Source organism: Shewanella kaireitica (genome assembly GCF_023284045.1).
Lineage (GTDB): Bacteria > Pseudomonadota > Gammaproteobacteria > Enterobacterales > Shewanellaceae > Shewanella > Shewanella kaireitica.
Genome location: NZ_JAKIKQ010000006.1, coordinates 115,344 through 173,014, shown reverse-complemented (window position 1 = coordinate 173,014; position 57,671 = coordinate 115,344). Strand labels below are relative to the sequence as shown.

Genomic DNA, 57,671 nt, shown 5'->3' with positions numbered 1-57,671 from the left:
TTCTTGAAGAGCATCGATGATAAGACCATTATCTTCGAAACACTTGATGGTGCTGATAGAGCCACCAAAAGAGTTACAACCACCGTAATTACTGAACATGGGTTCGACAACATCAACGACATCGATATAAGTGTCACAAAGTTCTGAGGTGTTGTATTCCATAAGAACGCTCCTGCTGGATAGGCGTAGCTCATCAATCTGAGCAAATAAGTAATTTAAACCAGTATATAAGGGATTCTTGAAAAGAAAAGTGTTATCAATCACGCAATTGTCTATAAAGGCAACGTTTGAGGTTGTTGTGGTAATATTTCAACACCTCGATTATTAAAACAGCAAAAACATGACTCAGGTCATTATATAACGTTTTTTTATTACCAATTTGGTTCAGTTTTGTTAGCATGCATGCAGATATATTAACTTAACTTAATTTTGAGTCGCTTTAGGGGCACGGATCCCCCAGTTAGCTTAGGGAAGGCAGAGGGCCTAAAAGGTGCCTTATGGAAGCTATTAATACTATTGAAATCATTGGTTACGCTGCGTCAGTGATGGTCGCAATTTCACTTATGATGAAAGACATCATCTGGTTGAGATGTTTAAACTTTACTGGTTGTTCACTGTTCGTTATTTACGGTGCATCAATCGAGGCTTGGCCTGTAGCGGGTATGAACGCTTTTGTGGCGTGTATCAATATCTACCACCTACTAAAGATCTACCGCAATCGCAATAATGCTGAACTTGCTGCTGATTAAACTAGTTTGAAATTATATACCCGTTCTACTTGAATATGCTCGTTTCAGAGGCATTGTGCCAGTTCAATTCTAGGCGCATTAATGTAGAAATGGTTATTCCCTTTTAAGTTAGTGCAACAACGAAGTGGGCTGGCACAAGGCCTTCTGCGATGGGTTTTAATGGGCTTTACTCGGTGTTATTGATTTTACTAAGGGAGCGACCATTAATGGCAATCAATGCCTTGATTAAAGCCCATTAAACTCCCACTGAATCCTGCATCTTCAGGTTGCACGGGTATACTAGCCTGATTGTCTGTCGATGATTGGGCTAGCAGATTGACTTCTCTTCGTGAAACCCTCTTTAATTTTCTTCTATGTCATAAAACTTTAGACTGTTTGTCACTCAGACGTCATGGACATTTCATAGCTTGCTATCAAACAATGTTTTGGGAGCTTGTAATGTTCGCCTCAATTTCTAGGTTAGACAAAAACGGCTATCAGTTTGTTGTACGCCTTGGCCAAGACAATGGCCTACAGCCATTAGCATTATCGTTATCCTCCTCGGGTAATGGTCCAGTTTATCTCTATGTTGCGCTACTATTTTTATTGTTAGACAGCAATGGCGAGTCTTTGCTTAACATGCTACTAGCAGCCTACTTGGTTGAACTGCCGCTGTACTTTATTCTTAAAAATCTCATCCGCAGACAACGACCTTGCCATGCTTTGGCTGACGGTGTTGCGCGTTTTGAACCCGCGGATAAATTCAGTCTGCCATCAGGTCATACTGCAGCTGCATTTGTGATGGCGAGCAGTATCTATCTACTCTACCCACAACTTTTCTATATGGCTGCTCTTTGGGCAATCGGTATTGGTTTGTCGCGCGTCATCCTTGGGGTTCACTACCCACTAGACATTGTCGCTGGAGCGGCACTCGGTGTGTTTTCTGTGGTACTGAGTCAGCAGCTATTTTAGGAGAGAGCATTGAAAATCCTTTATGGAGTACAAGGTACGGGCAATGGGCACTTAAGCCGCGCTAGAGTGATGGCCAAAGCGATGCAAAAACAGGGCGTTGATGTCGATTTTTTCTTTTCAGGCCGCTCTGCTGAACAGTTCTTTGATATGCAGTGTTTTGGTCAATACCGGGTGCAATCAGGGCTGACGTTCGCAACTCATAATGGTCGAGTCAATGTGGCGCAGACCGCAAAAATGAATGCATGGCTTGGATTTGTTAAGGATGTCAAAAATCTCGATTTAAGCAGTTATGACTTGGTACTTAACGATTACGAACCCGTTTCTGCTTGGGCGGCCAAGAATCAGGGGATACCTTCGATAGGAATCAGTCATCAAGCCGCGTTAAATTTTGCGGTTCCCAAAGCGGGTGATAGTTGGTTTAACGAAACCATGCTGAACTACTTTGCTCCGGTTGATATTGCACTGGGCTGCCATTGGCATCACTTTGGTTTTCCTATTTTACCACCGTTTGTTGAGGTAGATAAAATCGATAAGGTGCTGCCATCTCAAGTGCTGGTATATCTACCTTTCGAATCGCCGCAGTCGATCGTTGATTTTCTAATGCCATTTTCAGATTACACATTCTTGGTTTATCACGCTGGTCGAAGTCCGCAAACTTTACCTGCTCATATAAAGTGGCATGGCTTCGATAGAGAGGGATTTAAAGCAGCGATGGCCCGCTGCGGCGGCGTGATTGGTAATGCTGGTTTTGAGTTGGCGAGTGAGGCGTTGACGTTAGGTAAAAAGTTACTGATAAAACCTTTGCTTGGCCAGTTTGAACAGTTATCCAATGTTGCGGCGCTTGAACTACTTGGCGCTGCAGAGTGCATGAAGTTGAGTCTTGAGCCGCTAGTGTTACGCCGTTGGTTAAAAGCGCCTATGCCTGAACCTATTAGTTATCCTGAGGTTGGGGATGCACTGGTGAGCTGGATACTTAAAGGTGACTGGCGTGATCCAGAGGCTTTATGTCAGTCACTTTGGTCACAAGTTAATTTGCCATTAAGCTGGCAAAAAAAGAGTGGTTAAGCAGTAACTTTAAAAAAGGGATATTGGCAAGTGACTTGAGTATACTGGTTAAGTCTTTCGCCAAACGACTATCTCGACCAATATTATTATGCAGCTAAAACCACTTGAAAAAGGACGCTTTCACGCGTTATGGCAACAAGAACATGATGCCATCGAGCAGATCATGCGCGAGTGTATTACCGAAACAAAAACTGTTCCCGCTCAATATAAGCTAATGCAGCAGGGGCAGCAGGTGAACGACTTGTATTTGGTGCCCCATGGGCGGATCTCTATGGGCTACACAGCCAGAAACGGTCGCAGCTTTCAACTTGGTACTATGACCTGTGATTCTCAGCTTTTTGGTGAGATGGAGTTTTTTACCGACTACTTGTGCCAGCTGGATATTGTTGCTGAAGAGCCATTAGAGTTGACGGTTATCAATGGTGAGAAACTACAGCAAGCCTTACTGAAAACACCGCAGTTTGCGCTGTTTTTTGCTAGTGCTATTGCAATAGATTATCAAGATACCGTTGATATTTTTACCCGCAGAATGCTGTACCCCATCGCTTACAATATCGCTTACGATCTCTATCATCAGTATTTGAAAGACCAACCTGTTGAAGGGTTTACTAAGTGCTATTTAGAGGCTGAGCGTTTTGCTACGACCGATAGAGTTTATCGCCGAGCGGTTAAAAAACTAGAAGATATGCAACTAATTAAGCGTGATAAAGAGGGCTTGGTGATTTGCGATCTTGAAGGGTTGAAGGCTTTTATAGAATAATCCCCAAGCATAAACCTGGGGATTATCTTTATCAGAGCTTAAGCCGCTTGAGTCGACATCGCCGCTTTTTGTTTATTAGAGATAAGCAACATCGCGATAATTAAGCCGTAGATAACAGGGATGGCGTACATCACTGTTTGTAGGCCAATGATGCTTTCAAACATTGAGCTAATCGCTGGGCTGAACATTGCACCTGCACTACCACTTATCAAGATATAAGAGACATTACGGCTGCTAGCTGTTTTGACAAATGACACACCGTAAGCGATAAAGGCGTTGTAAAGTGCGGCACAGGCAAAACCGTAACCGTAAGTTAAGTAGCCAATCCAAGCCAGATTCTCAGTAGTAACAATCATACCGGTGATAATCAGCGCCAGTGAAATCATCCCCATGATAAAATGCTGGATCTTCACTCTTGATACAATCACTGTTGATACGAGTGCACCAATCAGTGCTGCTGACCAATACTGGGTGATGATATTACCCGCTTCTTCAAAAGGAATATCAAATTTCTCTTTGACGAACATTGGTGCCCAAGTGAGGAAGGTGTATAGCGCCAGCATGCCAAGGAACAAACCTAGGCCACCGCTAATGATGCCAAGGTTCCACTCTGATTCATCTTTGCCTGTATCACTTGATGTTTGGCTTTCAACCAGTGAGAAGTTAGTCGCAAGCGCAATCGCGGCAGTCGCCAACGCGACAATACCCACAGCTAAATAGCTGTAGCTCCAAGAAAGCGCATTACTTAATGCATAAGTCGTGATAAGTGGGAAAACCACACCTGCAACGTTAAAAGTAGCATCTTGTACAACTAGCATGGTGCTTTGGATTTTGTCTTTCCAAACTGATACCACAATCGTGCCAGCGATACATAGGCCAACGCCACCACAAAGGCCGATAACGGTCATGGCGATCATCACCACAGAAAGTGAGCTGGTGAAATGCAGCGCTGCAGCACTGAGTGAGATACTGAAATAGCTTATAAGGGTGATGCGCTTTACACCGATTTTTTCAATCAAGAAAAAGGCGGCAATGGTACCTGCGAGTGCACCGCCGTTGAGTAGCGAGAAAATCGAGGCCACTTCGTTAACGTTGGCTGAAAACTTCTCTGCAATTGGTTCAATTAACATACCAAACTGGGTCGCAAAGCCCGCCATGACAAAGTTGGCTAAAAAACTGAGCAATGTTAAGGATATTTTATTTTTCATCATCTGTTCCTAGATCTAATTTGCTGTATCAAATATTCAACGTTATAAAGTTAAGCCGCATGACAGCGAGTATCATGCGGCTTAAAAGTGTTACTGACAGGCTGTTTCTAATGCCAGCTCAATCATCTGATTAAAGGTTAACTGACGGGCCTCTGCACTGGTCTCTTCGCCAGTTAAGCAGTGGTCAGATACCGTTAGAATCGCTAACGACTCGAACCCTAGATGGTGGGCTAGGCCATATAGTCCAGCAACCTCCATATCAACACCCAATACGCCAAAGCGCTCTAGCGCAGGGATCATATCTTCATCGGGGTCGTAGTACATGTCGCCACTGAATACGTTACCCACTTTGACATTGATCTGCTTTTGCTGGGAGATCGAGTACGCTTTGTGTAGTAGATCAAATGTGGCTGATGTCGCCATTTGGTAACCACTACTGCGTTTAGCATTGGTTGGCGAATCAGTGCCAGCGGCTTGCGCTAGAATGACATCATTAATTTTGACATCTTGCTGAGTAGCCCCAAGGCTGCCGACCCGAATGATGCGCTTGACGTTAAAATCAGTGACCAATTCGTGGGCGTATAACACCATCGAGGGGATGCCCATACCGTGTCCCATTACTGAAATACGCTGACCTTTATAGAAACCAGTATAGCCAAACATGTTGCGGATATTGGTCACTTCGACCGCGTCATCTAGAAAGTTTTCGGCAATATATTTAGCGCGCAGTGGGTCGCCAGGCATGATCATTGTCTCGGCAAAATCACCGGCTTTACCATCGATATGTGCAGTCATGAGTAATCCTCTTTTTTGATTACAACCGATAGTAATAGCCAGAGAGTGATCCGTAGAGGACATAAGTCCGCATAGGCTGATTAATACACGATATCAGCCGTTCGATCACAAAAAAGGCGCCGTTAGGCACCTTTTTTGTGAAGTAAAATTGTCACTATGTAGAGTGTGACTTGGCCTAGCGGCTACTTATGATATTTAACTGCCATATCAATAAGCGGTTCACGACTGGCTTTTTCAGCGCGCAGGCGTGCGAGGTATTTTTCCCACAGGTCTACTTGATGGGTGGCTAAGTCATACAGCACCTTCCACGAGAACAGTCCGGTATCGTGACCATCATCAAACACAATCTTAACCGCATAGTTACCTACAGGCTCAATAGCTGAGATATTAACGTTCTTTTTGTGAGTAACTAGCACCGGATTACCGTGGCCATGCACTTCTGCTGATGGTGAGTAAACTCTCAGCATTTCGCAGCTAAGCTGATAGGTTTCACCATTATCAAACTGCATCTCTAACTGGCGTGATTTACGCTTCAACTTTAAGGATTCAACATTGGGGCTATTGTCTTGGGTCATAAGTTTGCCAGTAAGTAATAGGGTCTAAAAACAGAATAGCGGTTAAGCACCTAAAAGTCCTTAACCGCTATCACTCATTGAGCATTTGCTAGTAATAACACTATAGAATAAAGCGGCTCAGATCTTCGTCTTGTACCAAGTTATCTAGGTGTGCTTTCACATAATCAGCATCGACAACGGTTACGGAACCTGATTTGTCAGAGGCTTCATAAGAAAGCTCCTCCATCAAGCGCTCCATCACAGTATGCAAACGACGAGCACCGATATTTTCAGTGCGCTCATTCACCTGCCAAGCAGCTTCTGCAACGGCATCTATACCAGACTCGGTAAATTCAACCTTAACGCCTTCAGTGCCCATTAGTGCAACATATTGCTCAGTCAGTGATGCATGAGGTTCTGTCAAAATACGCTTAAAATCATCTGCTGATAATGCTTCAAGTTCAACGCGAATTGGTAAGCGGCCTTGTAGCTCAGGAATTAAGTCTGAAGGCTTAGACATCTGGAATGCACCAGATGCAATAAACAAGATATGGTCAGTTTTAACCATGCCGTGTTTAGTGTTAACCGTACAACCTTCAACGAGAGGCAACAAGTCACGCTGCACACCTTCACGAGATACATCAGGCCCTGAAGATTCGCCGCGCTTACAAATTTTATCAATCTCATCTAAGAACACGATGCCGTGCTGCTCAACCAATTCGATCGCTTGTTCTTTGAGATCGTCAGCATTGACTAGCTTGGCAGCTTCCTCTTCGATTAATAACTTGTGAGCTTCTTTAATCGGCATCTTACGACGCTTACTCGCTCCTGGTCCCATATTCTGGAACATGCTTTGTAGCTGATTAGTCATCTCTTCCATGCCAGGAGGCGACATGATCTCAATGCCAGCTTGCGGCGCTGCAATATCTATTTCAATCTCTTTATCGTCGAGCTGACCTTCACGTAGTTTCTTGCGGAACACCTGACGCGTTGCGTTATCGCTTGGCTTTTCGTTGTCCCAATCTTCCTTCGGCTTAGGCAGTAATGCGTCGAGAATGCGCTCTTCAGCGGCTTCTTCGGCTCTAAACTTACATTTAGCCATCTGCTCTTCACGAGTCAGTTTAATGGCTGAGTCGGTTAGATCGCGAATGATCTGCTCAACTTCTTTACCCACATAGCCGACTTCAGTAAATTTGGTCGCTTCGACTTTAATGAAAGGTGCTTTTGCAAGACGAGCTAAACGGCGAGCAATTTCAGTTTTACCTACGCCGGTTGGGCCAATCATTAGAATGTTTTTTGGAGTCACTTCTTGGCGAAGATCGGCAGCGAGCTGCATTCGGCGCCAGCGGTTACGCAGCGCGATAGCGACAGAGCGTTTGGCTTTTTGCTGCCCAATAATATGGCTATCAAGTTCATGCACAATCTCGCGGGGTGTCATTTCAGACATATTCTTTCCTCATGCTTAAGCATCAGTCTTAGTATTAAGCGAAAATTTGCTTAGTACTTTAATTCTTCGATGGTCTTAAATTGGTTGGTGAACACGCAAATGTCACCTGCAATTGTCAGAGATTTTTCAGCGATTTCAAGCGCGCTAAGATCGGTGTTCTCTAGCAGAGCCGTAGCTGCTGACTGGGCAAAGTTGCCGCCAGAACCGATTGCAATTAAGTCGTTTTCAGGCTGAACCACATCACCATTACCTGTGATGATTAGTGAAGCTTCACCATCAGCCACAGCCAATAGTGCTTCTAGCTTGCGCAAGACTTTGTCTGAGCGCCAATCTTTAGCCATTTCAACCGCAGCGCGCATTAAATGACCTTGATGCATTTCGAGTTTGGCTTCGAAACGCTCGAATAGAGTAAATGCATCTGCTGTACCGCCAGCAAAGCCTGCCAATACCTTATTGTGGTATAGACGACGAACTTTTCTAGCATTGCCTTTCATCACGGTATTACCGAGAGAAACTTGGCCATCACCGGCGATAACAACTTGGTTATTACGGCGTACTGATACGATAGTGGTCACGATAAATCCTCTTCTCTAGCCAGCGACAAGGTGCCTGCTGGTTGACGATATAACCGATATGGGGATGGATGAATAAATATCAAGGGGGAAGCTTGGATTGCAGCGCTCTATGAGTGAATCCATTTATGTTAGTTGCAACACTTAAACTTATATATGCTCAAGTGTCGCATTGTCTTACCAGATTATGACTCGACTAGTGCTTAAGTCGTGTAATAAGGTTTTTCCTTTGTTGCTCTAGTTTATCTAAGGTTATTTGGTGAGCGTTGAATGAAGGAACGCCAGTACAGAGAATGTATTTCCCAATAGGGTTGTAGATATAGCTACTAATATTATCGATGGACTTACAGTCTGGTAGGTTATTTGAGTCAACTAAAATCGCGGCATAACGGTTAGCAGTATCTTGGTTTTGCATAAAAGGGTGTAACAAAGAGGTGACCACCTTCGTCATTGTATCTATGCTGCTATCATCGACTAGAGTCGTATTGGTGAGTTTGGTGAAATAACGCCATTCGCCCAACTTAACCTTGTCTAGTGATAATACACTAGCTGTCAATAGTTTAGTCCAGCTAATTGGCAACACTTGGCAATCTGCTCTACTCTCTTCTGTCCCAAAATGACTTCACCCAGTTTCATGTTGATAGATATTGCACTAGCACCGACCATTTTGTTGATCAATATGTGGGTGTTTAAAGATAACCTTTGCCAAAAAAGCATATCTTGCTCGATTGCCTCAGCGATAAATTGTGCTGAAGTGCTATCCATATTTTGATAAACATCAAGCAGGTAAAGCTTTTGTGCCAGCAACAGCGCTTTAAATGGCATCACAGATATATCCGCATTGAAAGAAGGGCTGTCATGCCAACTGCTCATTTGCAGTAACTGTTGATAGCGATTGATTCGCCAACGGTTGTTAGATAAAAGGGTTTTAAGATGAGTGTTTTTCTTGAGATTGGCGCTACAGGCAGCAACAAAATCATCTTCAGCTAAACAGTTTTCAAGTGGCAAATTAGGCAGAGCGTATTGCTGTGTTTTGTCGACACTTGAAACATCTTTATTTTGCAGATTATGTAGAGATTTGAGCCCAACTGTTATTGGTGACTTATCTTTGGCGGAGCCAAAGCCTAATGCAAAGATATAAGCATTGTCATTGTGGTTTTTAGCGAGGGTGCTATCGATTTCTGCTATTTGAGTTAGATAACGCTGCGACAGCTCAGATGGCGCAGCGTCGCGTATATTGATAAGCAATAAGATAAGGTACAAAGCAATTGGGGCTAGCACGATTGTTAATAAAGCCCATTTTAGCGTAAGTAAGAAGTGGCGCATGAACTAGCCTTTTAGTCATTGCTTTGTTTAGATAATGCAGTTTACCTGAATTATTGTGAAGTAGAAGTAGGGTTTGGCAATCGCACTAAAAGCACAGTGTTCTATGGCATGGGGAGTTTTCTTGGGACTGATGGTTACTGCAGAGCTATTTATTGAAGATACAAAAAAGCGCTGCATGAGCAGCGCTTAAGAATAGCGAATAGGTTTTGGGGGTTAACTTTCCCAGAACCAAATTTGGCAACCGTTAGTACCAGAGTTTTGCAGGACGTGACGTTGTCTTTCTGCATCACGTTTCTTGTCATAAGGACCAAGAACGACCTTATACCAAATACCGCTGGTGCCTTTAACTTTGCGAACTTGCGCTTCTAATCCTTGGAAGGCGATCATCGCTTTAAGTTGATTAGCCTGAGACTCTTTTCTAAACGAACCACACTGCATCTGGTAAGGACGCTTAGGTTTGTCTGACACTTCCGGCAGATCCACTTCTACCTTTTTATTCTCAAGCTCTTCAAGATAGGTCCACTCCTCTTCAGGAGCTGGCGGTAGCGCGTTTGGATCCTTCTTTACTGCAGCCTTTTTAGGCTGTTCTACCACCACAGGCGTAGCGACGGTATCGTCAGTATCGCTCAGCAGCCATAAAAGATAACCAAAGCCTGCTAGACCTAAAAGAGTAATGATAAATACTAATACAGGGAAGCGCTTAGGCGGATTCCCTTTTGACCCACGCTTTTTGGCATTGCCTTTGCGCGTGGGTTTACGGTTTGCGTAGTCACGACTGGTCATGGTGTTACGATTACATCCGCTCTAAGGTTTCTAGTCCTAGCAAGTTAAGCCCTTGCTTAAGTGTTTTAGCTGTTAGTTGAGCGAGTAGTAAGCGGCTCTTCTTCTGCGCTTCGGTGTCAGCAGCCAATACTGGGCAAGCTTCGTAGAAGCTTGAGAATGCACCCGCGAGTTCAAACAGATAAGCACATAATGCATGCGGCTGACCTTTATTCACAACACGGTTCATCACTTCACCAAACTGGGCTAACTTGGTACCAAGATCTTTCTCTTTTTCATGCTCAAGCACGATTTTAGCATCGCTTAAGTCAACATCTTGTGCGCGCTTAAAAATACCAGCAACACGGGTGTAAGCATAAAGTAGGTATGGTGCTGTGTTACCTTCAAAGCTGAGCATCTGTTCAAAGCTGAAGATATAATCGCTAGTACGGTTTTTAGATAGATCGGCATATTTCACCGATGCAATACCTACCACGCGCGCAATCTCAGCAAGCTCAGCTTCATCCATATCAGGATTCTTGCTGCGAACTAACTCAAGTGCTCGAGTATCAGCTTCTTTAAGCAGATCGATAAGTTTAACTACCCCGCCAGAGCGAGTCTTAAATGGACGACCGTCTTCGCCATTCATGGTGCCAAAGCCCATATGTTCAAAGCTCATCTCTTCACGGACAAACTTAGCCGTTTTAGCCAGTTTAAAGACTTGTTGGAAATGCAGTGCTTGACGTAGGTCGACAAAATACAGCGCTCTATCCGCTTTTAATACGTTTGAACGGTAACGCATCGCAGCCATATCGCTGGTGGCATATAGGTAGCCACCATCTGCTTTTTGGATAATAACAGGTAGAGGCTCGCCCTCTTTATTCTTGAACTCTTCTTGGAAGACAACTTTAGCGCCATTACTTTCCGACAGTAGACCTTGGCTATCTAAATCAGCAACCACTTGCTCTAAGTCATCATTGTATGAGCTTTCGCCGCGCACATCTTGGCGGGTTAAGCTAACACCTAAGCGCTCATAGATCTCATGGCAATGGCTGAGGGAGATATCGTTAAATTCACGCCATAGTTTGTTGCAGTATTCATCGCCAGATTGCAATGAAACCACAAGCTTACGGGCGCGGTTGGCAAAATCTTCTGATTCGTCGAAACGCACCTTAGCGGCGCGGTAGAAGTTTTCTAAGTCTGAAAGCTCCATTTGTGCTTGTTCGCCATTGGCTGCACGTAGTTCTTCCATGTAAGCCAGTAACATACCGAACTGAGTACCCCAGTCACCCACATGGTTTTGGCGGATAACATTGTGCCCCATAAACTCAAGCGAACGTACTACGCTGTCACCAATGATGGTCGAACGTAAATGACCAACATGCATCTCTTTTGCTAGGTTTGGCGACGAGTAGTCAACTACCACTGTTTGTGATTCTGGCAAGGTCACGCCTAAATGGTCACTCTTTAGCGCATCCATTAATTGATTAGCGAGTGCGTTGTCATCAATAAAGAAGTTGATGAAACCTGGGCCAGCAATCTCTACCTTTTCTACATGGCTAGATTGAGGCAGGTTATCGATGATCAGTTGGGCTATTTCACGCGGATTTTTGCGTGCGGCTTTGGTTAGCATCATTGCCAAGTTAGTCGCAAAATCACCGTGACTCTTATCTTTGGTTCGGTCTACTTGAATGCGGGCTTCAAAATCAGCAGGAACAACACCTTGTTGTTTAAGGGCATTTAACGATTCAGCGAGTAAAGATTGAGTATGTGATTTCATTGGCGTTTAATCGGCACTTACAAGTAGTGAAAAATAATAGGAGTAACCGACTATTTTAGCCGCTTGTGGCACCTAATTACTATCCTCTAGCGAACTTTTTCTGCTTTAGTTTAAATAAACTCGATTTAGAGTAGATCTTGCGGATCACGATCGAGACTCCAGCGACACTTTTTAGCCAACGGAAGTTGCTCAATTTGTGGCAATGCTTGTTCAAAGGCTAGTTGCAGTTGGTTTCGATTTTTAGTTTGAAACAACAGCTGGCGGCGGTACTTACCGGCTTTTCTGTCAAGAGGTGCTGGCATTGGGCCAATCACTTCGCATTCTTCATTTTGTGGCAGTAGCGCACCTATCTGACTGAGCAGGGCATCAGCATCGGATGCTTGATGGGCTTCGGCGCGGATAAGGATCATGTGCCAAGCAGGAGGCAGCAGTGCTTGCTTACGTTCATTGAGTTGATTACGTGAGAACTCACCGTAGCCTTTGTGCATCAACTCGCGCAGCATAGCGTTATCGCTTTGGTGGGTTTGCAGTAACACTGTGCCCGGTTTGTTTGCACGGCCGGCACGGCCTGATACTTGAGTATAGAGCTGACCAAATCGCTCAGGTGCTCTAAAGTCGGCACTAAAAAGCGCACCATCAACATCAAGCAAACCGACCAAAGTGACATCGGGAAAGTGATGACCTTTAGCAAGCATTTGGGTGCCGACTAGAATTTTATATTCACCTTTATGGATTGCATTGAGGTGGCCCTCTAGTGAGCCTTTATTACGGGTGGTATCACGATCAATACGCACAACTGGATGGTTAGGAAACTCTTTTTCTAAAAAGCTAGCCAGTTGCTCGGTGCCTACGCCTTGGCCTGCCAGCATGGTACTACCACATTGGTGGCACTGCTTAGGGATAGCGTATTGATTGCTACAGTGGTGACAACGGATTTCCCCTAGTGCTTGATGCACAGTAAAGAAGGCGTCACAACGGTCGCATTCATGTAGATGGCCGCATTCATGACAGATTAGCGCTGGAGCAAAACCACGGCGGTTGAGAAATAGGATAACTTGATTGCCAGCGTCGAGATGAATGCGCATCTCATTAAGCAAAGCATGTGACATGCCTGAACGCAGTGGTTGATTACGAATATCGACAATCCCTTGGCGCACCTTTTCTGCGTTACCTGCGCGCTTGCCCAGTTGCAGATGTTGGTAACGGCCGCTAAGGGCATTCTGTAATGTCTCAAGCGATGGTGTTGCTGTGCCTAAAAGCACCGGAATATCTTCTAAATGACCACGCATAACGGCTAGATCGCGAGCGTGATAACCTACGCCCTCTTGCTGTTTAAAGCTTGAGTCATGCTCTTCATCTAAAATGATCACCCCTGGGTGCGCCATCGGGGTGAATAGTGCTGAGCGGGTGCCAATGATAATGGCTGCTTCGCCTGTTTTGGCATGACGCCATGCATCTAGCCTTTGGTTATCGGTTAAGCCAGAATGAATGACGGCGACTTTGACATTAAAGCGGCGTCTAAAACGGTTAATTGTCTGTGGGGTTAAACCAATCTCTGGCACCAGCACGAGTGCTTGCTTTCCCTGCTTAAGGATGGTTTCAAGCAGCGCCAAATAAACCTCTGTCTTGCCTGAGCCTGTTACCCCTTCAAGCAAGGTGCAGTGATAATTTGATTGTTGGGTCAATGTCGCAACTGCGATGGCTTGCTCTGGGTTTAGCCTGTGTGGATCCTCTGTCATTTCAAGTTCGGTTCGCCAGTTTAGATCAACGGTACCGATGCGTGACTTTTTAGCAATCCAGCCTTTATCTTCCAGTGCTTTAAGCGCAGCTTTACTCAGTTCTAACGTTGTTATTTCGTGTTGTTCTAATTCTCGTTCAATTAGAGTATTAAGCAGCTTTCGTTGAGCGGGGGCGCGGTTAAGTTGATTGACATCAGCCTCACGCCCAGCATCAGTTAAACTCCAGTAGCCTACTGTTGAAGCTTTGGCTTCGGCACCTTTTCTAAGGGCGACGGGGATCGCTTGTGATAGCATTTGTCCTAGGCTACAGAAGTAATATCTTGCAGCCCAAGCCGTTAGTTTATAGAGTGAATCAGGTAATAGTGGTGCATCGTCTAAAATGCTAATCAGCGGCTTTATTTGTTTTGGCGTTAAGGTACAGCTATCTGTTACAGCAGTAATAAGGCCAATCAATTGCTGGCGACCAAATGGCACTTGGACTCGCATGCCTTTTTGAGGCGCGATGTTGATATGGTCTGGTACTTGGTAGCTAAAGGTTTGCCGCATTGGAACGGGCAGTGCGACCTCAACAAACAAAGGCATAGAACTCTAATTCGATAGGAGATAAGCCGTTAGTGTACCGAGGGGAGTCAGTCAGAGCTAGTCAGATTTAACTAAATATGTGGATTCAATGCTAGGAAAGGAAACGATGAAAAAAATAATAATATTAGCATTCGTGACGTTAGCGCTATTTAGCACAACGGTTATTGCAGAAGTTTCTCACGTCAGTATCAATCAAAGGCTGTTTGAGTTGGGTGGTTACCCTAAGCTAAAGGTCAATATTGTTTCTAGCCACAAAAACCCGAATAAGGTGCAGTTCTTTTTACGCCAATCAGTTGGTGAAGAACGTTTGGTGGCCAAACCTCTTAACCAGTTCTCGGTCCTGATTACCGGTGTGGAGGATGTGGTTGATAGCGAAGCGGTACTGGTGGTTAAAGAGCATCGTATTAACCGCTGGCGAGAAGTGAGTGTACTCAGCATATTTGACGCTGGGAGTGTGAATAACCAAGTGGTTGAGGAGGTTTCTAGCAAACCGGTGCCAGTTAAAACTCAGCAGCCAGTTAAGAATAGTAAAGAGATTGTCAGTACTCGAACAGCAAGCACAGCGACTGTTAAAGTGAACATAAAAGACAACTGTAGCATCGGCTTTAATGGCAGCGAAACACTGTGGCGCATTGGTTTACGTCAGTCTAACGTGTGGGGCGTTAGTACATACGGCGCAATGCTGGCCATCTTTGATGCCAACCCGAGAGCATTTAGAAAAAGTAGCATTAACGGCTTAAGAGCTGATGCAAAACTACAATGTCCGTCTCAGGCTATATTGGATAGGTATAGTGATGCGATTGCAGCTGAAGAGCTTTATGATTCGATGGATCAACCTTTATAACGCAAGGGCTTTCGTAAGTTAATAGCGTGACACAAGCGACTTGGACTTTTATTTGCCGGTCGCTTGAATCTCAGGGGGAGTTACTGTATCATCCTGCGCCCTAAACTATCTATTAACTGCATGTGGTGTCCGACTTCGGGTTGGAAGAGCGACATGGCCTTAAACTTGAGGTAATTCCAATGAAAGCAGGCATTCATCCTGATTATGCAGAAATCACTGCAACTTGTACTTGTGGTAACGTTATCAAAATTAACTCTACTGTAGGTAAAGACTTACATTTAGACGTTTGTGGTGCATGTCACCCATTCTACACTGGTACCCAGAAAGTTATGGATACTGGCGGACGTATCGATAAGTTCAACAAGCGCTTTGGTGCACTTGGTAAGAAGTAATTTTACTTCTACATTGAATTTTAAAAAGGCGCCTATTGGCGCCTTTTGCTATTCTGAGATTAAGTTTTTAGTATCGACAGCTCTTGTGAGTGATTAGATTATAATTGTAATCATACCAAAGCAGTATAAAGCTTTGATCGCTCAGCGAGAGTTTAGCAACTTTGGGGGAAGGTCATTAAATGCACTGCTCCTGCGTTACTCTCGATAATCGCTCCTGCATGATTCTAGTTTCGAGCCTCCTTACTCTCGTACCTCTTTTATCTGACCTCCAAAGAGGGAGGGAATGCCTTAAGCATGTCTGGAACATGCTTGGCCATATGGTTAGCAATGAAGAATATAGTTATTCTACATTCAAGTTCATTAATGCAGCATCAAAGCCGCTAAAACTCGCCTGTAAGGAGTGTTTTTGGCTTCCTGCCTCGGCAACGAAAACTTAACCCATTCGGCCGTACACTTGCCTATGTATACACGGAGAAAGGGGAACATCTGCAGGAGTTACTACTTGCTAATGGTTTTGCGAAATCGAAGGTGTTTCAAAATGACATGTTTTGGCACTGTTTAGCCGATATTGAAACTGTTACACGACGCAATTATTTCGGTCTATGGCGACATCAAGACTATAAAGTCCGCTCGATAGAAACTCTTTCAAGAGAGGATAGCCATCGTTGGTTAGAGGTCAGAGGTGTTGTGAGAGGCTATGAAAGAAAAGGTCAGCTTTTTGAGCTTATAATCGATGAAAAGTTAGTTTTGGTGGTAGCTAAGTAAGATATTGGTAAGTTTGGCAACATTTTGAATCTAAAACTGCTACAAAGCCCCGTTTTGTAACAAGGCTGGGTGTATTTTTATTACAGTAAGTGGCGACTAAATGGTGCCCATCCATCACAGATAACCGTTGAAAAAGACAGTTTGAAATAATATATAGCGATAAAGTTAAAATTTTGGCAGATCTTATTTGAAATGCTTCTATATTCGAGTATCTTAGCGGCTATCAGTATACGATTTTATTTAGGTTTACATTTTAAAGACCTTAACCTAAACAAACGTTTTGCTGTCGACCTTTCGCTTTGGATAATATTAGTCGCACTCAGGATTAGAAAAATGGCAGATCTTCGTCAACAAGCCCTCGATTATCATGAATTACCCGTACCAGGTAAAACAGCAGTTTGCCTTACAAAACCCGCTGAAACGAGCATGGACCTAGCACTAGCGTACAGCCCCGGTGTTGCAGAGCCTGTTCGTGAAATTGCAGCAAACCCTGAAAATGCATATCGTTATACCGGCAAAGGTAATACCGTTGCCGTGATCTCTAACGGTACTGCTATTCTTGGTCTTGGTAATCTAGGTCCACTGGCATCTAAGCCTGTGATGGAAGGTAAAGCGTTATTGTTTAAACATTTTGCCAATATTGACGCGACTGATATTGAAGTTAAACATAGAACTTCAGAAGAATTTATTAATACTGTTGAGGCGATTGCTGACACATTCGGCGGTATTAACCTAGAAGATATTAAAGCACCCGAGTGTTTTGAAATAGAAAAAGCGTTGATTGAGCGTTGTAACGTTCCGGTCTTCCATGACGACCAGCATGGTACTGCAATTGTAACTGCCGCTGGCATGATCAACGCATTAGAGATCCAAGGCAAGTCGATTGAGGATGCGGTATTTGTTTGTATGGGCGCCGGCGCTGCAGCTATCGCCTGTATGACGATGATCGTTAAGTGTGGCGCGCAACGTGAAAATATCTACATGCTAGATAGAAAAGGCGTTATCCACACTCGCCGCGAAGACATCAATGAGTATAAAGCGCTGTTCGCAAATAATACTGATAAGCGCACGCTGCAAGATGTGATTAAAGGCGCTGATGCATTCTTAGGTTTATCTGGCCCTGATGTGCTGGCTGCTGAAGATGTTGCTTTGATGGCTGAGAAACCTGTCATTTTCGCTTGCTCAAACCCAGATCCAGAAATTAGACCTGAAATCGCTCATGAGACTCGCAAAGACTTAATTATGGGTACAGGTCGCAGCGACTACCCTAACCAAGTTAACAACGTATTGTGCTTTCCATTCATTTTCCGTGGTGCATTAGATGTGCGCGCATCAAAGATTAATGATGAGATGAAAATTGCTGCAGTGCATGCGATTGCGAGCTTAGCGAAAGAAGCGGTTCCTGCTTCAGTACTTGCCGCATACCCTGATGTGAGCTCATTAGAGTTTGGTGCGGACTACGTTATTCCTAAGCCAATGGATCCGCGTTTATTGCCAAATGTGGCTAAAGCAGTAGCGCTTGCGGCTATTGAGTCTGGTGTGGCAAATATTACAACTCTACCAGTAGGTTACATGGAGTCGTAATCACTTCATTATTGATTTGATTGAAAAAGGGACTTCGGTCCCTTTTTTGTTTTCTAGCGTTTTACTTTGCCTTTTACCAGCCGCTGTTTAATAATCGCTAATAGTTATACCAATAGCATTAAGTATTTGGCCAGTTCAGAGCCCCTCAGTCTTTTCAATTCAAAGCGCATTGGTAAAGAAATGGTTGTTCCCTTTTAAGCCAATGCAAAGCAGAAGTGGAAAGACTGAGGAACTCACGTAGTGCGGGTTTCAAAACGTTGTATGATTCGCTATGGGATTTGGATATAGAATAACTATTAGCTCAAATCCCACTACTTTCCTACAGCGTTTTGAATTCCCGCTGAATGGTCAAACTTTTAATGCAATTGGTATTAGCTATAGCGTTTAATTGTTAATATAAAAATAATACCAATCAGTATAAAGATTTGATCGCTCAGCGAGAGTTTAGCTGCTTTGAGGTAAGACAATGAATGAAGAGCATAGTTAAACTAGGTTCAAGTTCATTAACGCAGCATCAAAGCCGCTAAAACTCGCCTGATAGGAGTGTTTTTGGCTTGCTACTTCTGCGTTGAATAAACTCATAAGGGAACAACCATTATGTCATTTATCCGCCTTGAATTAGCGTGCCAAAAACGCTCTGAGTAGATCAACTTCTTATACAGATTGGTATAAGATCCTGCAGGAAGCGGACAGAATGATACTCACTCGAATTCTTACCAAGAAACTCACTAGCTTTTGGCTTATGTCCCTAGCTGGCGTCGCCTTTATCTGCTTTATCACTGCTATGTTTAGTTTTTTCCAGCTGACCTATGCATTTCAGCAACAGAAAGTCTCTGAACTTGAGAATATGTTGCAACAGCAATTTGCGGTAAATATTGCGCCTGAACAGCGTTGGGAGCTTAATAATTGGTTACCGCCCTTATTGCATGCTTATCAGGCTGAGTCGTTTGTGCTTAGCAAAGATAAGGTGACATTGTTTGAATATCAGCAGGATAATCTACAACAAGCGGGTGTGCGATATAGCAGTGAACTTGAATATGGCTTAACAATGGAGCTGGTGTTACCCCAACCGTTTAATAAGCATGAAGTCAGTGCGTACGAGTGGATGATTCTTGTGGTTGGATGTATTGCTGTGATGCTGTTTGTTCGGTTTGGTTTTAGATGGTTTTCAGAGCAACTTAACGGCATTGAAGATTTGGCTCAACGGGCGAATCTGATCTTAACTGGTCAACGTGATAAAGCACTGGCAGAGAAAGGGCACGGTAGGCCTAGGATGATAAACCGTGCTATGACACAGTTACTGCTTGAACTTTATGAAGCGCATAAAGAGCGTGCAAGATTCGATCAGTTTATTCGCTCGAATACTTTCTTAGATGCCGAGACGGGTATTGGTAACCGTCTGTTTTTGAAAAACCGTCTAGATGCACTAAGCAGTAGCAGCGGCATGATGACGCCGGGTGTTTTATATCTATTTGAGATGGAAGATCTAGACCTGTTAAGTCGAGAAATCGGTGAGCAAGAGCTCAATGAAATGCTGTCTCAAATTATTGCTACCATCAACCAAATTCTAGTGAGTAAAGCGAACACCATCTTCTCACGTCGCTCCAACAATCAGTTTGCCGTTGTTGTGCCACAAATTTCGCAAAAAGAGGCAGACCAACTAGCGGCAAAATTGCTGAAAGCAAGTTTAAGCCGAATTGATAGCCTGATCGATACCCCGGATGATTTCCTACATTTAGGCGGAGCTTATTTTGAAGTTGGCGATGATAAGGATGCTTTAGTTGAAGAGGCTGAGCAGGCATTACGTTCGGCACAGTTTCAAGGCGGTAGTAGCTGGTTTATGTACGACAAAGGCGCTGCTGTTGATGGTGACTTATCAAAAGGCTCTGTGCGTTGGCGTAGTTTTTTAGAAAACGTATTAGTAAGTAAGAGAGTCTTCTTGTTTTCTCAACCTGTGGTCGACAGTGATCTAAATGCACATCATCAAGAGGTCTCATGTCGTCTACGTGACACCCAAGGTAATTTAGTCCGTGCAACGTTATTTTTACCTATGGCAATAAAGTGTGGCTTAACGCCTCAAATTGAGAGGCAAGTTATCGAGATGGTGTTGTTTGATCTGCTGCCGAAACAAAATGACACCAGCCTGAAGTTCAGTATTAACCTAAGTTTGGATACATTGACTAGTCGTGCGTTTATACGTTGGTTGAAAACCACCTTATTGGAATACAGGCACTTAGCTCCGCGGATTATCTTTGAGGTCAATGAGGATATTTTGGTACACAATCAAGCGGTATTAACTGAACCCCTGGATATGATCAGCAAGATGGGAGCTGGGGTCTGTGTTGACCGCGTTGGGCAGCAAGTTGTAAGCACTGAATATTTACAGCGCTATCCTATATCATTGATCAAATTACATCGATCTATTGTCAGTCAAATACACTTGCGTGCAGAAAACCAATTGTTTGTTCGAAGCTTAATAGCGGGTCTGTTTCGTACTGACGTTCAAGTTTGTGCTGAAGGTGTTGAAGTTTTTGAAGAGTGGCAAACATTGCAGATTTTAGGTGTGAGTGCCGGACAAGGCAGTTTTTTTAGTGAGCCTGTAGAAGAAGTCTAGTTGTATATAAATAATACAGGTGTTCGGCTTTATAGGTATTATGGATGTTTTTCTATAATATTCAGCTATTAGTGGTTACACTAATGACATAAGAAGACTATTGTTCTAACCTCAATAAGTGCTCTAGACAAACTAATAAAAAGTCGTTCTCAGAATTCGACACAATTTAATTTTTTTTCGATAGAAATTGACAGTATTTAAGGCATGGATGAATGGAAGATAGCTTGCTAAGCAAACTTCAGTTTTGGAAGAAATCTGCTCCGACCATAAAGTTAGGGTTGTATGTTTGTGTTGACAAAATATACGCATATCAAAGTGGTACAGATAATTCTCCCGAGCAATATTCTAGTTTCAGTTTTAAAGAGTTTGACTGGAAAGATGCTTTCGAACAGTTAGTCAAAGCATTGGGGCCTGCACAAGTTCAAATGGTGTTATCCGCCGATTTTTATCAGCTTATACAAGTCGATAAGCCGAATGTTGAACCAGAAGAGATGAGTGCCGCACTACTTTGGTCAGTAAAAGACCTCGTTAGCCAACCTGTCACCAATATCCATCTTGATTATTTTGAGTCATCTAAGCAAACCACCAATAAAGTCAGTGTTGTCGTTGCAGAAAAATCAAAATTAACCAGTCTTTTAACGGCAGCGAAAGCCAGCGGCATTGAAACCTGCGGCGTAACGATTGAAGAGATGGCGATTACCAACCTGTTTAATGACACCCAAGCAAGGTTGCTACTCAGCCATCGCGCGGGTGGTGAACTTCTGCTTGCTGTTGTGAAAAACGGTGAGCTATATATGCAGCGAAGAGTGAGAGGTTTTTTGCAGCTAGATACCGTAGCGGCAGAAGATTTAGCCTTTGGCTTGGCTGACAATTTAAGTCTTGAGATCCAACGCTCAATGGACTTCTTTGAAAGTCAACTACGCGAAGCGCCTGTGGTCTCTATCGATCTGTTAATGCTAGGGGCTCGTGACCAACTTGCAGCTTTAGTAAGTGAAAACTTCAACCAAAGCGTGACGCCTTACCAAGCTGAATCCGTCGATGCGGTCTTTTCGCAGATGGCGTTAGCTGAATTTTCAAGAGGCGAATCATAATGAAATTAAGAGTTAACCTCTACTCAGAGTCGCTATTTCCAACAGAGTTACGTTTATCTTTTTTACGGTTAAACCAAGTGCTAGCAGGCTTGGTTATAGCGCTACTGCTAGGTAGTGTTGTTGCTTACGGCTTTGTTTCTAGTCTTGAGTCTGAAAAGACTGAATTGCAGCATGCTAAAGCGTTATTGGATGAGCAAAAAGTTGAGCTTGAAGATGAAATAGCCAAAAGAAAGCCCAGTGCTACTTTGGTCGCTGAAGTTGAGTTAAAAGCGCAACAGCTTGAGCTTAAGCAGATGTTAATCGGCAAACTGAGTCAGCAGGAAGAGCTAACCAGTTATGGCTATTCGCCGTTAATGACTGATTTGGCCAGCGTGGCAGATCGCAGTATTTGGCTTAACCGTATACAAGTAAACGAAAACCGTTATATTTTTGAAGGTTATACCTCGAATCCACAAAGTGTACCGAACTGGATTGATCGATTGAAAACCACCACCACGCTCAAAGGGCATGCATTTGCGTCGATGACGATGAGCTTGGGTGAAGATCAACCGCTAGCATTTAAATTAACCAGTGATGCTATGGAAGCCAATACGGCGGAGGTTAAAAAATGAAACAGTATTGGACTGATTTAGCCGCCAAATTTGATCTGCTTAGCCAACGTGAAAGAGTATTAGTCGCTGCCGCGGTATTGATTGTAGTAGGAATGATTTTATATCTACCATTAGAGTCTTTGTTGACCAAACATACCCAGCTAAAGCAACAGATAGCGTCACTTAAGAATGAGAACAATATCTCTGAACAGCAGATCGCTCTCTATCAGCAAAGTTTAGCCACCGATCCGGATACTGAATATCGCCAGCGTTTAGCCAATATCATTCAACAGACGAAACAGATTGATGAACAGTTGTCTTTTGAGATGGTTGATATGGTGCCGGCGGACCATATGCCAGCTTTGCTTGCAGGGCTCCTTTCCAATGTAAAAGGCATTAAATTAAAAGCATTCACCTCCATTGCACCTACGCCATTGTTAGAGGTGGGTGAAGAGAAAAAGATGAATTTATATAGTCACGGTATAAAACTCGAATTTACCGGTGATTACTTTTCAGTATTACGTTTTGTTGAAGCTGTAGAAAACATGCCGAATAAACTCTATTGGCGTAGCATGGACTACAAAGTTGATGCTTATCCGAAAGCAGCTATCACGCTAGAGCTTTATACCCTAAGCATAAATAAGGACTTTATTAGTGTCGCTAAAACCAATTAGTCGCTCGTTACTTTTCCTTGTTGTGAGTGGAATCTGCTTTAGTCTCAACGCCGCTAGTTTGCGTGACCCAACGCTGCCAGGCGCTGGGTCGACTTCAACAACTTCTGCAACAGTGAAAGTTGATAAAACATTAACGCTCAATAGTGTCGTCATTAAGCAGAGTGGCGCTTTTGCAGTAATAAATAATGAAATATATAAGAAGGGCCAACGAGTACAAGGCGTTAAAATTGTGCAGATTGGCAAGGATACTGTGTCGTTAGCGGATGGCCGTAAATTGACAATGTTTAAAGCGATTACAGAGATTAAGGGACAATAACCAGATGCGCTCAATATACTACATAACCCCTTTAATGACTTTGCTGCTGGTGGCCTGTCAGACTGTTGACCGACCAAACCCTGTTGAGTCAAAACAGGCGATAGCAGAGTCATTGGCGACTGCGGAAAGTGCCGCCTTGGCACCGCCTCCAGCAGTGATGCCAGATGATGTGCAAAGAGAGCTGGCTTCAAATAGCTTGCTGGCTGGTTTTACTCCGGCTAAAAGAGCTGAGCGTCGATTTGATGTGTCGGCCCATGATGTTGATGCTAAGGTTTTCTTCCCGAGTCTAGTGCAAGGTACCCCACTAAGTGTTGCTGTGCATCCGGATGTGTCTGGGACTATATCCCTGTCTTTAAAAGGGGTAACACTTAACGAAGCTCTGCAGGTTGTTGAAGATATTTACGGTTACGAAGTTAGCAGGGAAAGCCGCATTTTACGGATCTATCCAGCGGGAATGCGTACTGAAACCTTCTCTCTCAACTACTTATATATGGAGCGCCAAGGTCTATCGTTAACATCAGTTAACTCCGGACGCATCTCAGACAATAACAATAGCTCAAGTGGCAGTAATAATAGTAACAGTAACGGTAACAGTAATAACTCGAATAGCAGTTCTAACAGTGACTCAAATTCAAACAGTGAAAGCAGTGAGCAAACTAACGGCACCTTTATCCGCTCTAAGACTAAATCTGATTTTTGGGGCGAGCTAAAAGAAACACTGGTCTCAATTGTTGGTGATAGCGGTGGCGGACGTCAAGTTGTGGTTACTCCCCAAGCTGGACTTGTGACTATTCGCGCTTATCCAAATGAGATTAGACAGGTACGTAACTTCATCAAAACTGCTGAGAGTCATTTACAGCGTCAAGTTATTTTAGAAGCGAAAGTACTAGAAGTTACGCTTTCAGACGGATACCAGCAAGGTATTCATTGGGAGAGTGTATTAGGTCATGCTGGCAGCACTGACATTACGTTTGGTACCAGTCCAACCACAGGTCTGAGTGATAAGATCACCAGTGTGTTAGGTGGTGTAACTTCTATCCAGCTTAAAGGTTCAGACTTTAGTACCATGATCAGCTTGCTTGATACGCAGGGTGACGTCGATGTACTGTCTAGTCCACGAGTTACAGCCTCGAATAACCAAAAAGCGGTGATTAAAGTCGGTACTGATGAGTACTTCGTCACCGATGTCTCTTCAACAACAGTCGCAGGCACAACGCCTGTGACTACGCCTGAGGTTGAACTCACTCCATTTTTCTCTGGTATTGCACTTGATGTAACCCCGCAAATTGATGCCGAAGGAAATGTGTTATTGCACATCCACCCATCAGTTATTGATATTAAAGAGCAGACAAAAACCATTAAAATCTCCGATAGCACCTTAGAACTGCCATTAGCACAGAGCGAAATTCGTGAATCAGATACTGTGATTAAAGCTGCAAGTGGCGACGTTGTTGTGATTGGTGGCTTGATGAAGAGCGAAAATATTGAGTTGGTGTCAAAGGTGCCGCTGTTAGGCGATATTCCGTATTTAGGTGAGGCATTTACTAACCGAGCGAATTCTACCGTTAAAACAGAGTTAGTTATTCTGCTTAAACCAGTGGTTGTTGGTGCAGATACTTGGGAGACTGAACTTAAGCGCTCTCAAGAGCTGCTTGACCGTTGGTATCCTGAGGAGGAATAGGCTTGTATCTGCAGCACTTTCGGTTAACTGAAACGCCATTTTCATTGACGCCGAATACGGAATTTTTCTTCGGTTTAGCACCGCATGTTGAAGCCTTACAAGTGCTACAAACTGCGTTGCAAACCGGGGAGGGTTTTATCAAGGTGACGGGTGAAGTCGGCACAGGTAAAACATTAATTTGTAGAAAACTAATCAACGAGCTACCTGAGCGATTTCATTGTGCTTATCTGCCCAATCCTTATTTAACGCCCGATGAGCTTCGCTGGGCGGTGGCAATGGAGTTAGGCCTTAAACATTCCGCTCAAATAGGTCAACAGCAACTCACGGGGTTGATTCAGCAACAGTTAATGGCGCTCAGCGCACATGGACACTCCATTATCTTGGTGTTAGATGAAGCACAAGCATTGCCCGATGACAGTTTAGAAGCGCTTCGATTGTTCACTAACTTAGAAACAGAGAGCCGAAAGCTGTTACAAGTGGTGTTGTTTGCCCAGCCAGAGCTAGATGAAAGGTTGGCGCAGAATAAATTTAGGCAATTAAGGCAGCGGATCACCTTTAGTTATAGTTTGCGTTCGCTCACATTAGAAGAGTCATCGGCATACATTCAGCATCGCCTGCAAGTTGCAGGAAGTGAAGGGGAGACGTTATTTACCCCCTTGGATTCTAAACGTTTAGCGAAAGCTGCGCGAGGGATCCCAAGACTCATTAATATTTTGTGCCACAAAGCGTTGCTGGTTTGCTTTGGAGAAGGCGCTATTAAGATTTCGAAACAGCACGTTGATGCCGCTATTGCTGATACTGAAGATGCCACAGTATCCAAGGTTTCTTTGTTTAATTGGATGTTAGCGATAGGCGCAATTATTTGCATGATATCCGCTGTTATTTATTGGCTAAAAGGAGGCGTTGCATGAGTGTCATCAACAAAATGCTCAAAGACTTAGATAAACGACAACAGCCTCATGGTATTGAAAGCATGGCCAAGCCACAAAGTGCAGTCATGCCGCAACGACAGTCAAAGCGGCCATTGGTGTTTGCCTGTTCATTATCATTATTGCTTGGTGGTCTAGTCGTTTATTTGGTTATGGAACCGGCTTTGATTGGAACTGCTACTAATCACTTAGCGGCGCAAAAAAATAATGCTGAACAGCTGCCAGTAACGCCAAAGCAAAATGTTGGCCCTAGTCAAAAAGAGAGTATCGATAGCGCAAGTATGGCGAATGCGAGTGCAGCAGCGCCCGCAGATGTTGTCGGTACTCTGGCTGTAAAAGAGCCAAAGAACGAGGCGGTGAAAGAAGCTAAGAGTAAGCTTGCCTCTACAGACATAGAGTTAGCGAGTGTTGCGCCAGAGGTGGTCGATACTCCAACTGAAGAGCCGATAGAAACGGTGAGCCCTCGCGCCTCTCTAGGTGCTAAGAAAGCCCCTGTTCAAATTGATGAAAAGCAAACAGCAACCAAATCTGTTAGCTCAATGAGCATTGCGCCGGCTAAGCGGGGAAATCAAGATAGATATTCTGGCAGCAATATGGCGGTTAAAGAGGTGAAGTTAACTCCACAGCAACTAGCGCAGAAACAGATGATTTTGGCAAACGACGCTCAGCAGCAAGGCCTACACAGCGATGCATTAACTTACTATAAAGCGGCTTTATCCTATAACCCTGCGCTTCATCAGGCGAGGAGACAGGCTGCAGCACTTTATTATGGTCAAAATAAGCTCTCCGAGGCTGCTCTGTTATTGAAACAGGGGCAATTGTTATTCCCACAAGAATATGAATATGCACTACTGCTTGCTCGAGTGCAGCAATCTGCTGGGCAGAATAAGCAGGCATTGAGCAGTTTAGCGCAGATCCCCGATACCAGCCCGCTCGCGGTTAAAAAATGGCATCAGCAGAGCGATTTGGCTCAAAAAGAGCAGAATTTTCCGGTCGCAGAACAAAGTTTTAGACAGCTTGCTAAAAATGAGCCTAGCCAAGGGCGTTGGTGGATGGGACTTGGTTATGCACTTGACGCACAAAAGAATTATACCGAGGCTAAAAATGCCTACAATCAAGCCTTGGCACAAGGGAACCTGTCATCGCAAGCGCAAGCTTATGTCGATAATCGATTGGTGCAGTTAGGAGCATACTAGTGAAACCTAAGTTAAAAATGCGGCTTGGTGATCTGCTCGTTCAAGAGCATATCATTACTGACGACCAGCTTGGTCAAGCGCTTAGTGAGCAGCGAAATTCGGGCAAGAAGCTTGGGCGTACGCTAATCGACCTCTCTTGCATCACTGAAGAGCAGTTGCTGAAGTTTCTGTCACAGCAGCTTAATATCCCTTTCTTAGATATCAGCAAGCGTTCTATCTCTCCTGCTGTTGTTGGGTTGCTGCCAGAGGTGCAGGCACGCCGATACCGTGCATTAGTGGTTGAAGATCAAGGCGAGTCAGCCCTAGTTGCTATGAGTGACCCGGCCGACCTGCAAGCGATGGACACCTTAGAAGATCTGTTGGCTCCGAAGCGGATTAACATTGCAGTTGTCACTGAAAACCAGTTGCTTGATGCTTTTGATAACCTCTATCGCCGTACTGAAGAGATCGCAGAGATAGCGGGTAAGCTTGAAGAAGAGTATGCCGCAGATGATCTATTCGACCTTGCTAATCTAACCGATGGCGACAGTGATAACGAAACCACAGTGGTTAAGTTATTACAGTCAATATTCGAAGATGCAGTGCAGATGCGTGCCTCGGATATCCATATCGAACCTGGTGAAAATGCCTTAAGGATCCGCCAACGTATTGATGGACAGTTGCACGAAAACGTATTGCCTGAGGTTAATATTGCTGCAGCATTAGTGCTACGTTTGAAGCTGATGGCTGGGCTTGATATCTCTGAAAAACGTTTGCCGCAAGATGGCCGTTTCCATATGGAGATTAAGGGTCACAAGATTGATGTGCGTATGTCTACCATGCCGATTTATCATGGTGAATCAGTCGTTATGCGTCTTTTGGATCAATCAGCAGGCTTATTAACACTGAATGAGACTGGTATGCCGCCTGAAATGTTGGCGCGTATTAGAAGGCAGATTAAGCGTCCTCACGGTATGTTGCTGGTTACAGGGCCAACGGGTAGTGGTAAAACCACCACCTTGTACGGTGTACTGAGCGAGTTAAATACCGCTGACAGAAAAATCATCACCGTTGAAGACCCAGTCGAGTATCAACTGCCGCGCATTAACCAGGTGCAAGTTAACCACAAGATAGGCTTAGATTTCTCTAACGTACTGAGAACAACCTTGCGTCAAGATCCCGATATTATCATGGTGGGTGAGATGCGAGACCAAGAGACGGTAGAGATTGGTCTACGTGGTGCATTAACTGGTCACTTTGTCCTTTCGACGCTGCATACCAATGATGCGGTAACCAGTGCATTAAGACTATTAGATATGGGCGCCGCGGCTTATCTTGTCGCCAGTGCGCTTAGAGTGATTATCGCTCAGCGTTTGGTACGCCGGGTGTGTCAAAACTGTGCTAGCCCCTACACGCTAACCGCACAAGACAAAGTCTGGTTGTCTACCGTTAGCAAGCTAGATTTCTCTAACGCGACTTTTAGAACTGGCTCAGGTTGTCAGAGTTGTAATGGTAGTGGTTACCGTGGTCGAATCGGGGTGTTTGAGATCTTAGAGCTCGACGAACCTATGATTGAAGCGATGCGTTCAGGCAATCCGCAAGAGTTTACTAACGCCGCTTATAATAGCCCTAATTTTACCCCGTTAGCAGATTCAGCTCTAGACTATCTTGCCCAAGGGATGACAACCATTGAAGAGGTTGCCAAGTTGGTTGAAGATGTGAGTGATGACACGCTCGTGATCGGTGAGGGAGCATAATGCCAAGTTATCAGTATCGAGGACGCAGCGCACAAGGAGAGCAGGTGACTGGCCAGTTAGATGCTAGCTCAGAAAGCGTCGCGGCTGACCAGCTGATGTCCCGTGGTGTGATCCCGCTTGAGTTGTCGCTTGCCAAAGAGGTAAAGCAGTTTTCGCTCACGTCACTGTTCAAGGGAAAAGTTGCACTCGACGAGTTACAGATCTTTACGCGACAGATGTATTCACTGACTCGATCAGGCATTCCGATATTAAGAGCGATTGCAGGTCTTTCTGAAACCACTCATTCGCAGCGAATGAAAGATGCTTTGAATGATATTTCTGAGCAGCTAACATCGGGTAGGCCACTGTCCTCAGCGATGAACCAGCATCCTGATGTATTTGATGCGCTTTTTGTGTCGATGATCCACGTGGGCGAAAATACCGGTAAGTTAGAAGATGCCTTTATCCAGCTATCAGGTTACATAGAGCGCGAACAAGAGACTCGTAGGCGCATTAAAGCCGCCATGCGCTATCCCATATTTGTACTTATCGCCATCGCGATTGCCATGGTGATCCTCAATATTATGGTGATCCCTAAGTTTGCCGAGATGTTCTCACGCTTTGGTGCTGACCTCCCGTGGGCAACCAAGTTACTGATTAATACTTCCAGCATATTTGTTAATTACTGGCCAGTGATGATCGTGGTGCTAGTCGCCTCTTTTGTTGGCATTCGGTATTGGCACAGTACCGAAAAGGGTGAGCGACAATGGGATCGCTGGAAGCTGAATATTCCGGCTGTCGGCAGTATTATTGAGCGCTCGACCTTGTCCCGTTATTGCCGCAGCTTTTCTATGATGCTCAGTGCCGGGGTTCCTATGACTCAAGCGCTTAGTCTAGTGGCCGATGCGGTTGATAACGCCTATATGCATGACAGCATAGTAGCTATGCGGCGCGGGATCGAGTCGGGTGATTCAATGTTGCGGGTACATAATAGCAGTCAACTATTTACGCCGCTGGTGCTACAGATGGTCGCGGTAGGCGAAGAGACTGGCCAAATAGATCAGTTACTTAATGACGCGGCTGATTTTTACGAAGGTGAAGTCGATTACGACCTTAAGAACTTAACGGCAAAGTTAGAGCCGATACTGATTGGCTTCGTAGCCTGTATTGTATTAGTGCTTGCATTAGGCATATACCTGCCGATGTGGGATATGCTCAATGTTGTTAAAGGTGGCAGCTAATGGCCGTTGTGGGTAGTAACAGTGCTTAGTCAACAAAAGGCTGATAATGAACTTTTAACGCTTTTTGGCAAGATTTTTGCGCTAGTTATACTATTGTTAGTATTGTCTTATTTAGCTTTTGGTTATTTTGGCGGTATTAAGCAGGCAAGCCAGCAACATATATTGGTTGATCATAATAGACTACTGAATACTTTGGGCGTTATCCGCTCTCAGTGGTTAATTAGAGGTAAACCTGAACAGTTAAAATTGGATTGGCGCAGTGAATTGGATGGAGATATTGAATCAACTGGTTTTGTCTCTATGGCAAAAGGTGGTTGGCCGCTGCCCAGTGAAACAACTGTTACTGGTTGTCGTGATCTAATTGATGAATTGTTGGGGACTGGTTATTCGCAACAAATTGTCACTAAGTTCAATTCCAGTTTAGGCGTGTGTCGGTATATTGGCGAAAGTGGCGGAAGTATCAGCTATCAAATAGATTCTGGTAGGGTCATTTTTTTGACAGGGGTAAAGTAAATAGTGAAATTATCTGTTTTCTATTTTTAACAAGCTGATAGAATAAGCATATAACCAAATGGGGCTTTAAATGATTAGACAGTATCAGAAGGGTTTCTCCCTTATCGAATTAGTGATTGTGATTGTAATTTTGGGTCTGCTGGCAGCAACAGCAATCCCACGTTTTTTGAATGTAACTGAAGATGCTGAAGACGTTAGTGTTGAAGGTGTTTCTGGTGGTTTGGCTACAGCAGTGAGTTTTGTGCGCTCACAATGGGAAGTTGATGGACGTCGTAATAACAATGTTGTTCTAGATGGTGCGCGTGTCCAGTTAGATACTCGTTTTGGCTTCCCAACAGGGACTGGTGGAAACTCTGCCACAGATATGAATGTCACTCGCTGTAGTGAAGTTTTTAATACTGTTTTACAAAATGCACCTCGTAACGTATCAGCTACCCAAGATGCACGTAAGCAAAGATATGTTGTTAGTGTTGAGCCAAATGTTGGTGGTGATAACAACAATGGAACAGGCATTGACATTAACGGAAATGCAATAACGGGCTTAGATCTTTGTGTTTACCATTTGGTTGAATCACTAGTGCTAGATGATACTAATGGCAAACCAAATCCAGTGCCGACTCAATTGATTGGCAAAGGTGTGACTTATAGCCCTGGTAATGGCCAGGTTCAAAGCTTTATCAACTAATTTTTTGTAGCTGATGCGTGGTTTAGATTAAGAGCTACCATCAGCTGTAACTCGTATTTTGAGGAATTAAAATGAATATCAATATGCAAAAACAAAATGGTTTTACCCTAATTGAATTAGTGGTGGTGATTATTATTCTCGGTATTTTGGCCGTAACCGCCGCGCCTAAGTTTATTAATTTACAGAGTGATGCTCGCCAGTCAGCACTGCAAGGTGTTAAAGGTGCTATTCAAGGCGCTAATGGCTTAGTTTTTGCCAAAGCTGCTTTAGCTGGGAAAGAAAAGCTAGCTGCAACAGGTTGGGCTGCAGATGCTGATGACGGTGTAGATATCGGTGCGGAGAATGTGGCTATTACACAATTTGGTTATCTTCAAGCGACTGAAGATGAGTTTAATAATGCAATTGATGCAAATTTTGGTACAGCGGATACAGATTGGCTAGTTGTTGAGGGTACTAATATTATTACTATCACGCAAAATGGTGCCCCGAAAGAAGTCACTACTTCTGGTTCTGAGGCTGCCTGCAAGTTGGTTTACACCCAAGCTGCTGATGCAAATACTATCCCTACATACGTGATAACTGATAATGGTTGCTAATCGGAGCTTTCAAATGCAAAAACAAAATGGTTTTACACTAATAGAGTTAGTGGTGGTTATTATTATTTTGGGTATTCTAGCGGTAACCGCAGCACCTAAATTTATCAACTTACAAAGTGATGCTAGAGTTTCTACGTTGCAAGGTATGAAGGGAGCGTTGCAAGGCGCGAACTCTTTATATTACTCAAAAGCTGCGATTGGTGGAAAAGAGAAAGCTACTGAAGAGACAATTGAAGGAGCTGTTTTAAATTACGGTTACATTCAAGCTGATGTAGACAATGTATCAGATGCGTTAGATATAACTGCTAGTGATTGGGTTATCGTAGAGGACACTAAAAGCGTACCAGGAACTACGGCAGGTATATTGAGCTTTAGGCAAAAAGATGCGCCAACAACTTGTATATTTACATACACTGAAGCTGCAAACACGACAACACCACCAGATTACGGCACAATGCCAACCGCTGATGACTGTTAATTGATATTGAAATAAAAAAGGCCTGCTAAGCAGGCCTTTTTTATAACTAACGGCGTAACACGCTCGTTTTATTTGCCATACTTATTAAACTGTTAGACACTGATGAATAAGTGTCTCTGGTATTAGGTTCCCTAATACTTAAGCCGAGTAACTACTACCATTGCTTAGCTGCATCAATCAGGACAGACAATGCTTACAGCGCACCGCCAATCAGGCTTTACTCTAGTTGAGCTTGTGACCACTATCATTTTAATCGCCATTCTTTCGGTGGTAGTCATTCCGCGTCTTTTTACTACTTCCAGTTATAGCGCCTTTACCCTGCGCGAAGAGTTCATTGCTGAACTGCGCAAAGTGCAGATTATGGCGATGAATAATCAAGACCGCTGTTATCGTTTGTCTGTAACATCGACTCAATATCAAGTATCTCGCTATAACGGCCGTTTCAACGAAGGTTGTAGTGGCACGCCTGCGCGTACAGATGCAGCGCAAACCTTTCAAGGTGGTGCCTCGCTAATGTTAACCAATACCACAACCACCAACTTCAGCGTCGAGTTTAATGCCCAAGGCGTACCTATTGTGAATGGCAGCCTTTGCAGTGGCCGCTGCATTACAGTGCTCGCTGATGAAACTCAGTTTATTGCAATTGAGTCGGAGGGGTATATTCATGCGGGCTAGTTGTGCCACAAAGCCCTCTATGGCATCTCATAAGGGTTTTACCTTAGTTGAGCTAGTGGTAGGTATGGTGGTTATTAGCATCGCCTTTGTGATGCTCAGTACCATGCTATTCCCCCAAGCTGAAAGAGCATCTGATACCTTGCATAGAGTCCGCTCGGCAGAACTTGCGCACTCGATACTGAATGAGATTTGGGGTAAGCGTTACGATCAGAACACCAATGCGAATGGCGGTGTTCCCGCTTGTGGTGCGGTTGAAAAACCTTTGCTGGGTCTGCCTGCTGGGATAGCTTGTACTGCTGAGGGTGATTTAGGCCCAGAGGCCACAGAAGGTCGTAATGACTTTAACGATGTTGATGATTACATAGGCCTCACCATTGACAGTGAAATGCTTAATAGTAACGAAACCTATGCCAGTCGTTATATCAACTACCAGCTGTCAGTAGCGGTTACGTATAATCAACACCCTGATTTGAATAGTAAACTTGTAACCGTTAATGTAACGACTCCTACAGGTGAAGTGATTACCTATAACGCGATAAGGAGGAATTATTAATGTCTAAGCCATTAACATTTGCTCTGCACCGTAATAGAAAAATGGCTTGTAAGAGTCGTGGCTTCACTTTAGTTGAAATGGTTACCGTGGTAATCATCCTTGGAATATTGGTGCTAGGTGTCAGCAGTTTTCTCATTTTTGGCACTCGTATTTTTATCGATTCAACCTCGGTTGAGCAAGTGATGAGCCAGAGCCGCTTTGCCATTGAGCGTATGACTCGTGATATTCGTAATGCAGTGCCCAATAGCATTCGTGTTCGAAGTAGCGGTAATGATTGGCAGTGTGTTGAGATGATGCCTATTGCCTCTAGTGCTTCCTATATTCTTGCGCCAGTAGCCCCTTTACCCGCCGCTAATACAGCTATTGTGATGCAAGCGAGTAATAGCGCGCCGTTAACGAAAGATCAGCAGTTACTCATCTATCCGTTAAGACCTGCTGATGTTTATACCTCAGCCAATGGCATCACAGGTAAGTTATTTACCATAAAAGAGGTTACCAATAGTGCCTTAACTAATGCCACTACTGTTGAGTTTGATAAAACAGTACAGTTTAGCGAGATGTCGCCGCGACAACGTTATTTTGGGGTGGCTGGCGCGGTAAGTTACTGCTTTGAGAAGGTCACTGATGAACTTGCTCTGCTTAATCGCTACGCTGGTTACGGATTTAATAACCCGACAACCCAACCTTCGCCAGCAAACATGGGACCTGCGGTATTAATGGCTGAGAATATAGAGAATACCATCGCATCGAATGAACCTATGGCATACACGCCAGGAACACTGCAAAATAATGCCATGGTTCACCTTAATCCTCTATTTGATGTTCAGGGGCAAGCACTGCAATATCATCACCAAGTGCAGGTGATAAATGTCCCCTAATCAGTCGCAGAATAAAATGAAGCATACTCTTAAGCAGCCTTTAACTAAGCAGCGCGGTAGCGCACTGATCATCGGTGTGTTTATTATCACCGTGATGTTTTTGTTAGCAGCGACGCTTATCAATGTTTTAGATGATGCAGACCAACAAATTAGCCTCGAAGTATGGGGCACTCGCGCTTTTGCAGCGGCAAATAGTGGTGCAGATAGGGCTTTAGCCGAACTATTTCCGGTTGATCAAGTAGGTGTAGGAACCTGTAATGCCAACCCTACTGGGGTGCCATGGAATATCGGAACAGACACTGGTTTAGTCGGCTTTCATGGTTGCTCGGTTAATATTAGATGTAACGCTGTGACAACTACAACACTACCGATAAATATGACGCAATACTTGATTACCAGCACAGCCACTTGCAGCACGGGTCAGTGTGACTCAGGCACCAATAGCGATGCTAGTTGTATCCGCGTTAATCGCACCGTGGAGGTCGAAGCCCGTGATTAATCTTGTTAAATTCCGAGCTAGTTTGCTTCTTAGCTTACTTATATCGGCTGTTTTGTTCGCGCAAAACGCAATCGCCACAGACTGGAGCCAAACGTTTCCTGAAGGGGTTAACTCTACTGATGATAAAGGAAAGCTCAAATTCGAATCTTCTGCAAAACTCTATAATGCGCCGCAAGATGGTGCTCTTCCTTCCGAAGATGTCGATGATAAAGGTGAAGCCTGTGTTCCAAATTCTGGTAATGCCCTTGAATGTGAGGACTCTGATGAATTAGCTCGTATTCCTTCAGAGAGGATATCTTTTGAGCAATGCAGGTCGAGTAGTGATCTGAAAATTGAAACTAGTTATAACAACCCCGACATAAGCGTTTCTGCTGGTGACTATGGTCATATTCATTTAAAGGATGGCAGTGATAGAGCGATAAGATTTACCACCGATAATGGTGTTTATAAGATGGAACACCTAAAAGCTGAAAGCGGAACACTAGAGTTTGCAGCGGGGCAGTATTGGATAAAGCATTTAGAAATAAAAAGTGGCGTAACGGTAATCTACCCAGACGATGGTACAGTGAGTTGGTTTATTGGCCCAGATCATAAGTATGAACATAAGAATGGTGACCTCGCCAATTCAGCCGAACAACTGCTAATTTACACGTACGGTGACTTTGAACTTCAAGGCTCAAATCATGTTCTAGCGCATATTGTTTCTGAGAAAAACGTAAAGCTTAAAGGAAGTTCTTCAGTTGAGGGCGCTGTCACTGCTGAGAAAGAGGTAAAGCTAGAGGGGGGAAGTTCAGTTACCTTTACTGATAGTTCTAATAACATTGATACCATTCCTAATTGTGATGCTAGCCCACAGCAGCCGCTAAACTTCCAATTTGGTAAAGCCACGTCAGGCACAGTTTCGTTTGATACAGCTTTTGATGTTGGTGTCACGCCGTTGGTTTTTTTGATGCCGACTATCACAGAGGATGACCCTAATAATAATGATGGTCCAGCCTCAGTTTTTATTACTAGCATTTCAAATGCAGGCTTTAGTTGGAGTCAGCGTTCACCTCAAGGCTCCGGTATTTCCGCTAAGCCGATGGAAGAAGTTCACTGGATAGCCACCACAGCAGGAACACACGAATTTTCTGACGGCACTAAATTTGAGGCGGGTATTAAGGCGGTTGATGAGGTGCTTTATAAAACGCTTGGCAATTATGAGAGTGTCTCTTTAAGTCAGAGCTTTGATGTAGTGCTCAGTCAAATTCAATCGGCTAATAACAGTTGTTGGCTATCAAGTATTGCAGATCCCAATGGTAGTCAACTCTCTATAGGGATGGACGTCTCTGAGGTGGTTAATGCTGGTTCAGGTAATGGCTACGGTAATAAATATTGTCAGCCCGCGAATACTAAACTCAATAAGTTACAAAGTGAAGATATTGCCTATTTAGCATTGGAAAGTGGCAACGGCACTATCTCACTCAATAGTAAACAGACTAAATACCATTTCGACAGTGGTTATTGGACAATTCCTAGAAGCACAGTAAAAAACCTCGATGATCAGTGCGCATATGAAAGTGATCTTACGGGCTTCGACACACCTCCCGTTTTTGTTGCAGGTAAAAGTTCGAGAAATGGTCCGGATGGTGGCTGGCTAAGACGATGTGTTCTGACAAATGATAAAGTTAGTATTGGTGTTGATGAAGATCAGTATCAAGATTCCGAACGTAACCATGTCGCTGAAAATTACGCTTTTGTAGCGCTGTCATATGACGATGAAACGCCTGTACTACAGTGTTTCTACGATGATTTTAATCGTGATGATTTAGGTAGCGACTGGGCAATTAAAACGCTGGGCAGTTCTACGGCTCCTGCAATTGAATCCAATCGAATGCGCATTACGCCAGCAAGAGGTAATCAAGCGACATCGAGCACTTATCAACGCCTGTTTCCTGCGGCTGATAATTTCGTTAAGGTTGAGTTTGACTATTACGCTTGGTCTCCCTCGTCAGGGACTGGAGGAGATGGTGTCGCTATTATTTTATCTGATGCATCTATCACTCCACAACCAGGCAGCTTTGGCGGTGCATTAGGTTATGCTCAGCGTAACAACGGTACACCAGGTTTTGCTGGCGGTTGGATGGGAGTCGGGTTAGATGAATATGGTAATTTCTCAAATCCAACAGAGGGCAAAATCGGAGGGCCTGGATTTAGATCTCAATCAGTCACAATCCGTGGTTCAGCTAACTCTAGTTACATGTACTTAGCTGGCACTGCGGCCAATTTAAATCCGGCTATTGATAAAAGACCGACTAATACAGCTTCGCCCAATCATAGGTATAGAATCACTGTTGACTCCCGAGTAGCAGGTCAAGCATTAGTGTTAGTTGAGCGGGATATCAAAGACGGCAATGGATTCCAAATATTAGTGCCTGAATTTGATGCTAGGGAAATTGATGGACAGGGCGGCGTTCCTGATGATTTTTATCTATCTATAACGGGCTCAACAGGTGGAGCTAATAACAACCATGAAATTGATAACTTTGAAGTTTGTGCATTAGATTCAAACCCTCTAGGTCAACTGGTGCATCACTTTGAGTTTGATTACTCAAGTAGTCCACTAACCTGTAATGCAGAAGAGATGACCATTCGTGCCTGTCGTAATGCTGAGTGCGATCTGTTTACCGATCCTGTTACAGCCAATCTAATACCTGCATCAATGACTAATGGTGGCTGGGTTGGTGGCAATGTGGTTAACCTGATTAATGGCACAGCGACAGTGAGTTTGCGTTCTAATACTGTGTCGCCGGTGACTATCGGTGTTTCTAGTTCTTTCCCATCGACGGTTGCAGGCAGTAACACTCTTTGTAGGCAAGGTAGTGGGGCGCTAAATAGCGCCAGTTGTACGCTTGCATTTGCCGAAAGTGGGTTTATTTTCGATATCCCTGATGAGCTTTCAAATAAACCATCAACGGATATTCTGGTAAAGGCAGTTAAGCAAAGTGATGTTGGTCAAGCGTGTGTGCCTGCATTTAAGAGTCAAACTAAATCGCTTAATTTCTGGAGTGATTATTCAGACCCTACGACAGGCACCATGAAGGTCTCGGTTAAATCAGCCAGTGTTGAAAAGGAAGTTGGTATCTCTTTGGCAACAGCTGAGAGCCTGAACCTTAATTTTGATGAGAATGGCGAAGCTAAAATTGACGTTAACTATGCCGATGCCGGCGAGATGCAGCTCAATGCACGATATACAGGAACAGGTGATGAAGACGGCCTAGTGATGGACGGTAGCAATAAATTTGTTCGCCGACCTGTAGGGATCTGCTTAGAGTCCGATTCCTGTGCCAACTGTAGTGTTAGCAGTGCGAAATATAAAAGAGCAGGAGAGGAGTTTGATATCAAGGTTAAAGCTATGGCTTGGCAGTCAGATAGTGACAGTGATATCTGTAGTGGCAATGCGATTACTCCCAACTTTTCTCACGACGAAATGCTATTGACTCATGAGCTTATCAGTCCAACAGCCGCTGAAGGTGGTGAAACTGGAACCTTGGGCAAAAGTGAATACGAACAAAATGCTGGTGAGCAAGTGATCGCACAATCTGTGTCGGAAGTGGGTATTTTCACTTTTTCAGTAGAACCTAAAGCTGGCGGCTATTTTGGCTACAGTATCCCTGGCGCAACAACGAAGAAAATAGGACGCTTTACCCCTTATTACTTAACGGTAACCCCTAACAATCCAGCCCCTCAAGCAAGTTGTGGTGTGTTTACTTATATGGACGAGCCATTTTTATTCAAAACTGGGGCTGAGCCTAAGCTGCTGGTGCTTGGTAAAAATATCGATGGTAATGAAACTAAAAACTATCAGGTAGAAAATTGGTGGAAGTATCAAAATCAATGGACTAATCGAACATTCAATAATATTGCTGGCTCGACATTCCCAGTGCTTGAAGAGTTAGAGCCTAATAGTCGCACTGTTGCTTATCTTGATGGTACGGACAGCGAGGTTAGATCAGCCTATTTAATGGATGGCACGCTTAGATACAACCGCACCACTGCTTTAATAACACCTTTTGATGCCGTCTTTGAGCTCAGCCTTGAAGTTAATGATCTCAAAGATACTGACGGTATCTGCTATCAAGAGAACGCGACAGCTGCTTGTACAGGTATCACTTTTAATGACATAGCCAAAGATGACAACTTTGAAATGCGCTACGGCCGTTTAGTGATGCAAAATGCCTATGGCCCCTCATCAGAAGAGCTGCGGCTTGAGCTTGGCACTGAATATGTTGATGCAAATTCACGGTGGGTGAGTAATGGGCAAGATAGCTGCTCTGTTTTCGATACCACTACCGCAACAGTTGTCGAGGATACTGGTTTAGTGTTAACGCCTGATGCGGGACTTGGCGCCGTCGAGGGCTTTACCAACACAGGCGGCAGCGGTAAAACAGGCTCAATCGGCTTAGGCAAAAGCTTTATCTATTTCCCCGCGCCCAATGCTGAAGGTGAGGTCGGTTTACAGCTACATGTTGATAAGTGGCTGCAATGGTATTGGAACTTTGATAGCGCCACACTTGAAGACCCAAGAGCCAGTGCTTTCTTTGGTACTTATCGCGGTCATGATCGCATTATATATTGGCGAGAAGTTAATTAAACGTAAGCAGTATAAGCATAAGCGCCATTAACGCGTGGCCGCGGCAAACTATTGACTCACAGTTTTCCTCGTTTTTGCAAAAAACTTTGCTTCATTAGCAAATGTTAACGTCTACGGCCTTGTGGAATATACAGAGCGTGATAAAGTTACCTGATTTCTTTTTTCTTCGACTCCACAGAGACAGGCTGGTTACATGTTCAAGAAGCTACGCGGCATTTTTTCTAATGATCTTTCGATCGATTTGGGTACAGCTAATACGCTAATTTACGTCCGCGAAGAGGGGATCGTTCTGAACGAACCTTCAGTGGTTGCCATCCGTGGAGAACGGTCTGGTTCGGGTCAGAAGTCGGTTGCGGCCGTCGGTACTGAAGCTAAGCAGATGCTAGGTCGTACCCCAGGAAATATTCAAGCAATTCGTCCGATGAAAGACGGTGTGATTGCCGACTTTTACGTGACTGAAAAAATGCTACAGCATTTTATCAAGCAAGTGCATAACAACAGCGTGTTCCGCCCAAGCCCACGTGTTTTGGTTTGTGTCCCTGTTGGTGCGACCCAAGTTGAGCGACGCGCTATTCGCGAATCAGCAATGGGCGCGGGTGCACGTGAAGTGTATTTGATTGAAGAGCCAATGGCTGCGGCAATTGGTGCAGGTCTTCCGGTTTCTGAAGCAACTGGTTCAATGGTTGTTGATATCGGTGGTGGTACTACAGAAGTGGCGATTATCTCGCTAAACGGCGTAGTTTACTCTTCATCTGTACGTATCGGTGGTGACAAGTTTGATGATGCTATTATCAATTACGTACGCCGTAACTACGGTAGCTTAATTGGTGAAGCAACGGCTGAACGTATTAAGCACACTATTGGTACCGCTTACCCAGGTGACGAAGTATTAGAGATTGAAGTACGTGGTCGTAACCTTGCAGAAGGTGTACCGCGTAGCTTTACCCTAAATAGTAACGAAATTTTAGAAGCACTGCAGGAGCCACTTTCTGGCATCGTTAGTGCTGTTATGGTTGCACTCGAACAGTCTCCACCAGAATTGGCGTCTGATATTTCAGAGCGCGGCATGGTACTGACTGGTGGTGGCGCGCTTATTCGCGATCTGGATCGTCTACTGATGCAAGAAACAGGTATTCCTGTGATGATTGCTGACGACCCACTCACTTGTGTGGCTCGTGGTGGCGGTAAAGCCCTCGAGATGATCGATATGCACGGTGGCGACTTATTCTCCGAAGAAAATTAAGACGGTTAAAAAGGGCGGTGATTACCGCCCTAGCTTTTTATGAAACCTATTTTTGTTCGCGGTATATCCAACCAATTTAGATTGACCTTAGCTGTCATCATGTCAGTTATTCTACTTGTCGCTAATGACAGGCTTGAGCCTGTGCGCAATTCCTTGTCTTCACTTTTAAGTCCATTGCAGTATGTCGCCAATATCCCAGGGGTATTGCTCGACGAGTCCGCCGAAAGCCTAGCCACTCGCAATATGTTGGCTAAGCAAAACAAAGAGCTGCTACGCCAACAACTGTTGATGAGTGAACGCTTACAACGTTTTGAACACCTGCGTCAGGAAAACGACCGCTTACGTGGCTTGTTAGGCTCTCCTGTGCATATGGATTCAAAGAAAGTGGTTGCTGAAGTCATGGAGGTCGCCAGCGATCCATTCCATCAGTATGTTGTGCTTAACCGTGGTTCACGCAGTGGCGTTTTCGTTGGGCAACCGGTTGTTGATGCTCAAGGCGTAGTGGGGCAAGTCGTGCAGGTCAGTGAGTTGACTAGCCGAGTACTGCTACTATCTGATACCTCCCATGGTATTCCAGTTCGAATTACGCGTAATGACGTGAGAATGATGGCTATCGGCACCGGCTCTTTGGATGAGCTTGAGCTACGCCATGTTGCTAAAAGTACCGATGTACGCGCTGGGGATTTATTAGTGTCCTCTGGTTTAGGTAAGCGATTCCCTGAAGGTTATCCCGTCGCACGGGTCATGTCGGTCGAAAAAGAGGATGGCAAAAACTACGCAACCGTTATTGCACAGCCTCTAGCAGCGCTCGATCGCATTCGTTACTTGCTGCTGATTTGGCCTGATATCGAAGCTGATGAAGCGGAGTTAATTACATCTGAAAGTGTTAAAGCTGCATTAGAAGCCAACAAGGAGGCGACACCATGAGTTTACATGTCGCGAATGGCCGTTGGGTCGTTTGGCTGAGCTTGCTAGTAGCGATGATGTTTCAAATCATGCCTTTGCCAGGACTGGTTGAAGCGTGGCGACCAGATTGGTTATTGCTAGTCATTATTTACTGGGCAATGGCGCTACCACATAGATACAACATTCTAACGGCTTGGGTGCTGGGTGTGATGTTGGATATCTTGCTGGGGGCGACGTTAGGTATTCGGGCATTTGCCATGTCGATTGTGGTTTATGTGGTGGTGTTACATTTTCAGCGCCTGCGTAATTTCCCTATGTGGCAACAAGCTTTGCTGGTGGCGACTCAAGTGGCGCTGTATAACCTGATTGTGTTCTGGGTACAGTTTGTCACTGGGACAGCAACCTTTGATATCACTTTATTTTACCCAGCATTTTCAAGTTTGATCATGTGGCCTTGGATATTTTGGATCCTGCGTCGGGTAAGGCGCCTATATAAAGTCCGTTAGCTAGCAGCGCTTGGCAATAACGTTTATTTAATTATTTTCTACTTGCGCGGCATCTTCTTTGCTAAGTGCGAGCTAATAGGTATTGTAGAATGAAGTTAGTACTCGCTTCGGCATCACCAAGACGTAAAGAGTTATTGGCTCAGTTAAGCTTTTTGAACTCAACTGATAACGCTTCATTTAGTTTTGATATTCTGGCTACAGATATAGATGAGAGCCATCGTGCTGGTGAGTTGGCTGAAGATTTTGTGGTGCGCTTAGCAACAGAGAAGGCGCAGGCAGGTCTCGAGCTTCACCCCGATAGTGGACAGATTGTGGTGCTGGGCTCCGATACCATTGTGGTGCTAGGCGACAAGATATTGGGTAAACCCGTGGATGATGCCGATGCTAAAGCGATGTTAGCTCAGTTATCAGGCCGAGCACATCAAGTGATGACTGCTGTAGCCGTTACTGATGGCGATAAAACGCTTAGTAAGCTGGTCACAACAGGCGTTAATTTTTGCACTATGACTGAAGCTGATATTTTAGCTTATATCGCGACAAGAGAGCCAATGGATAAGGCTGGAGCTTATGGGATCCAAGGACTCGGAGGCAGTTTTGTTGAGGCTATTGAGGGAAGTTATTCCGCAGTAGTTGGGTTACCTTTGGTAGAAACCCGTGCGTTGTTGTGTGAGATGAAAATTTTATAACCCTGCAAATTAATAATAAGAAAAATTGTTGGTTGTGAAAATACTCAGTAGCGTCGAATCCTTTTAAGTTAGCTATTTCCCTAAGTGGGGTGAGTTTTGAATACAGGTCGAATCGTGCCAGGTAGAGTCCAGAGAAAAATTGGTTCTGAACTGCTGATCAATGTGACTCCAACTGAAGCTCGGGTAGCTTTAGTTGAGCATGGTGTACTGCAAGAGGTTCATATTGAGCGACGCATGAAGCGTGGCTTGGTTGGTAATATCTATAAAGGAAAGGTTAGTCGTGTACTACCAGGTATGCAGGCTGCATTTGTCGATATAGGTTTAGATAAGGCCGCGTTTTTACATGCCTCTGATATTGTGCCGCATACAGAGTGTGTTGCCGATGTAGAGAAAGGCAATTTTGTTGTACGTGATATTGCTGAGCTTGTTAGACAAGGCCAAGATATTATGGTGCAGGTGGTTAAAGATCCTCTTGGTACTAAAGGCGCTCGCTTAACTACCGATATTACTCTGCCGTCTCGTTATCTGGTCTTTATGCCTGGTTCTAGCCATGTCGGTGTATCTCAGCGCATTGAAAGTGAAGATATTCGTGCAAGACTTAAAAAAATAACCGAACCCTTTGTTGATGATGATGGTGGATTTATTATCCGCACCGCAGCAGAGAGTGCTGGCGAAGATGAGCTGGTGCAAGACGCCGCTTTTTTAAGACGTGTCTGGGCAAAAGTCAGCGAGCGTCGTAAGCGCCGAGGAGTATCATTACTCTATCAAGATTTGGCTCTGCCAGTGCGAATCGTACGCGACTTTGTCGGTACTGAGCTGGACCAAATTCAAGTTGACTCTAATCAGACCTATGAAGAGTTGCAGCAGTTTGCCCATGAGTTTATGCCTGAAATAGCCAATAAGCTTGAACACTATAATGGACCTATCCCTATTTTTGACCTCTATGATGTCGAAAATGAAGTGCAGCGCGCATTAGGCCGTAAGGTCGAGCTAAAGTCCGGTGGCTACCTGATTATCGATCAAACCGAAGCGATGACGACGGTCGATATCAACACTGGTGCGTTTGTTGGTCACCGAAATCTAGAAGAAACTATCTTTAATACCAACCTAGAAGCAACCCAAGCGATTGCCCGCCAATTAAGGCTACGTAATTTAGGCGGCATTATCATTATCGACTTTATTGATATGCAAGAGGCTGAGCATCAAAAGCGCGTTCTTTCTAGCCTTGAAGCTGCATTGTCGGTTGATAGAGTTAAGACCAATATTAGTGGTTTTTCAGGCCTTGGCTTAGTTGAGATGACACGTAAGCGTACCCGTGAAAGTCTAGAGCATGTGCTGTGCGGCGAATGCCCCTCTTGCCTTGGAACTGGAAGTTTAAAAACGGTAGAGACAGTTTCATATGAAATCTTCAGAGAAATAATTCGCTTGAATCGCGGCTATGACGCCGATGAGTTCTTAGTTTATTGCGCGCCAGCGGTATACCACAGCCTTAAAGGTGACGAGAGCCATCTTTTAGCAGAGCTCGAAGTGTATATCTCTAAACGAGTGCGCTTGCAAAATGAGCCTATGTACGCTCAGAATAAATTTGATGTGGTGATAATGTAGTGTCACCCAAGTCGGTTAAATTTAATTTTCCAAGAGTTTGTCTACAGTCTCTAGCTATTATACTGGTGCTTTTTGCGCTAGTCGTTAGCCTGTTTCGAGGTTTGCTGCCGCAACTTGATCAAGTTCGATTAGAGTTGGTGGATTACATCTATGAGCAGTATCAAGTCGAGGTTCAGGTCGGCAAATTGCAGGCTGAGTGGCAAGCGTTTGGCCCTGCATTAACGGTAAAGAACTTTGTATTGCCCTCACAAGAGAGTCTCCCGGTTACACTGCTCTTTGAGCAAGTCCACTTTAAATTTGATTTCTGGCAAAGCTTGCTGACAGCAACACCGCAGATTGAAGATGTCATTTTTGATGGTGCCCATGTGGCGGTCGATCTAGACAGACTGGCGTCTAGTTCTACTTCATCAAGCGCCAAGATGGAAACAGACTGGATCTATAAATTGATGCTCGAGCAGCTCGATCGCTTCTCCATCGTTAATGCTCGATTGCAATTGCTGAGTAGCAAGCACCAGTACCGACCTATTTTTATTAAAGATATGAAGTGGCGTAATTCTGCCCAGCGCCATCGTGGTCAAGGTAAATTGTTTTTAGATGAGCAAGCATCCGAGGTTGAACTGCTCTCTTTAAGTGTTGATATTAAAGGCGATGGATATAAACCGGAATCTTTAGTCGGCCAGTTTTATCTTGCTGCTGAGTCGCTTGATATCGGTGAGTGGGCATCACGCCAGCCAGATCCTTTTGATGCTGATAAGAAATTGCAGCTCGAAGGGGTGGTTAATCTTGAGGCGTGGGTTAGCTTGGCCAACAGAGAGATACAGGATGCGACCGTAGCATTTCAGCCTAGCTGGTTGGAATGGTTCTTAAATGACGAAGCGCAAAAGTTTGAAATTAAATCAGGCGCTATGCGTTGGCAGCCTAATGATAGTGGCTGGCAGGTTAGCAGTCATGCTCTTACGTTTGCGACTAATGACGAGAATTGGCCGTTGCCTATACTCAGTGCCAAGCAAGATGGCGATAGTATCGACGCTTATTTAAGCCAGTTAAATCTCGCCACTATATTGCCTTTATTACCACTTATTCCTGGGGTTGATTTGGCCGCCTTAGATGCTTGGCAATCTTTAGATCCCAAAGGGGAAATAGACAACGCTCACTTTCAGTGGACTCGAGCAAACCAACCTCCTAATTTGTCGGCTGATATTCATGGTGTTAGTTGGCAAGCGCATGATGGGATCCCAGGTCTTAGTCCTATTGATGCCAAGTTGGTGGTAACGGGTGAGTCACTCAGTTTTCTGTTGCCTAAGCAGCAATACATTGTCGACTTTGATGATGGTTTTGAGGCTCCTTTAGCGTTAGATGGCGAAGCATTCTCTGGTCTGTTTGATTTCCAAACTTCGGCACTAATATTACCCAAAGTACATTTTAGTAACGCCGATATTTCACTTGATGCCTCAACTCGACTAGAGTTTTCTGATGCCGCTCACATGGCGTTGTTAGCCGAACTTAAGATCAATGATGTTGCCAATGCACATCGCTACTTTCCACTAAAAGGGATGAGTGATGGCTTAGTGACTTATTTAACAGGGGCATTGAAGGCGGGGAAAACTGACGATGCCGTGATCGTGTGGCATGGCGCTTTTAAAGATTACCCTTATGCGCAAAGCGCCGGTATTTTCCAAGCCGGCTTTACACTCGATAAAGCCAATTTTGAGTTCCAACAGACTTGGCCAGCTGTCTCTGACCTCAATCTATCAGCATTGTTTGAGAATGCAGCGATGGATTTGTGGGTCAATAAAGGTCAGTTGATGGATGTGTCTGCAGCGGGTGCCTATATTGGTATCCCCTCTATGAGCCATGAAAGTCTACTGGTGGTAAAAGCCGATTTAGCCACTAAAGCAGCTGCAGCTAACGCTGTTATCCAGCTGTCTCCTTTAAAAAGCTCCGTGGGTTCAACCCTTGATGTGGTGCAGATTAATGGTGATATTACCGGTGAACTTGATCTTAGTATTCCCTTATATGATGGCGCAGATGCTGTAATTAAAGGCACGGTAGATTTTGATAAAACACCTGTTTTTATTAGTGAGCCAGGTATCGCGCTGGAAAGTGTCACAGGGCAAGTTCAGTTCACCAATGATGTGGTGACGGGCAGTGACATTAGCGCCTTGATGTACGGACAACCGTTACAGTTTAGTTTTGATACGGGTAACGTAAATAAAAACTATGCAGTGAATGTTGATCTAGCAGGTCAGTGGCAGCTGGCCAATTTACCCGTTGAGCTTAATAACCCATTGAGTGATTACTATAAGGGCAATGTCGATTGGTCTGGCGGTTTGATGCTTATTTTTGACCCCACAGGCTATCGAATTCAAGCAAGAGTGGACAGTGACCTCATTGGCACTGAGTTTGATTTACCAGCTCCATTTGCTAAATCATCTGAGCAAGCAGCAGCGTTTACAGCCGAGCTTATCGGTGATAATAAACAGTCATCTTTAGGGATTAAGCTCAATAAGCAGCTAGAGTTTTGGGGAGGCTTTGATGTTGAATCTGGTAACGGTTTGGCGCATTTTGATCTGCTCCTCGGCCGTCTATTTAAACCAGGTGATCAACTACGTAAGAAACAGGGACACCTGCAGATAGAACTCGATAAAACAGAATTTTCACCATGGTTACCGATTATTCAGAGTTTTACGGCTAAATCTGAATTACCGACTGACACTACCGTTACTTCTAAGAGCTTTTTCCCACCATTGGTGTCAATTGATGCGAACTTTAATGAGCTTGATTTGATGGGACAAGCGCTTAATGAACTGCATTTTAGCGCGGCACCAACAGAGCATTCTTGGCGTTTTGATGCTACATCAGAGCAGTTTGATGGCAGAATAGATTTTTACCCTGACTGGGTTAAGCAGGGACTTAAAGTTGTAGCCAGTAAACTTTATCTATCGCCAGAAGCTAAACCAGATGAAACTGCGCATTACAAATCCGATACGGTGTTAGCAAATCTGCCACCGCTCGCCGTTGATGTTGATGATTTTATGATGTTCGATCGCCCCATGGGTCACCTTGTATTGCAAGCTACACCTAAAGCTGATACTTACAATATTCAGACGTTGTCAATGACAACTGATGAGGTGAAGCTTCAGGGTAACGGCAGTTGGTCTATCGTGAATGGTGAAAGCTTAACTTCATTTAATTTAACGCTGGATGCAACAAAATTTGATCACCTTTCAAAGCAGCTTGGCTTCGATCCAGGTTTGAAAGATGCACCGACTTCGGTGACTGGAGAGATCTCTTGGCGCGGAGCACCTTATGCATTTTCGCTAGAGACATTAAACGGTCAAATCGGTTTTGAACTTGGTAAAGGACATCTATCTGAGGTCAGTGATAAAGGCGCTCGGATATTCTCGTTATTTAGTCTCGACTCATTACTGCGTAAATTGTCTCTCGATTTTTCCGATGTATTTGGCAAAGGGTTATACTTTGACTCGTTTACGGGGACTTTGAAGTTGGATAACGGGGTGGTAAAAACAACCGATACCGAAATGAAAGCGGTCGCCGGTAATATGCGAGTACGCGGCTATACCAATTTAATGAGCGAAAGCCTGAATTACGATATTCGCTTTGTGCCTAAACTTGCCTCTAGCGTGCCAACCGTTGTGCTACTTAGTACCGGTGGTTGGACATTAGGTCTTGGCGCTTTTGCACTAACGAAAGTATTGGAGCCAGTCATTGAGGTTATCTCCGAGATCCGCTTTAGGTTAACCGGCACCATGTCTGAGCCTAAACTTGAAGAGCTATCGCGTAAGAGTAAAGAGATTGAAATTCCTGAGTCTGTATTGCCTAAAAAGGTTATAGAGCCAACGAGCAAGACAGAGGAGCAGGGCGGCATTATTGAGCCTAATTCGAACCCTACAGAGTTAAGTCCCGAAGTGGAGGGCAGTCAAAGACCTCCATCAGAACCAAACGAACAAATTGCCGTGGAAGCTGCCGCGAGCCCACAAGCTGAAGGCGTTCCAACACAAGCAAATCCAGCTGGCAAAGCGGCTGAGCAATCCAACTTTGAGCCAGTTAGTGGGCAACCCACTTTGAAGTTGATACAGGGAGAGTCTGATGCAAGTGAATCTACTGCAATGTCAAAGCAGTCGCAGCGTAGCCGAGAATCTAGAATTCATCGAGTCGCAGCTTAAACAGCTAACGCGTCAAATTGATAGCCAGCAGCTGGTGGTTCTACCTGAGTGCTGCTTGCTGTTTGGCGGGCGAGAGAGCCAACAGCTAGAATATGCCACCGATGAAGCTCACAGCCAGCTGAAGCATGACTTAGCTGCGTTAGCGTCGAAATACAGCATAGTGCTAGTCGCTGGCAGTATTCCTATTCTGGCTGAAGACGGCCGTATCTATAACCGCTGCTATGTATTCGACACCGATGCTAGCATATTGGGTTTTTACGATAAGCTGCATCTATTCGATGTAGAGGTGTCTGATGGCACCAAGCAGTATCGTGAAAGTGATGCGTTCTGCCCTGGTAAACATATCACGGTCGTTGACACTCCCTTTGGTAAACTCGGCTTGTCGATCTGCTACGATATCCGTTTCCCCGATCTATTTAGAGCGCTACGTGAAGCCGGGGCTGAAATTATCGCACTGCCAGCCGCCTTTACTAAAGTGACAGGCGAAGCGCATTGGCAAGTACTGCTGCAAGCTCGCGCCATCGAGACTCAATGTTTTGTTTTAGCCGCAGCGCAATGGGGAGTTCATAATGATGGTGGGCGTGAAACTTGGGGGCAAAGTATGATTATTGGCCCGTGGGGAAATGTTATTGCTGAAAAGCCGACTGGAACGGGCTGGCTTAGTGCAGAACTGGATATGAGTGAGTTGGTAGATGTTCGCGCTAAAATGCCAATAATCAACCATAATCGTTTTCAGTCACCGAGATTGAGCGAGTAAGCTTAAGCTAAAACTAATTGGCTTTAGCATGTAATATTAAATCATATAGAGCTGCTTATTGTTAAGCGCCTTTTAAATAGAACTAAATTTGGTCGAAGAGAGAGAATTGATGTCATTTTTAACCCAAGTTGGACAAAGTCTTCTGCAAGATGGATTAGCAATAGATGATCTACAAAGCTATTTGAAGCGTATCCATGAGCACAAGATTGATTTCTCTGATCTTTATTTTCAAGGTAGTCGCCACGAGTCTTGGGTGCTAGAGGATGGCATTGTTAAAGATGGTAGTTTTCATATTGAGCGTGGCGTGGGTGTTAGAGCTATAACCGGTGAGAAAACCGGTTTTGCCTACGCTGATGAAATCAATCCAACAGCTTTAGAAGCAGCAGCAACCGCAGCGCGTGGCATTGCGCTCTCTGGTGGCAGTGGCAAAGTGAACGCTTGGAAGCAGCAACATGATAAAGCGCTTTACCTTAGTGCGGACCCTATCGCAGCGATGGAAGAGGTTAAAAAAATCGCCCTTTTAAAAGAGGCTGATGCCTATATTCGTAGTCTTGATGAACGGATCATTCAGGTGGTTGTGAGTTTATCTGGGGTGCATGAAGAGATATTAGTTGCAGCCAGTGATGGAACTTTAGCGGCCGATATCAGACCCTTGGTTCGTTTTAATTGCAGTGTCATTCTACAAGAGGGTGACAAGCGCGAGCGCGGTGGCTCTGGTGGTGGCGGGCGTCATAGTTACGATGTATTGCTGGCTGATGGCGACGATGGTCTACCCTATTGCTTTGCGTTTGCACGAGAAGCTGTGCGCCAAGCGCAAGTTAATCTTCAAGCGATAGATGCTCCTGCGGGTGAAATGCCAGTGGTATTAGGCGCAGGTTGGCCCGGGGTTTTATTGCATGAAGCAGTAGGTCATGGCTTAGAAGGTGACTTTAACCGTAAAGGCAGCAGCGCCTTTAGCGGCAAAGTTGGCCAGCAAGTGGCCTCTAAATTGGTTACTGTAGTTGATGATGGCACTATTGCCGATCGTCGTGGCTCATTGAGTATTGATGACGAAGGCACACCAACACAGAAGACGGTACTAATTGAAGATGGGATCTTAAAGGGCTACATGCAAGATAAGCTTAATGCAGGCCTGATGGGTGAACGTTCGACTGGTAATGGTCGCCGCGAATCTTATGCACACCTACCGATGCCACGTATGACTAACACCTACATGGAAGCAGGGGATTCCGATCCGGAAGAGATCATTAAGTCTGTTAAAAAGGGGGTTTACGCACCTAACTTTGGTGGTGGTCAGGTCGATATAACTTCAGGAAAGTTTGTCTTTTCTGCTTCTGAAGCCTATCTTATTGAAAACGGTGAAATTACCCAGCCAATTAAAGGCGCAACCTTAATTGGTAACGGCCCTGAGTCAATGAGTCAGATTTCGATGGTCGGCAATGATCTAGCACTGGATAAAGGTGTCGGAGTTTGTGGTAAAGATGGCCAAAGTGTCCCTGTAGGGGTTGGTCAACCGACTCTTAAACTGGATAAACTGACCGTTGGTGGTACAGCTTAATAAACTTCTGTAGAAGCAAAATATTCAAAGTAAACTAGGATTTAGTAGTCAGTCATTGCACTAGATCCTAGCGCAATGACTGTTAGCAATGATACCATCCGCACATTAAATAGAGTATAAGCTCTAGAGGTGCCAATGAAACGTTCGCTTTGTGCTATTTTGTTAGTTTTTCCGCTGTCGATACAAGCTAAGCCTATAGCCTTTGATCAAGCTTGGCAGCAGTTGCTCCAAGTGAGTGATAAGTTGCAAGCTGGTACGCAAGAGGTCAACCGCGCAGAGGCTGAGCGTGTTGCTGGTGAAGATATGAACCTGCCCTCAGTCAGTATTAAGGGCAGTTATACTCGTTTAGAAAAACCGATTGAATTGGATTTGCGCGACCTTAATCCTCTCGCTTCACTCGATCCTGCTACCTTACCGCCGGCTTTAGGTGGAGCACTTGCTGGGATCCCTGGTTCCTTGTTTATCACTCCTTTTACTGAACAAGATATTTTCCGTTCGAGCTTACAGGCGATGTGGCCAATCTATACCGGCGGAAAAATCACCGCTGCACAAGCGATTCATGAAGCCCACGTTGCCGAGAAAGAGGAACAGCTAAAGCTTACTACTCGCGACCTATTCGTCAGCCTAGTCGATCGCTATTACGCTGTAGCGGTAACTGAAACACTCGCCAAGACTCAAAAGCAGCTGGTTGATTCTCTCACATTACATGCATCTCACGCTCAAAAACTTGAGCAGCAAGGACAGATTGCCAAGGTAGAGCGGCTCAATGCGCAGGTTGCACTAGAAAATGCCAGAGTGAGTTACGGCAGCGCCAAGCGTCAAGCTGAAATGGCAATGATCGCACTGTCTCGGATGTTGCATGAGCGTCAAGTGGATGCGACTTCGCCGATGTTTATGATAAAGAGTGCGCCGTCTCTGCCTCAACTGTCTCAACTGACCATGAATCAACACCCTGCTTTGAAGCTGTTAGCTGCAAAAGAGGATCAAGCTCAGGGACTTATTAGTGTCGAGAAGGGCAGCTATTATCCTACTGTGTTCCTTTACGGTAATTACACACTTTATGAAGACGACAGCTTGTTCTCCAAGGTAGAGCCTGATTGGATGGTTGGTGTTGGGGTAAATATCCCTCTTATTAGCCGAGATGGCCGCAGCGGCAAAGTGGAAGCGGCTAAGAGTGCACTATTGCAGGCTAGATACACTAAAGCGCAAACCCAACAAGATCTAAACCTATTGCTGGAACAAAGCTACCGTCAATTGCTGCAAGCGCAAGAGGAAGTTGTTTCGCTAAATACCTCGCTGAGTTTGGCGGAAGAAAATAAACGTTTGCGTGATATCGCCTTCAGGCAGGGGTTATCCACTTCTATTGAAAAAGTGGATGCAGAGCTTAAGCTCACCGCGGTAGAAACCCAACAACTTGGCGCGCAATATCGCTACGTACAAGCTTATGCAAGACTGATGGCGATTAGCGGTCAGCTAGATGAATTTATTGGAAGAAGCCTTCAGCAAGGGGAATATAATGCGCACTAATCGCATCTTAGCTGCAATCACAATGATTGTGCTCATTGGGATACTCGCTTACGGCTTAGTATTAGCTTATACGCCGAAATCTCAAGTGTTACAGGGGCAGATAGAAGCTCGCGAATATAATATCTCATCTAAAGTCCCTGGCCGTGTTGAGCAAGTGTTAGTTCGCCGAGGTGATATAGTCAATCAAGGTGACTTGTTATACGCGATCTACAGCCCAGAGTTGCAGGCTAAGCTGATGCAAGCAGAAGGGGGCCGTGATGCAGCTAAAGCTATGCAGCAAGAAGCTGACAATGGCGCGCGTAAACAGGAGGTTATGGCGTCAAAAGAGCAGTGGTTGAAGGCACAAGCGGCTTCCAAGCTTGCCAGCACCACCTTTGATCGTGTTGAGGCGCTGTTTAACGAAGGTGTAATGGCAAGACAGAAGCGAGATGAGGCCTTTACTCAGTGGCAAGCTGCCAAGTATACCGAACAAGCTGCATTGGCTATGTACCAGATGGCTGATGAAGGTGCTCGTGATGAAACTAAAGCTGCAGCAGCAGGTAATGCCCTTATGGCTGAAGGCGCGGTAAATGAAGTTAACGCCATACTTGCCGATAGCCAAATGCGCTCACCCAAAAATGCTGAAGTGAGCGAAGTTTTACTGCAAGCTGGTGAACTCGCACCAAGCGGTTTTCCTGTTGTTAGTCTAATCGACATGAGCGATGCCTGGGCAGTATTTCAAATTAGAGAAGACCAGCTGAAACTGGTTAAACAGGGACAAACATTGTCATTAACTATCCCTGCTTTAGGACGTGATGTAGAGTTTACCGTTAGCCATATTGCGGTGATGGGTGACTTTGCCACTTGGCGCGCAACGGAAAGTGGCCATGACTTTGATATGCGCACTTTTCAAGTTGAGCTACGCCCCAGTGAAGTGATTACTGACCTAAGGGTTGGTATGTCAGTTCTATTTGCTCTATAACCCAGTGTAGCCCGAGGCTTTTGCTTTGATGACAATGCTAAAAAGAGAGCTTGCTGCCTTAATGGATGATCCTTGGCAGTTGGCACTTATCAGCTATATCCCGCTACTCAGCATTATCGGTTTGTGGCTACTTTTTAGTGCCGGGCTTCCGAGACAACTGCCGGTGGCGGTGGTCGATTTGGACCAAAGCCAAGTTTCCCGTGCCTTAGCTAGGCAATTACAAGCAAACCCTGTTACAAAGCCTATCAGTTATACCGATCTTGCAAGCGCAGTTGAAGCGATGCAGCAAGCAGATGTTTATGCCTTGCTTGTACTGCCACACGGCTTTAAACGAGATCTGCTGACAGGTGAAAGCCCCACCATCGATATTCGATATAACAGTCAATTTTTGCTGGTAGGTAAACTACTTTCAAGTCAGCTGCAAGCCAGTATGGCTGATGGATTAAAACCGTTAGCGGCAATCAAGCAGTTGGCAGCGGGTGTGCCTAAAGCAAAAGTCGCCGTTAATTTAAGTCCAGTGAGTAGCCAAACAACCGCGTTGTTCAATCGCAATAACAACTATGTCGGCTTTTTGGTGCCGCCGGTGCTTATTGCGCTATTACAGCTGGTCGCAATGATGGTGTTTGCCAATAGTTTGAATCGAGAGCTACGCTGGAATACCACTTCAGAATGGATGGCATTGGGGGTGTGGAAAGGGATCGCGGCTAAGATGCTGTTTTATACTCCACTCGTTTTATTGCACGGTGGCTTTATTCTGGCGCTCATCTATCTGTATCTAGGTTTACCAATTGAGGGTAGCATTGCGCTGTTGTTAGTGGCGCAATTAATCATGTTACTTGCCGTTTGGCTGATGGTACTGTTGATCTTCTTTGCACTTAAAGACAGCGCTCGAGTGATAAGTTTTTGTACCGCGATGTTTGCGCCCGCGTTTGCGTTTATGGGGGTAACGTTCCCAACCCATGAGATGCCTGAACTAGCACAGTGGTGGCGAGTCATTATGCCTACTAGTCACTATATTGAAACCCACGTCGCCATTGTTAGTTATGGTCAAGGTTGGTTAGCCACATTGCCACAGGTTGCCAGTTATTGGGGTTATTTATTGCTGCTTATACCTATTAGTTTTCTAGCAAAGAAAGGGTTTGAGTCAACTGATGATATTGCGATAGCAACGACCCAAGAGGAGAGTTAGCATGAGTTTTTTACAGCTTATTCTCGCCGAGTTGAAAGCAATATTAGCAGACAAAACCATAGTGCTAACTGTATTTGGTGGTGTGCTTTTTTACGCTATCCTCTATCCGTTACCCTATCTCAATCAAGTGCCTACCGACCAACAACTGGTGGTGGTTGATCACGATAATTCGTCATTAAGTCGACAGCTTATCCGCCATGCTGATGCCAGTGCTAAAATTAAAGTGATTGCCAAATTAGGCTCCATTGATGAGGCAAAAAGCTGGATAGAAACTGGCAGGGCACACGGTCTGCTGGTTATTCCTGCAGATTTTAGGCGTGACCTGATACTCGGACGTGGGGTAACACTGAGCTATGGTGGTGATGCGAGTTACTTTCTAATTTACTCTGCTGTTGCTGAAGGATTGATTGCTGCGGGTCTTGATGCTGGTAAAAATATTCAACGTTTAGGTCTACTAGCACAAGGTAGCGGTGCACAAGCGGCAGATAGAAGCCTTGATGTCGTTAAGCTCAATAGTATTCCAGCTTTTAACCCGAGTTTAGGTTATACCCCTTATATTGTGCCTGGACTGTTCTTACTGATTTTGCATCAAACACTGTTGATAGGTACCAGTATTCTAGGAGCCAGCCAGTGGCAACAAGCTGGTTACTGGCAGCAGGTTAGCCCGCTTAAATTGATATGTGGTCGGATGGCAGCTTTTATGGTGATTTATAGCCTGCTAACCAGTTTTTATGTTGGCTATTGTTACTATTGGTACGACGTAAGTTTACAGGCAAGTTTTAGTCAAGTGGCGTTACTGTTATTGCCATTTTTGCTGGCAACCACAGCAGCAGGAATTGCATTTAGTAGTCTATTTACTCGACGTGATTTGCCGACGCAGGTGTTACTGCTAATCTCTATGCCTATTCTATTTGTATCGGGTTTTGTATGGCCAACGGCCTTGATCCCTGAATCTGTGGTGGCGGTGTCGCAAGTTTTCCCCGCAGTGCCCGGTATAATGGCGATGTTAGAACTCAATCAAATGGGCGCCTCTTGGCAAAGTATCATGCCGCAATGGCTGCAGCTGTGGGCGATGGTAGCGATATATTTTACTTTCGCCTATTGGGGCACAAAGAGGCGTTTAACCACCGTAATCGATGATTAAGGGGGAATGCGTTAACAGCTCAGTGATAATCGGAGCTGTTTAACGTTATAAAAGTTGAGCTCGTATGCTATTAAAAAGCCCGCTGCAATAAGATTGCAGCGGGCTTTTTTTAGCTTTACTCAAAACAGCTTGAAGCTTAAGTTCCTGTTAGCTCAACACTAAAGCCAATTGTCGACTTAACTGCTTTAGGGGTCAGTACCTCAATTGAAATTGTACTGTTTTTAGCGGGTTCGCCAGTGCTTGTGGGATCTATATCATTGGTCAAAGTGAAGCCTGTCGTCGTGCCACCAATACTATTACGGTTAGGCACCACGTATGCATCAGCGGTCAACTCACCTTGACTTGCTGTGGTATTGAGGGTGGTGTTCGCTGGCATTATTTGGTCGGCGCTATCAAAGAAACGGATGCTAAATGTAGACGATGCACCTGCTGGAATCGCAGTCGCTGCGATAGTTGAATCACCATCAGTATAAATCACATTACCATCTTGGCTAATTTCAAAATGGGCATCTGAGCCAGACATAGTTAAAATCAGTGCTTTACGGATATAAGTCTTGTTAGCTAAACCTTCACCACATAAGCTGACGCTGTCACACTGAGGGCCGTTGAATTTTCCATCGGCTGCCGTGTAACTATCTTTGGCTGCAGTATTAAAGTAAGGTTCGCCAGAGGTATAAGTATAAGATTCATCATCATCTCTGAATGCATCGCCAAGGTCGCTAAAACCACCCGCATGGTAAGTTTCAATGTCCATACCGTTGCCTGAACAAGCCACGGCATTGCCATCTCTATCCAAACAGGCTAAAGCCACTGAGCCACCGTCGGCATCATCAAATATGTTATTACCATTGGTATCGAAAAAAGTTTCGTGACCAAGCGCGTAGGCCAAAATAGTAATACGGTGATCTGGCACTCTTGGGCTGGCAGAGGTCCATTCAACACTACAGGCACCATTTACAGTTAAACAACTAGAAACAATTTGCCCGCCTTCAGCGGTAAAGTTAATCGTGGTGTCATCGGGTGCTGGGTTACCAAAGCTGTCTGAGGCGTAGGTGGTAATAGAGACTTTCTCGCCATTGAAATCCCCCGCTTCTGGATTGGATATTGATGCCGATGCGCTAAATCCAAGTTGTTGCGGTAAACCTGTATTAATACTCAATTGCTCTGACTGTGTCGTGACGCTCTCATCATCAGAACCAATCGCTGTTGCAAGCACGCGTACAGGGGTTGGAATTGTGCCGGAGAGTACGCTGGCGCTGACCAATCCACTAGAGTTACTGGTATTGCTAATCGTTGTATTGCCATTAGAGAAGCTAATCCCACCGACACTCGTATCGAGAGAGAAGTCGACCTGTTGCTGAGCAATAGCCTGACCATTAGCGTCTGAGACCTTGAAGGTGATCAGTGACGATTCACTTGAACCTGTGCCCCCTGTTCCTTTAATGCGGATTGAAGTCGGTTCTGCGGACACAAAGCTTAAGTTTGCTAGGGTTTGGCTGGCGAGTGAGAAATCAAGGTTGGCACTAATGCTCTGGTTGCCTGCAACCACTGTTGCAGTGATTTGGTCATCGCGTTCGCTATTACCGCTACAACTGCTGTTCTGGAAAGTAGAGCTTGCAGTGCCTGAAAGAGATGTCACCGGTGAGTCGATACTGGCGCTATTACTTAATACACAGCTTGAGCTGAAACTAACACTGGTAGGAGTTTGTAGCCGAGTGTAGCTGCCATCATCGTTTTTTGTTGCTAAATCAGCAGTGACACCGAAGGTGCCGCCGGCGCTAACCATGTACTTGCCATCAACGAGTGGTAATGTTGTGGCTAATTGGTTTTCTGTAAAAGTTGCACCATCAGCAGAGAAACTACCGATAACAATGATGCCATCTTCACTGACAGCATCCTTTGCTAAAACTTCATAAAGTCCAGAGCTTTGGTAGGTTTTACCGTCACTCTCTAGCGTTACCGTCATGTTGGCC

Annotated in this window: 51 protein-coding genes (2 of these 51 cut by a window edge); 39 read left to right on the top strand and 12 right to left on the bottom strand. The window is 44.7% G+C overall.

From position 1 onward, the window contains the following. Positions 1-162, bottom strand: the beginning of a protein-coding gene (gene rraA, locus L2730_RS10560) for a ribonuclease E activity regulator RraA (RefSeq protein ID WP_020910666.1). 324 nt of this gene lie to the left of the window's left edge; only the first 162 of its 486 coding nucleotides appear in the window; its start codon is at positions 160-162; its stop codon lies off the left edge, out of view. A 335-nt stretch (positions 163-497) separates the two neighbouring features. Here rraA and L2730_RS10555 point away from each other — a divergent pair, with 335 nt between their 5' ends. From L2730_RS10555 to L2730_RS10540, 4 genes are all read left to right on the top strand, one after another. Then, positions 498-749 (top strand): YgjV family protein, encoded by a 252-nt coding sequence (locus L2730_RS10555; protein ID WP_020910667.1) that lies wholly within the window; start codon positions 498-500, stop codon positions 747-749. A gap of 438 nt (positions 750-1,187) precedes the next feature. Continuing rightward, positions 1,188-1,700 (top strand): phosphatase PAP2 family protein, encoded by a 513-nt coding sequence (locus tag L2730_RS10550; protein WP_248974564.1) that lies wholly within the window; start codon positions 1,188-1,190, stop codon positions 1,698-1,700. 9 nt (positions 1,701-1,709) lie between these two features. Next, a complete protein-coding gene (locus tag L2730_RS10545; RefSeq protein WP_248974563.1) occupies positions 1,710-2,765 on the top strand; it encodes an MJ1255/VC2487 family glycosyltransferase in 1,056 nt (351 codons plus the stop codon). Positions 2,766-2,853: 88 nt separating this feature from the next. Then, the gene (locus L2730_RS10540; RefSeq protein ID WP_248974562.1) at positions 2,854-3,525 is read left to right on the top strand and encodes a Crp/Fnr family transcriptional regulator; all 672 of its coding nucleotides are present in this window, start codon (positions 2,854-2,856) and stop codon (positions 3,523-3,525) included. Positions 3,526-3,563: 38 nt separating this feature from the next. Here the strand turns inward: L2730_RS10540 and tsgA are convergent, their stop codons facing one another. The 10 genes from tsgA to priA all read right to left on the bottom strand — a co-directional run bounded on the left by tsgA (position 3,564) and on the right by priA (position 14,287). Continuing rightward, positions 3,564-4,733 (bottom strand): MFS transporter TsgA, encoded by a 1,170-nt coding sequence (gene tsgA / locus L2730_RS10535; protein ID WP_248974603.1) that lies wholly within the window; start codon positions 4,731-4,733, stop codon positions 3,564-3,566. A 90-nt stretch (positions 4,734-4,823) separates the two neighbouring features. After that, positions 4,824-5,528, bottom strand: coding sequence for a purine-nucleoside phosphorylase (gene deoD / locus L2730_RS10530; RefSeq protein ID WP_248974561.1), 705 nt, complete (start codon positions 5,526-5,528; stop codon positions 4,824-4,826). A 182-nt stretch (positions 5,529-5,710) separates the two neighbouring features. Continuing rightward, positions 5,711-6,103, bottom strand: a complete 393-nt coding sequence (locus L2730_RS10525) for a gamma-butyrobetaine hydroxylase family protein (RefSeq protein ID WP_248974560.1) — start codon at positions 6,101-6,103, stop codon at positions 5,711-5,713. A 100-nt stretch (positions 6,104-6,203) separates the two neighbouring features. Next, positions 6,204-7,529: an ATP-dependent protease ATPase subunit HslU gene (hslU, locus tag L2730_RS10520; protein ID WP_248974559.1), complete on the bottom strand. Its 1,326-nt coding sequence runs from the start codon at positions 7,527-7,529 to the stop codon at positions 6,204-6,206. A 50-nt stretch (positions 7,530-7,579) separates the two neighbouring features. Further along, positions 7,580-8,104 carry an ATP-dependent protease subunit HslV gene (gene hslV / locus L2730_RS10515; RefSeq protein WP_248974558.1) on the bottom strand — a complete coding sequence of 175 codons (525 nt, stop codon included), beginning with the start codon at positions 8,102-8,104 and terminating at the stop codon, positions 7,580-7,582. 193 nt (positions 8,105-8,297) lie between these two features. Next, complete coding sequence (locus tag L2730_RS10510) at positions 8,298-8,657, bottom strand: hypothetical protein (RefSeq protein ID WP_248974557.1); 360 nt, start codon at positions 8,655-8,657, stop codon at positions 8,298-8,300. Next, the gene (locus tag L2730_RS10505) at positions 8,654-9,427 is read right to left on the bottom strand and encodes a hypothetical protein (protein WP_248974556.1); all 774 of its coding nucleotides are present in this window, start codon (positions 9,425-9,427) and stop codon (positions 8,654-8,656) included. The genes L2730_RS10510 and L2730_RS10505 overlap by 4 nt, the downstream gene beginning before the upstream one ends. Before the next feature lie 213 nt (positions 9,428-9,640). Then, positions 9,641-10,210: an SPOR domain-containing protein gene (locus L2730_RS10500; protein WP_248974555.1), complete on the bottom strand. Its 570-nt coding sequence runs from the start codon at positions 10,208-10,210 to the stop codon at positions 9,641-9,643. A gap of 10 nt (positions 10,211-10,220) precedes the next feature. Further along, positions 10,221-11,966 (bottom strand): arginine--tRNA ligase, encoded by a 1,746-nt coding sequence (gene argS, locus L2730_RS10495; RefSeq protein WP_248974554.1) that lies wholly within the window; start codon positions 11,964-11,966, stop codon positions 10,221-10,223. Between the two features lie 125 nt (positions 11,967-12,091). Beyond that, entirely contained in the window at positions 12,092-14,287 is a 2,196-nt protein-coding gene (gene priA, locus L2730_RS10490) for a primosomal protein N' (protein ID WP_248974553.1), read from the bottom strand. A 106-nt stretch (positions 14,288-14,393) separates the two neighbouring features. Here priA and L2730_RS10485 point away from each other — a divergent pair, with 106 nt between their 5' ends. The 35 genes from L2730_RS10485 to L2730_RS10320 all read left to right on the top strand — a co-directional run bounded on the left by L2730_RS10485 (position 14,394) and on the right by L2730_RS10320 (position 55,698). Continuing rightward, the gene (locus L2730_RS10485) at positions 14,394-15,131 is read left to right on the top strand and encodes a FimV/HubP family polar landmark protein (RefSeq protein WP_248974552.1); all 738 of its coding nucleotides are present in this window, start codon (positions 14,394-14,396) and stop codon (positions 15,129-15,131) included. Between the two features lie 179 nt (positions 15,132-15,310). Next, positions 15,311-15,523, top strand: a complete 213-nt coding sequence (gene rpmE / locus L2730_RS10480; protein ID WP_012156969.1) for a 50S ribosomal protein L31 — start codon at positions 15,311-15,313, stop codon at positions 15,521-15,523. 414 nt (positions 15,524-15,937) lie between these two features. Beyond that, positions 15,938-16,288, top strand: a complete 351-nt coding sequence (locus L2730_RS22085; RefSeq protein ID WP_428848450.1) for a thermonuclease family protein — start codon at positions 15,938-15,940, stop codon at positions 16,286-16,288. A gap of 333 nt (positions 16,289-16,621) precedes the next feature. After that, positions 16,622-17,872 (top strand): malic enzyme-like NAD(P)-binding protein, encoded by a 1,251-nt coding sequence (locus L2730_RS10475; protein WP_248974551.1) that lies wholly within the window; start codon positions 16,622-16,624, stop codon positions 17,870-17,872. A gap of 694 nt (positions 17,873-18,566) precedes the next feature. After that, the gene (gene csrD, locus L2730_RS10470) at positions 18,567-20,486 is read left to right on the top strand and encodes an RNase E specificity factor CsrD (RefSeq protein ID WP_248974550.1); all 1,920 of its coding nucleotides are present in this window, start codon (positions 18,567-18,569) and stop codon (positions 20,484-20,486) included. Between the two features lie 212 nt (positions 20,487-20,698). After that, the gene (locus tag L2730_RS10465; RefSeq protein WP_248974549.1) at positions 20,699-21,577 is read left to right on the top strand and encodes a type IV pilus biogenesis protein PilM; all 879 of its coding nucleotides are present in this window, start codon (positions 20,699-20,701) and stop codon (positions 21,575-21,577) included. Then, positions 21,577-22,188, top strand: coding sequence for a PilN domain-containing protein (locus L2730_RS10460; RefSeq protein ID WP_248974548.1), 612 nt, complete (start codon positions 21,577-21,579; stop codon positions 22,186-22,188). The genes L2730_RS10465 and L2730_RS10460 overlap by 1 nt, the downstream gene beginning before the upstream one ends. Continuing rightward, on the top strand, positions 22,185-22,841 hold the full coding sequence (locus L2730_RS10455; RefSeq protein WP_248974547.1) for a type IV pilus inner membrane component PilO: 657 nt from the start codon (positions 22,185-22,187) through the stop codon (positions 22,839-22,841). The genes L2730_RS10460 and L2730_RS10455 overlap by 4 nt, the downstream gene beginning before the upstream one ends. Continuing rightward, a complete protein-coding gene (locus L2730_RS10450; RefSeq protein WP_248974546.1) occupies positions 22,822-23,157 on the top strand; it encodes an MSHA biogenesis protein MshK in 336 nt (111 codons plus the stop codon). The genes L2730_RS10455 and L2730_RS10450 overlap by 20 nt, the downstream gene beginning before the upstream one ends. Before the next feature lie 4 nt (positions 23,158-23,161). Further along, complete coding sequence (gene mshL / locus L2730_RS10445; RefSeq protein ID WP_248974545.1) at positions 23,162-24,838, top strand: pilus (MSHA type) biogenesis protein MshL; 1,677 nt, start codon at positions 23,162-23,164, stop codon at positions 24,836-24,838. Positions 24,839-24,840: 2 nt separating this feature from the next. Further along, positions 24,841-25,749, top strand: coding sequence for an ExeA family protein (locus L2730_RS10440; protein ID WP_248974544.1), 909 nt, complete (start codon positions 24,841-24,843; stop codon positions 25,747-25,749). After that, a complete protein-coding gene (locus tag L2730_RS10435) occupies positions 25,746-26,963 on the top strand; it encodes a tetratricopeptide repeat protein (protein WP_248974543.1) in 1,218 nt (405 codons plus the stop codon). Before L2730_RS10440 ends, L2730_RS10435 begins: the two co-directional genes overlap by 4 nt. Next, positions 26,963-28,699 (top strand): GspE/PulE family protein, encoded by a 1,737-nt coding sequence (locus L2730_RS10430; protein WP_248974542.1) that lies wholly within the window; start codon positions 26,963-26,965, stop codon positions 28,697-28,699. Before L2730_RS10435 ends, L2730_RS10430 begins: the two co-directional genes overlap by 1 nt. Then, entirely contained in the window at positions 28,699-29,919 is a 1,221-nt protein-coding gene (locus L2730_RS10425) for a type II secretion system F family protein (RefSeq protein ID WP_248974541.1), read from the top strand. The genes L2730_RS10430 and L2730_RS10425 overlap by 1 nt, the downstream gene beginning before the upstream one ends. A gap of 21 nt (positions 29,920-29,940) precedes the next feature. Continuing rightward, positions 29,941-30,432 (top strand): hypothetical protein, encoded by a 492-nt coding sequence (locus tag L2730_RS10420; protein ID WP_248974540.1) that lies wholly within the window; start codon positions 29,941-29,943, stop codon positions 30,430-30,432. Between the two features lie 73 nt (positions 30,433-30,505). Beyond that, positions 30,506-31,117 (top strand): pilus assembly FimT family protein, encoded by a 612-nt coding sequence (locus tag L2730_RS10415; RefSeq protein ID WP_346347821.1) that lies wholly within the window; start codon positions 30,506-30,508, stop codon positions 31,115-31,117. An 83-nt stretch (positions 31,118-31,200) separates the two neighbouring features. Beyond that, entirely contained in the window at positions 31,201-31,713 is a 513-nt protein-coding gene (locus L2730_RS10410; RefSeq protein ID WP_248974602.1) for a type II secretion system protein, read from the top strand. A 13-nt stretch (positions 31,714-31,726) separates the two neighbouring features. Continuing rightward, the gene (locus L2730_RS10405) at positions 31,727-32,191 is read left to right on the top strand and encodes a type II secretion system protein (RefSeq protein WP_248974538.1); all 465 of its coding nucleotides are present in this window, start codon (positions 31,727-31,729) and stop codon (positions 32,189-32,191) included. Between the two features lie 189 nt (positions 32,192-32,380). Then, positions 32,381-32,866, top strand: coding sequence for a pilus assembly FimT family protein (locus L2730_RS10400; protein ID WP_248974537.1), 486 nt, complete (start codon positions 32,381-32,383; stop codon positions 32,864-32,866). Further along, on the top strand, positions 32,856-33,419 hold the full coding sequence (locus tag L2730_RS10395; RefSeq protein WP_248974536.1) for a type IV pilus modification PilV family protein: 564 nt from the start codon (positions 32,856-32,858) through the stop codon (positions 33,417-33,419). The genes L2730_RS10400 and L2730_RS10395 overlap by 11 nt, the downstream gene beginning before the upstream one ends. Further along, positions 33,419-34,297, top strand: a complete 879-nt coding sequence (locus tag L2730_RS10390) for a PilW family protein (RefSeq protein WP_248974535.1) — start codon at positions 33,419-33,421, stop codon at positions 34,295-34,297. Before L2730_RS10395 ends, L2730_RS10390 begins: the two co-directional genes overlap by 1 nt. A gap of 16 nt (positions 34,298-34,313) precedes the next feature. Further along, positions 34,314-34,796 (top strand): MSHA biogenesis protein MshP, encoded by a 483-nt coding sequence (locus tag L2730_RS10385; protein WP_248974534.1) that lies wholly within the window; start codon positions 34,314-34,316, stop codon positions 34,794-34,796. Then, a complete protein-coding gene (locus L2730_RS10380) occupies positions 34,789-39,429 on the top strand; it encodes a DUF6701 domain-containing protein (protein WP_248974533.1) in 4,641 nt (1,546 codons plus the stop codon). The genes L2730_RS10385 and L2730_RS10380 overlap by 8 nt, the downstream gene beginning before the upstream one ends. 193 nt (positions 39,430-39,622) lie before the next feature. After that, positions 39,623-40,672 (top strand): rod shape-determining protein, encoded by a 1,050-nt coding sequence (locus L2730_RS10375; protein WP_020910715.1) that lies wholly within the window; start codon positions 39,623-39,625, stop codon positions 40,670-40,672. 39 nt (positions 40,673-40,711) lie between these two features. Next, on the top strand, positions 40,712-41,599 hold the full coding sequence (gene mreC / locus L2730_RS10370) for a rod shape-determining protein MreC (protein WP_248974532.1): 888 nt from the start codon (positions 40,712-40,714) through the stop codon (positions 41,597-41,599). After that, the gene (gene mreD, locus L2730_RS10365) at positions 41,596-42,084 is read left to right on the top strand and encodes a rod shape-determining protein MreD (protein WP_220736878.1); all 489 of its coding nucleotides are present in this window, start codon (positions 41,596-41,598) and stop codon (positions 42,082-42,084) included. Before mreC ends, mreD begins: the two co-directional genes overlap by 4 nt. Positions 42,085-42,173: 89 nt before the next feature. Further along, positions 42,174-42,770 (top strand): Maf family protein, encoded by a 597-nt coding sequence (locus L2730_RS10360; protein ID WP_248974531.1) that lies wholly within the window; start codon positions 42,174-42,176, stop codon positions 42,768-42,770. 138 nt (positions 42,771-42,908) lie between these two features. Further along, complete coding sequence (gene rng, locus L2730_RS10355; protein WP_428848449.1) at positions 42,909-44,375, top strand: ribonuclease G; 1,467 nt, start codon at positions 42,909-42,911, stop codon at positions 44,373-44,375. After that, positions 44,375-48,562, top strand: a complete 4,188-nt coding sequence (locus L2730_RS10350) for a YhdP family protein (protein ID WP_248974529.1) — start codon at positions 44,375-44,377, stop codon at positions 48,560-48,562. The genes rng and L2730_RS10350 overlap by 1 nt, the downstream gene beginning before the upstream one ends. Further along, positions 48,486-49,319 carry a carbon-nitrogen hydrolase family protein gene (locus tag L2730_RS10345; RefSeq protein ID WP_248974528.1) on the top strand — a complete coding sequence of 278 codons (834 nt, stop codon included), beginning with the start codon at positions 48,486-48,488 and terminating at the stop codon, positions 49,317-49,319. The genes L2730_RS10350 and L2730_RS10345 overlap by 77 nt, the downstream gene beginning before the upstream one ends. A gap of 109 nt (positions 49,320-49,428) precedes the next feature. After that, on the top strand, positions 49,429-50,877 hold the full coding sequence (gene tldD / locus L2730_RS10340) for a metalloprotease TldD (protein WP_248974527.1): 1,449 nt from the start codon (positions 49,429-49,431) through the stop codon (positions 50,875-50,877). A 135-nt stretch (positions 50,878-51,012) separates the two neighbouring features. Beyond that, positions 51,013-52,404, top strand: coding sequence for a TolC family protein (locus tag L2730_RS10335; RefSeq protein WP_248974526.1), 1,392 nt, complete (start codon positions 51,013-51,015; stop codon positions 52,402-52,404). Continuing rightward, entirely contained in the window at positions 52,394-53,365 is a 972-nt protein-coding gene (locus tag L2730_RS10330; protein ID WP_248974525.1) for an HlyD family secretion protein, read from the top strand. The genes L2730_RS10335 and L2730_RS10330 overlap by 11 nt, the downstream gene beginning before the upstream one ends. A gap of 28 nt (positions 53,366-53,393) precedes the next feature. Continuing rightward, positions 53,394-54,554 carry an ABC transporter permease gene (locus tag L2730_RS10325; protein ID WP_248974524.1) on the top strand — a complete coding sequence of 387 codons (1,161 nt, stop codon included), beginning with the start codon at positions 53,394-53,396 and terminating at the stop codon, positions 54,552-54,554. A 1-nt stretch (position 54,555) separates the two neighbouring features. Next, a complete protein-coding gene (locus L2730_RS10320; protein ID WP_248974523.1) occupies positions 54,556-55,698 on the top strand; it encodes an ABC transporter permease in 1,143 nt (380 codons plus the stop codon). A 136-nt stretch (positions 55,699-55,834) separates the two neighbouring features. Here the strand turns inward: L2730_RS10320 and L2730_RS10315 are convergent, their stop codons facing one another. After that, on the bottom strand, positions 55,835-57,671 hold the 3' portion of the coding sequence (locus L2730_RS10315; RefSeq protein WP_248974522.1) for a hypothetical protein. It continues 689 nt past the right edge of the window; only the last 1,837 of its 2,526 coding nucleotides appear in the window; its start codon lies off the right edge, out of view; its stop codon occupies positions 55,835-55,837.

Coding starts and splice junctions, on each gene's coding strand:
- L2730_RS10485 (WP_248974552.1), top strand. CDS start 14,394: ATGAAAAAAATAATAATATTAGCATTCGTGACGTTAGCGCTATTTAGC.
- deoD (WP_248974561.1), bottom strand. CDS start 5,528: ATGACTGCACATATCGATGGTAAAGCCGGTGATTTTGCCGAGACAATG.
- L2730_RS10455 (WP_248974547.1), top strand. CDS start 22,185: ATGAAACAGTATTGGACTGATTTAGCCGCCAAATTTGATCTGCTTAGC.
- L2730_RS10550 (WP_248974564.1), top strand. CDS start 1,188: ATGTTCGCCTCAATTTCTAGGTTAGACAAAAACGGCTATCAGTTTGTT.
- L2730_RS10345 (WP_248974528.1), top strand. CDS start 48,486: ATGCAAGTGAATCTACTGCAATGTCAAAGCAGTCGCAGCGTAGCCGAG.
- L2730_RS10375 (WP_020910715.1), top strand. CDS start 39,623: ATGTTCAAGAAGCTACGCGGCATTTTTTCTAATGATCTTTCGATCGAT.
- L2730_RS10395 (WP_248974536.1), top strand. CDS start 32,856: ATGCGGGCTAGTTGTGCCACAAAGCCCTCTATGGCATCTCATAAGGGT.
- priA (WP_248974553.1), bottom strand. CDS start 14,287: ATGCCTTTGTTTGTTGAGGTCGCACTGCCCGTTCCAATGCGGCAAACC.
- L2730_RS10475 (WP_248974551.1), top strand. CDS start 16,622: ATGGCAGATCTTCGTCAACAAGCCCTCGATTATCATGAATTACCCGTA.
- L2730_RS10555 (WP_020910667.1), top strand. CDS start 498: ATGGAAGCTATTAATACTATTGAAATCATTGGTTACGCTGCGTCAGTG.
- argS (WP_248974554.1), bottom strand. CDS start 11,966: ATGAAATCACATACTCAATCTTTACTCGCTGAATCGTTAAATGCCCTT.
- csrD (WP_248974550.1), top strand. CDS start 18,567: ATGATACTCACTCGAATTCTTACCAAGAAACTCACTAGCTTTTGGCTT.
- L2730_RS10400 (WP_248974537.1), top strand. CDS start 32,381: ATGCTTACAGCGCACCGCCAATCAGGCTTTACTCTAGTTGAGCTTGTG.
- tldD (WP_248974527.1), top strand. CDS start 49,429: ATGTCATTTTTAACCCAAGTTGGACAAAGTCTTCTGCAAGATGGATTA.
- hslU (WP_248974559.1), bottom strand. CDS start 7,529: ATGTCTGAAATGACACCCCGCGAGATTGTGCATGAACTTGATAGCCAT.
- L2730_RS10435 (WP_248974543.1), top strand. CDS start 25,746: ATGAGTGTCATCAACAAAATGCTCAAAGACTTAGATAAACGACAACAG.
- mreD (WP_220736878.1), top strand. CDS start 41,596: ATGAGTTTACATGTCGCGAATGGCCGTTGGGTCGTTTGGCTGAGCTTG.
- L2730_RS10330 (WP_248974525.1), top strand. CDS start 52,394: ATGCGCACTAATCGCATCTTAGCTGCAATCACAATGATTGTGCTCATT.
- L2730_RS10465 (WP_248974549.1), top strand. CDS start 20,699: ATGGAAGATAGCTTGCTAAGCAAACTTCAGTTTTGGAAGAAATCTGCT.
- L2730_RS10335 (WP_248974526.1), top strand. CDS start 51,013: ATGAAACGTTCGCTTTGTGCTATTTTGTTAGTTTTTCCGCTGTCGATA.
- L2730_RS10320 (WP_248974523.1), top strand. CDS start 54,556: ATGAGTTTTTTACAGCTTATTCTCGCCGAGTTGAAAGCAATATTAGCA.
- L2730_RS10410 (WP_248974602.1), top strand. CDS start 31,201: ATGCAAAAACAAAATGGTTTTACCCTAATTGAATTAGTGGTGGTGATT.
- L2730_RS10505 (WP_248974556.1), bottom strand. CDS start 9,427: ATGCGCCACTTCTTACTTACGCTAAAATGGGCTTTATTAACAATCGTG.
- mshL (WP_248974545.1), top strand. CDS start 23,162: ATGCGCTCAATATACTACATAACCCCTTTAATGACTTTGCTGCTGGTG.
- mreC (WP_248974532.1), top strand. CDS start 40,712: ATGAAACCTATTTTTGTTCGCGGTATATCCAACCAATTTAGATTGACC.
- L2730_RS10390 (WP_248974535.1), top strand. CDS start 33,419: ATGTCTAAGCCATTAACATTTGCTCTGCACCGTAATAGAAAAATGGCT.
- L2730_RS10425 (WP_248974541.1), top strand. CDS start 28,699: ATGCCAAGTTATCAGTATCGAGGACGCAGCGCACAAGGAGAGCAGGTG.
- rpmE (WP_012156969.1), top strand. CDS start 15,311: ATGAAAGCAGGCATTCATCCTGATTATGCAGAAATCACTGCAACTTGT.
- L2730_RS10460 (WP_248974548.1), top strand. CDS start 21,577: ATGAAATTAAGAGTTAACCTCTACTCAGAGTCGCTATTTCCAACAGAG.
- L2730_RS10500 (WP_248974555.1), bottom strand. CDS start 10,210: ATGACCAGTCGTGACTACGCAAACCGTAAACCCACGCGCAAAGGCAAT.
- tsgA (WP_248974603.1), bottom strand. CDS start 4,733: ATGAAAAATAAAATATCCTTAACATTGCTCAGTTTTTTAGCCAACTTT.
- L2730_RS10385 (WP_248974534.1), top strand. CDS start 34,314: ATGAAGCATACTCTTAAGCAGCCTTTAACTAAGCAGCGCGGTAGCGCA.
- L2730_RS10525 (WP_248974560.1), bottom strand. CDS start 6,103: ATGACCCAAGACAATAGCCCCAATGTTGAATCCTTAAAGTTGAAGCGT.
- L2730_RS10325 (WP_248974524.1), top strand. CDS start 53,394: ATGACAATGCTAAAAAGAGAGCTTGCTGCCTTAATGGATGATCCTTGG.
- L2730_RS10360 (WP_248974531.1), top strand. CDS start 42,174: ATGAAGTTAGTACTCGCTTCGGCATCACCAAGACGTAAAGAGTTATTG.
- L2730_RS10540 (WP_248974562.1), top strand. CDS start 2,854: ATGCAGCTAAAACCACTTGAAAAAGGACGCTTTCACGCGTTATGGCAA.
- L2730_RS10405 (WP_248974538.1), top strand. CDS start 31,727: ATGCAAAAACAAAATGGTTTTACACTAATAGAGTTAGTGGTGGTTATT.